Here is a 55,881-nt window from a genome sequence, read left to right on the forward strand (position 1 = left end):
GGAGTTGAAGTACGCGGTAACGGCGTTCGCGTGTATTTCCGATACCAAGGCGAGCTGTGCCGAGAACCTTTCAGGGGCGACGCGTCGCCCGAAAACATCGCCCAGGCCGAGCGCCTGGTAGGCATGATCAACTACGAAATTAAAGCTGGGACATTCAGCTATGCGCGCCATTTCCCCGACTCGCCAAGGGTAAAAAGCAACACGCTCGGACACTATGTGGACCTCTGGCTCGACATAAAGCGCAACCAAATCGCGGCAAGCGGATTTAGGGGATACACAAGCAGGGTGGAAAACCATATCCGTCCGCGCTGGGGCGAGACACAGGCAGATAGCATCGATCATCTGGACGTCCAGGACTGGGTGCAAAACACCTTGATGCCCAAGCTCCACAACAAGACAGTGCGGGAAGTGGTAAGCAACCTGCGACAAATTTTCCGCCTTTATCGCACGCGCAACCGATCAGCCCACGACCCAACCGACGGCATAGTCATCACCTTGCCCGACGCGGATGACCCGGACCCCTTCACCCGCGAGGAAATTGCGAAAATTCTCGGTACTGAAACCAGGCGCACAGCAGAGCTTAATCTCGCGGAGTTCATGATCTGGAGCGGTCCCCGCGTGAGCGAAGCGATGGCGCTGGCATGGGAAGACGTCGACCTGGAGGAAGGCACCGTCGTTTTCCGCCGGGCGCGAGTTCGTAGCCAGTACAAAGTGACCAAAACCCGTCGATCAATACGCAAAGTGAAGCTGCTAGCGCCAGCTCTGCGCGCCTTGCAGCAGCAAGCGAGGCTGACTAAAGACTTGCAGCCGGTGTCAATCGAGGTGATTGATAGGGACAACCGGACCAGAAAAGCCCAGCGGGTTCGCTTTGTGTTCCACAACACCGCGAGCGGGGAGGCATTTTCAACCTCAGACACCCTGCGCAACGGCTGGTGGAATGGCCACCTCAAAAAAGCTGGAGTGAGACAACGCGGGCCGAATCAGTGTCGCCACACTTTCGCTAGCCAGATGCTAAGTAGCGGAATAGCGACGCCGGAGTGGATTGCCGATCAGATGGGGCATACCTCCACCGCGATGATCTTCAAGCACTACGCAAAGTGGATTAGCTCAGACGGGCCAGACGTGGTGGGGCTTCTGAATCAGGCGCTAAAGCTGAATTGAAACAACGAAAAAGGGGCCTTAAAAGGCCCCTTTTTTTGCCTGTCATTCCCAGAATGTTCCCAATACGCTCCCTACGGCAGAGCAATAATCGAAAAATCCAGCAAAAACAGCATCTTAGATGGCGGAGGCGGTGAGATTCGAACTCACGGACCTGTTACAGTCGGCAGTTTTCAAGACTGCTGCCTTAAACCGCTCGGCCACACCTCCGAAGTGCGGGCGAATCATACCGGAAGGAAACACACTGTCAAACTCTGCGGGTTGGCAGCCACAAGTGCTCTGTTATGATCGCCGAGACTACGGTCACGGAACCCAACAAGCCGTCTATTCAGGAGTGTCGCCATGCACGAACAAGATTACGCACTCGGCCATGCGCAGGTCGAGCAGCAAGAAGTCAGCCGCGTACTGCGCAACACCTACGGGCTGCTGGCCCTCACCCTCGCCTTCAGCGGCGTGGTTGCCTTCGTGGCCCAGCAGATGCGCGTTCCCTATCCAAACATTTTTGTCGTTCTGATCGGTTTCTACGGTCTGTTCTTCCTGACCGTAAAACTGCGTGATTCTGCCTGGGGTCTGGTTTCCACCTTCGCCCTGACCGGTTTCATGGGTTACACGCTCGGTCCGATCCTCAACCGTTATCTGGGGTTGGCCAACGGCGCCGAACTGATCAGCTCGGCCTTCGCCATGACCGCGTTGGTGTTCTGCGGTTTGTCGGCCTACGTGCTCACCACCCGTAAAGACATGAGCTTCCTAGCCGGTTTTATCACCGCTGGCTTCTTCGTGTTGCTCGGCGCGGTGCTGGTCAGCATGTTCTTCCAGATCAGCGGTCTACAGTTGGCAATCAGCGCGGCGTTCGTGCTGTTCTCGTCGGCCTGCATCCTGTTCCAGACCAGCCAAATCATTCATGGCGGCGAGCGCAACTACATTATGGCGACCGTCAGCTTGTACATTTCGATCTACAATATGTTCATCAGCCTGCTGCAAATTTTCGGCATCATGAGCAGCGACGACTGATTCAGGCGTCGTAGAAAAAGCCCGCTTCGGCGGGCTTTTTTATGTCTGAAATCGGCAAAGCGCCGTATTATTCCGCCTGTTTTTTCTGATCGGTCAGCGCCATGAAATTCGCTATCGCCCTGTTCTCCGCGCCCCACGCGCCCTCATCGCGACGCGCTTTGCGTTTTGCCGAAGCGGTGCTGGCCGGCGGGCACGAGATTGTGCGGGTTTTCTTTTATCAGGACGGCGTCTACAGCGCCGCCCGCACCCCGGTCGCCCCGCAGGACGAGCTGGACACCGCTGCCGCCTGGTCAACCTTCATTGCCACCCACACCCTCGACGGCGTGGTGTGCATCGCCGCCGCCCTGCGCCGCGGCGTGTTGAACGAAGAAGAAGCCCAACGCTACGAACGCAGCGCCGCCAGCCTGGCCAAGCCGTGGGAGCTTTCCGGCCTGGGCCAGTTGCATGAAGCGGCGCAACTCGCCGACCGCCTCGTCTGCTTCGGAGGGCCGTGAAGTGGCTAGATCCCTGCTGATTATTTGCCGCCAGGCACCCTGGTCCGGCCCCGGCGCGCGTGAGGCGCTGGACATTGCCCTGGCGGGCGGCGCGTTCGATTTGCCCATCAGCCTGCTATTTCTCGACGATGGCGTGTTCCAGCTGCAAACCGCTCAGCAGGCCGTAGCGGTGCAACAAAAAGACCTCACCGCCAACCTGCAAGCGCTGCCCTTGTTTGGCGTCGACGCGCTGTACGCGTCCGCCCGCAGCCTCGAGGAGCGCGGCCTGATCGGCCAGCCGTTGAGCCCCCCAGTGGAAGCGCTCGACGACACCGCCCTCACCGTTCTAATCGCCCAACACGACCAGGTGATCACGCTCTAATGGCCACCCTGCACATGCTTTCTCACTCGCCCTTCAGCGATTCCCGCTTGGTTAGTTGCCTGCGTCTGCTCGGTCCGGGCGACGGCGTTCTGCTGACTGGCGATGCCACCTACGCGCTGCAGCCCGACACTGCGCAATGGCAAGCGCTGAGCCTGATGCCCGAGAGCATTTTGCTGTATGCCCTGGATGAAGACTTGCAGGCCCGCCACCTCGCCCCGCCGCCGCGTGTGCAGGTGCTCGACTACCCCGCCTTCGTCGAACGCTGCGCCGCCTTTGCCAAAGTCAACACTTGGCTATGAACGAACTGATTGTTGAAGACCGAGCCATCGCCCTCGACAAAGACGGCTACCTGGCCGACCACCATGAATGGTCCCCCGCCACCGCCGAAGCGCTGGCCGCACAGGAAGATATCGTGCTGAGTCCTGAGCACTGGGAAGTGCTGAATCTACTTCGCGACTTCTACGCCGAATTTCAGTTGTCTCCGGCGACGCGGCCGCTGATTAAATACGCCGCCCTGAAGCTGGGCGCCGACAAGGGCAACAGCCTGCACCTCAATCGCCTGTTCAAAGGCACCCCAGCCAAACTCGCCGCCAAACTGGCGGGCCTGCCGAAGCCGACGAATTGCCTATGACCGCCCAACCGCTGACCCTCGTAACCCCCGCCGAGCACCCGTTCGCCCACTACGTGCGCATTCTCGGCAAGGGCAAGCGCGGCGCGCGCAACATGACCCAGGAAGAAGCCCGCGAGGCCATGGGCATGCTGCTCGACGGCAAGGTCGAAGACACCCAGCTCGGCGCCTTTTTGATGCTGATGCGCCACAAGGAAGAAGGCCCGGAGGAATTGGCCGGCTTTACCCAGGCCGTACGCGCACGGCTGAACGCGCCAGCCATTGAGGTTGACCTCGACTGGCCTTCCTATGCCGGCAAAAAGCGCCATTTGCCGTGGTACTTACTCGCCGCCAAATGCCTGGCCAACAGCGGCGTGCGCATCCTGATGCACGGCGGCGGCGCCCACACGGCCGGCCGCATGTACAGCGAACAAGTGCTCGACGTCCTCGGCATCACCTTGTGCCGCGACTGGGCAGCGACCGAACAGGCCCTGGCTCAGCACAACCTCGCCTTTTTCCCGCTGCAAGACTGGATGCCGCAGCTGCAACGCATGATCGACCTGCGCAACACCCTCGGCTTGCGCTCCCCGATCCACTCCCTGGCTCGCGTGCTCAACCCGCTAAACGCCCGCTGCGGCCTGCAGAGTATTTTCCATCCGGGCTATCAGGCCGCGCATCGCGACGCCAGCCAATTGCTGGGCGACAAGGCCATCGTGATCAAGGGCGACGGCGGCGAAATTGAAATGAACCCGGACGCCACCTCGCACCTTCACGGCACCGAGGGCGGCAGCAGTTGGGATGAAGAATGGCCGCCATTGTCGCCCCAGCGCCACGTCAAACCCGAGCGTTTGGATCCGGAACATTTGGCCGCCTTCTGGCGTGGCGAAGTTGAAGACAATTACGGCCGTCTAGCCGTTATGGCCACCATGGCGTTGGCGCTACGTGGGTTGGATACGCCACGTGACGAGGCATTCGCCAAGGCCGAAACCTTCTGGCAGAACCGCAACAAATCGATTTAGCCGATCATTCCCAGGCGACTTTTGCGCTATTCGTTCGAACTGATCGGAATAGACTCAGCTCCAACGCAAAATAGCTGAGGATTTGATGATGGGTTTGTTAGTCGACGGCCAATGGCAAGACCAGTGGTACAACACCGAGGACGGCGGCCGCTTCAAGCGTGAAAACGCCCAGCGCCGCAACTGGGTGACCGCGACCGGCGAAGCCGGCCCCAGCGGCGAAGGCGGCTTTAAAGCCGAAGCCGGTCGCTATCATTTGTACGTATCTCTGGCCTGCCCTTGGGCCCATCGCACCCTGATTTTCCGCGCGCTGAAAGGCTTGGAAGACCTCATCGACGTTTCCGTGGTCAGCTGGCTTATGCGGGAAAACGGCTGGACCTTCGACACCACCCACGGCTCCAGCGGCGATGCGCTGGACGACCTGAGCCTCATGTACCAGCGCTACATCGCCGACGACGCCCATTACACCGGCCGCGTAACGGTGCCCGTGCTGTGGGACAAAAAGCTCAAGCGCATCGTCAGCAATGAATCATCGGAAATCATCCGCATGTTCAACTCAGCCTTTAACGGGCTGACCGGCAACGAACTGGACTTCTACCCCGAAGCGCTGCGCAGCGAGATCGATGGGCTGAACGACCTCATCTATCCCAATGTGAATAACGGCGTATACCGCGCCGGCTTTGCCACCACGCAGCAAGCCTACGAAGAAGCCTTCGACGGCCTGTTCGCCACGCTGGAATCACTGGAAACGCTGCTGAGCGAGAAACGCTACCTGACCGGCAAGCAGATCACCGAGGCGGACTGGCGGCTGTTCACCACGCTGATTCGCTTCGACGCGGTGTACCACGGCCACTTCAAATGCAACCTCAGACGCATTGAGGACTACCCGAATCTGTCCAACTGGCTGCGCGAGCTGTACCAGTGGCCGGGCGTGGCGCAGACGGTGGATTTCGAGCACATCAAGCACCACTACTACGCCAGTCATCTGACCATCAACCCGACAGGCATCGTGCCTAAGGGGCCGCAGCAGGATTTCATGCGGGCGCATGATCGGGAGCGGTTGTAAACCGTTTGCACGCGCTCTCGCGCTCTCTGTCGGAGCGGCTTTAGCCGCGATGCTTTTGGATTTCAGTCCGCAGGGCTGGCGTCAGACTTGGGATTGCGCGCCTTCAAACCACGCCAATTTGTCCCGCAACGTCACCACCTCGCCCACAATCACCAGTGTCGGCGCATGCACTTCATGCTCGGCCACCAGTTGCGGCAAGTTGCCCAGGGTGCCGGTGAAAACGCGCTGGTTCTGGGTGGTGCCTTGCTGAATCAGTGCGGCCGGGGTGTCGCTGCTACGGCCATGAAGCACAAGCTGTTCGCAAATGGACGGCAAGCCCACCAGGCCCATGTAAAACACCAGCGTTTGCCCAGGCGCGACGAGGTCGGACCAGGGCAAATCGGTGCTGCCGTCTTTCAAATGCCCGGTCACGAATCGCACAGACTGCGCATAGTCGCGGTGGGTCAGCGGGATGCCGGCGTAGGCAGCGCAGCCGCTCGCCGCAGTAATGCCCGGTACCACCTGGAACGGAATGCCATGGGCCGCCAGCTCTTCGATTTCCTCGCCACCGCGACCGAAAATAAACGGGTCGCCACCTTTAAGGCGCAGCACGCGTTTGCCTTGTTTGGCCAACGTGACCAGTTGCTGATTGAGCTGTTCCTGCGGCACGGCATGCTCGGCGCGCTGTTTGCCGACGTAAATGCGCTCGGCGTCGCGACGGCATAGCTCAACAATGGCCGGCGCTACCAGACGGTCGTACAGCACGACGTCCGCTTGCTGCATCAGACGCAGCGCGCGGAACGTCAGCAGGTCGGGGTCGCCCGGGCCGGCGCCAACCAGATAAACCTCGCCTCTCACCGCGCCCGTCTCGCCATCCAGTCGCGCTTGCAACAGCGCCTCGGCTTCGCTGCCCTGCCCGGCCAACATGCGTTCGGCTACGGGGCCCTGGAACACGTCTTCCCAGAACACGCGGCGCTGCTGCAAATCAGGAAAGCGCTCGCGTACTTGCGCGCGAAAGCGTGCCGCCAGGCCGGCCAGTTGGCCGTAGGCGGCGGGAATCCAGGTTTCCAGCTTGGCGCGGATCAACCGTGCCAGCACCGGCGCATCGCCGCCGCTGGACACCGCCACCAACAACGGCGAGCGGTCGACGATGGCCGGAAAGATCACGCTGCACAGCGCGGGAGAATCCACCACATTGACCGGCATGCCGCGCGCGCGGGCGTCTTGCGACACCTGGGCGTTAAGCGGCTCGTCATCCGTGGCAGCAATCACCAGCGTACAGCCGTTCATGTCGGCCGCTTCGTAGCCACGTAGCAATTGATCGCCACCGCTGGATGCCACCAGCGCGGCCAGATGACTGTCGATATGCGGCGCTACGACGCGCAGCACGGCGCCGGTGTCGGCCACCAGACGCGATTTGCGTAAGGCGATTTCGCCGCCGCCAACCACCAAAACGCGTTGCCCGCGCAGGTTATGAAACAGCGGCAGAAATTCCATTTAACCGATGACCTCAATGCCGCCCATGTAAGGCTTGAGCACGTCCGGCACGCGGATGGAGCCGTCGGCCTGCTGGTAGTTTTCCAGCACAGCCACCAACGTACGGCCGACCGCCAGGCCCGAGCCGTTCAAGGTGTGCACCAGCTCCGGCTTGCCGGTTTCCGGGTTGCGCCAGCGGGCTTGCATGCGGCGCGCCTGGAAGTCGCCGCAGTTGGAGCACGAAGAAATTTCGCGGAATTTGTCCTGGCTCGGAACCCATACTTCGAGGTCATAGGTTTTCACCGCGCCAAAGCCCATGTCACCCGTGCACAGCGCCAGAACGCGGTACGGCAAGCCCAGCAGTTGCAGCACTTTCTCGGCGTTGCCGGTGAGTTCTTCCAGCGCCGCGTTGGAGGTGCTTGGCTCGACGATTTGCACCATCTCGACTTTGTCGAACTGGTGCTGGCGGATCATGCCGCGGGTATCACGGCCCGAGGCGCCGGCTTCGCTACGGAAGCACGGCGTGTGAGCGACGAACTTCAATGGCAGCTGCTTGGCGTCGAGAATTTCGCCGTTGACGATGTTGGTCAGCGACACCTCGGCCGTCGGAATCAGGTACAGATCGGCCTCGCCTTCTCGGCTGATCTTGAACAGGTCTTCTTCGAATTTCGGCAACTGACCGGTGCCCTGCAAGGCAGGCGCCTGCACCAGGTAAGGCGTATATGCCTCTTCGTAGCCGTGTTCGCCGGTGTGCAGGTTGATCATGAATTGCGCCAGGGCGCGGTGCAGGCGGGCGATGGGGCCACGCAGCAAGGCGAAACGCGCGCCGGACAATTTGGCCGCGCGCTCGAAGTCCAACCAACCATGCAGTTCGCCCAAGGCGACGTGGTCTTTGATTTCGAAATCGAAGGTGGTCGGCGTGCCCCAACTGCGCACTTCGACGTTGTCATCTTCATCTTTACCGACCGGCACCGACTCGTGCGGAAGGTTGGGAATGCCCAGCAAGATGGCGTCGAGGTCCGCCTGAATCTTGTCCAGCTCGATTTTGCCGGCGCTCAGCTCGGCGGCCATGCGATCGACGTCGGCCATCAGTGGCGCGATGTCTTCGCCACGGGCTTTGGCCTGGCCGATGGATTTTGAACGGGCGTTGCGCTCGGCCTGCAACTGCTCAGTGCTGCTCTGCACGGTTTTGCGCTGCGCTTCGAGGGCTTCGATGCGTGAAACATCCAGCTGGAAGCCACGGGTGGCGAGGCGCTCGGCGATGGCGTGCAGTTCGCTACGGATCAGTTTCGGATCAAGCATGGTTGTCTCTCATCATCAGAGTTTGGTCAGGGACAAGCCCACCCAGGTGGCAAGCAAGCCGCCGAACACACTGAGCGCCGCGTAGCCCAAGGCCAGCGGCAACTGCCCATTTTCAAGCAGGCGCAGTGTGTCGAGGGAAAAGGAAGAAAACGTCGTCAGGCCCCCAAGGAAGCCGACGATCAGACCTGCGCGCAATTCTATCGGCAGTTCCGGGCGGAGCAAAAAGAAACCATACAGCAGGCCAATCAACAGGCAGCCAACGATGTTGACCAGAAACGTACCGAGGCTGAAATGCTGCGGCCAATTTGCCGCAATCCAGCTGCCAGTGGCAAAACGCAACAGCGTGCCGGCGGCGCCGCCCACGGCCACCGCGATAATCAGGCGAATCATGATTTTCTCCGCTGCCGGGGGCTGGTCTGGTCTTGCGCAGCCAGATGCTTGAGCTTTTCGCCAATTTTCAGTTCGAGGCCACGGGGCACCGGCTGGTAATAACGGCGGGGCTCGAGCGCGTCGGGGAAGTAATCTTCGCCGGCGGCGTAGGCGTCGGGCTCGTCGTGGGCGTAGCGATACTCGTCGCCATAACCGAGTTCTTTCATCAGCTTGGTCGGTGCGTTGCGCAGGTGCAGCGGCACTTCCTGCGAGCCTTGCTCCGCCGCGTCGCGCATGGCCATTTTGAAAGCGTTGTACACCGCGTTACTTTTCGGTGCGCAGGCCAGGTAGACGATGGCCTGCGCCACGGCCAGTTCGCCCTCGGGGCTGCCGAGGCGCTCTTGAACATCCCAGGCGTTCAGGCAAAGAGTCAGCGCGCGCGGGTCAGCGTTACCGATGTCTTCGCTGGCCATGCGCACCACGCGCCGGGCGATGTACAGCGGATCGCAACCGCCGTCGAGCATGCGCGCGAACCAGTACAAGGCGCCGTCCGGGCTGGAGCCGCGCACCGATTTGTGCAGTGCGGAAATCTGGTCGTAGAACGCTTCGCCGCCTTTGTCGAAACGGCGACGGCTGTCGCCCAACAGGTTTTGCAGCAAATCGACGCTGAGTTCGCCGTTGTCTTCGGCCAGGTCGGCCGCGTTTTCCAGAAAATTCAGCAGGCGTCGGCCGTCACCATCGGCAGCGGCGAGCAGGATTTTGAAGCTTTCATCCGGCAAAGTCAGGTGGCGATCACCGAGGCCTTTTGGGTCAGTCAGGGCGCGGTGAACCAGTTTGCGCAGGGCTTCTTCGTCGAGGCTCTTCAGCACGTAAACGCGCGCCCGGGAGAGCAAGGCGTTGTTCAGTTCAAACGAAGGGTTTTCCGTGGTGGCGCCGATGAAAATCAGCGTGCCGTCTTCCACGTAAGGCAAAAACGCGTCCTGCTGCGACTTGTTGAAGCGATGCACTTCGTCAACAAACAGAATGGTGCGGCGGCCATATTGCGCGGCGTGCTGCTGGGCGACTTCCACCGCCTGGCGAATTTCCTTAACGCCCGAGAGCACGGCGGAAATGGTTTCGAAATGCGCATCCGAGACCTGCGCCAGCAGCCGCGCCAGGGTGGTTTTCCCCACGCCGGGCGGGCCCCAGAAAATCATCGAATGCAGCGCGCCCTGCTCCAACGCTTCGCGCAACGGCTTGCCGCGCGCCAGCAAATGCTCCTGACCGACGTACTCGTCCAGGCTGGCTGCGCGCAAACGGGCAGCCAGGGGTTGAGCGACGGGGGTGTTGCGGAACAGATCCATGGCGGGGCGCAGCGTCTCGTTAGGGGTGAACTGCAGTTATTCCTGAATCACATCGGCGCCGGCGGGCACTTCAAAGGTGAACTGCTTGGCGTCGACGACCGGATTCATTTTTACGCTCAGGAACAGAATATTGGTGCGCTGGCCGACGCTGTCGATCAGCTGCATATCGTTGATCACGCCTTTGCGGAACGACAAGCGCAGGCTGTCGAACAGCGTGTCTTTGGCCTTGGGCTTGAGGGTGAAATCCACCACGTCGCCGGCTTCTTTGAAGCTGATGTCGAAGTTCTGCCGAATTTCAGACACATCGCCCGAGAGCAACAAGGCGGGCGTGTGGGTCAGGCGCTGGTCGAGCTTTTGAATCGTGACTTGTTGCAGGTCTGGGTCGTACAGCCAGACTTTTTCACCGTTTGAAACCAGCAGTTGTTCCTGTGGCTCGTCGGTGTGCCAGCGGAACAGGCCGGGGCGTTTAAGCGCCAGTTCGCCGGCTGTTTCCTGCAACTGGGTGCCGCCGCCATCAAGGGTCAGCTGAGAAAAGCGCGCGGTGATGGTTTGGGCCTGGTTAAGCAATTGAGTCAGCTTTTGCACGGCGGCTTCGTCGTCGGCATACGCGGGAATCGCGGCGACAGCCAGGGCAGCCAGCAACAGCAAGCGGATCAGGCGCATGTAAATCCTCGTCATAGGGTCACACAAATAGGGAAACGGGCGCGTCAGTCGCGAATCGGCGCCGGGGCAATTACGTCACGCGAGCCATTGGTGTTCATGGCGGTTACCACGCCGGCCATTTCCATGGCTTCGACCATGCGGGCGGCGCGGTTGTAGCCGATTTTCAGCTTACGTTGCACCGCAGAAATCGAGGCGCGGCGGCTTTCGGTCACAAAGCGAACGGCTTCGTCGTAGAGCGGATCGTCTTCACTGCCCTCGCCGCCTTCACCACCGCCGCCACTGCCGCCGTCGAAGCCGCTGCCGGCCTCTTCCACGCCATTGAGAATGTCGTCGATGTAATCCGGGGCGCCACGCAATTTCCAGGCTTCCACCACGCGGTGAACTTCTTCGTCGGAGACGAACGCGCCGTGCACACGAATTGGCAGTCCGGTGCCGGGCGGCAGGTAGAGCATGTCACCGTGGCCCAGCAGTTGTTCGGCGCCGCCTTGGTCGAGGATGGTGCGCGAGTCGATTTTGCTCGACACCTGGAACGCCATACGCGTCGGAATGTTGGCCTTGATCAGACCGGTGATTACATCCACCGACGGACGCTGGGTAGCGAGAATCAGGTGAATACCCGCCGCACGGGCTTTCTGTGCAATACGGGCGATCAGCTCTTCAACCTTCTTGCCGACAATCATCATCATGTCGGCGAATTCGTCGACCACCACCACGATGGTTGGCAGGGTTTTCAGCAGCGGCGCTTCGTCGTGAATGCTTTCGCGCTTGTACAGCGGATCTGGAATCGGCTCGCCGGCTTCTTCGGCGTCTTTCACTTTGCGGTTGAAGCCAGCAAGGTTACGCACGCCCAGCTTGGACATCAGCTTGTAGCGGCGCTCCATCTCGGCAACGCTCCAACGCAAGGCGTTGGCCGCTTCCTTCATGTCGGTAACCACCGGGCATAGCAGGTGCGGAATGCCTTCGTAGATCGACAGCTCAAGCATTTTCGGGTCGATCATGATCAATCGGGCATCTTCCGGGCCGGACTTGAACAGAATCGACAGGATCATGGCGTTCACGCCCACCGACTTACCCGAACCGGTGGTACCGGCAACCAGCAAGTGCGGCATGCGCGCCAGGTCGGTAATTACTGGGCGGCCGCCGATGTCGTGGCCCAGCGCCAAGGTAACCGGCGACTTGGCATCGTCGTACTCAGGCGAAGACAGCACTTCGGAGAAGCGCACGATCTGGCGGTCTTCGTTGGGAATCTCGATGCCGACGGTGGTTTTGCCAGGAATGACTTCCACCACCCGCACGCTCATCACGGCCAGCGAACGGGCCAGGTCACGGGCCAGGCCGGAAATACGGCTGACCTTGATACCGGCAGCCGGCTGGATTTCGAAACGGGTAATCACCGGACCCGGATGCACCGACTCGACAACCACCTCGACACCAAACTCTTTGAGCTTGATTTCAAGCAGTCGCGACATGGCTTCCAGCGATTCCGGGGAGAATTTCTTCTGCTTTTTCTCGGCCGGGTCGAGGATGGAAATGGGCGGCAAGGTGCCTTCCACCGCGCTGTCGACGAACAGCGACACCTGTTTTTCCTTCTGTACACGCTTGCTCGGCTCGGCGACTTTCGGCGCTGGCGGCGGCGTGATGACGGGCGCGGGACGGGTTTCGCGCTCGGTCATGTGTTTGCTCAGGGCTTCGTCGCGCTCAATGATGCGTTCCTTGACCTTGGCTTGCTCGCGGCGGTCGTGCACCACGGGAGCCGCCACTTCGCTGACGCGGTCATCGACCTCGCGAAGCTGGGCCACCAATTGCTTGCGCTCGACGCGCGAATTCCACCAATTAGTGATCAGGCTGTTGATCAGCTCGAACAGATCAAGGGTGATTTTGCCGGTGACGTCCATCACCTTGAACCACGACAGGTCGCTGAACACGGTCAGGCCGAACAGGAACAAGGCGATAAACAGCAAGGTGCTGCCCTGCACGTTCAGCGCAGCCACAGCCAGACGGCCCAGGCTCTCGCCCAGCGCGCCGCCAGCCGACGCAGGCATGGAGGAGCCGGAATGGAAGTGAATGTAGGCCAGGGCCGCGCCAGAAAGAATGAGAAACACCAGGCCGATCAGGCGCCAGGAGAACAACCAGCCATTCCACTGCCACGGCTCGTGGCGGTTGCGGAACACCTGCACGGTTTTGATCACCAGCAAGCCAGGGAACAGATAAGCGAAATAGCCGAGGGCCATGAACAGGATGTCGGCGAACCAGGCGCCGGCGCGGCCGGCGGCGTTCTGCACTTGCACCACGTTGCTGGTGTGGGTCCAGCCCGGATCGTTCTGGTCGTAGGTGAGCAGTGCCATCCACAGATAGAGGCAGAGCGCACCGAGGGCGATCAGCGCACCTTCCTTGAGTCGGTAGTGCAATTGCTGACGCCAGACGGGTGCTTGAGCGGTGGTGGTGGAATTCTTCAAAACGCGTCTTTTCCTGCGCTTGTGGCGCGTCCAACTAAACGATTGGCGGCGAAAACTCGGCCATTGTACGGATTTACCCGCTTCTTGCCACGCGCCCGGGCTTGCCGCTGGCGCGTTTTGCGGGGCTCTGCTGCTTCGGTGTAGCATAGCCGCCAGCATCTTTCGTGCGGCCCAATTGGAGCACGCATTCTCTTTTGTGACAAAGGCTTATGGGGTCTTTTTATGAGTGAAGTCAAGCATTCGCGGCTGATCATCCTGGGCTCCGGCCCTGCCGGTTACAGCGCTGCCGTGTACGCCGCGCGCGCCAACCTCAAACCTTTGGTCATCACTGGTATTCAACCCGGCGGCCAACTGACTACCACGGTTGAAGTCGACAACTGGCCTGGCGACGTCGAAGGCCTGACAGGCCCGGCCTTGATGGAGCGCATGCAGAAACATGCCGAGCGCTTCGACACCGAGATTGTCTACGACCACATCCATACCGCCGAGTTGCAGAGCAAGCCGTTTACCCTCAAAGGCGATAGCGGCACCTACACCTGCGACGCACTGATTATTGCCACCGGCGCCTCGGCTCAGTACTTGGGCCTGCCGTCTGAAGAAGCCTTCGCCGGCCAGGGCGTTTCGGCCTGCGCGACCTGCGACGGGTTCTTCTACCGCAACCAGGTTGTTGCGGTTGTCGGCGGCGGCAATACCGCTGTGGAAGAAGCGCTGTATCTGTCGAACATCGCCAAAGAAGTGCACTTGGTCCACCGCCGCGACAAGCTGCGCGCCGAGAAGATTCTTCAAGACAAACTCTTCGACAAAGCTGCCAACGGCAACATGCGCCTGCACTGGAACCAGAATCTGGACGAAGTGCTGGGCGACAACAAAGGCGTGACGGGCGTGCGCCTGCGCGACAGCCACACCGGCGAAACCTCGGAGCTGGCGCTGGCTGGCGTGTTTATCGCCATTGGCCACAAGCCCAACACCGACCTGTTCACCGGCCAGTTGGATATGCGTGACGGCTACCTGCTGATCAAGGGCGGCAGCGAAGGTAACGTTACCGCCACCAACATCGAAGGCGTGTTTGCCGCCGGCGATGTGGCAGACCACGTCTACCGCCAAGCCATCACCTCGGCCGGCGCCGGTTGCATGGCCGCGCTTGATGCTGAGAAATACCTGGATCTGTAAGCGCTAAGCGGCGGGCTCTCGGGCCCGCCCTCCTCTCCCCCGGCCGGGCCTGACCATGCTCACTTGGCTGCAACGAAACACCTACGAATTCCCACCGCTGGAAAAAGCGCTGCGCGACCCTGAAGGCTTATTGGCTGCCGGGGGCGATCTCAGTGCCGAACGTTTAGTCGCCGCCTACCGACACGGCTGCTTTCCCTGGTTTGCCGAGGGGCAGCCGATTCTCTGGTGGTCGCCAGACCCACGCACCGTTTTGTTTCCTGACGAACTGCACGTGTCGCGCAGCCTGGCCAAGGTGATGCGCCAGGGTCGCTATGAGGTGACCTTCGATCAGGATTTCGCCGCTGTGATCGCCGCCTGCGCCGGCCCGCGCAGCTACGCTGATGGCACCTGGATCACCGATGCCATGCAGGCGGCTTACCACAAGCTGCATCAGCAGGGCTTCGCCCACTCGGTGGAGGTTCGGGAAAACGGCACGTTAGTGGGCGGTTTGTATGGTCTGGCGATGGGGCAGCTGTTTTTTGGGGAGTCGATGTTCAGCCATGCGGACAACGCCTCGAAAGTCGGCTTCGCCACGTTGGTCGAGCACCTCAAGGCCTGGGGCTTTGTATTGATTGACTGCCAGATGCCGACGCAGCACCTGCACAGCTTCGGCGCGCGGCCCATTGCCCGGGCGCAATTTGCCGATTTTTTGAAGCGTCATCTGGATCAGCCGACCACAGCCGACTGGGTCGCCTAGTCGAGTCCGGAACCCTGGCATACACTTAACCCCAGGCTCTCAAGAGTGTTGATCATGACCGAGCTGGCGCGCCTTAAGTTCTATGCCACCCAACCTCATCCGTGTAGCTACCTGCCCGACGAACAAGCCACCACGCTGTTCCTCGATCCCAGCCAGCCCATGGACGTGGACGTGTACGCCGAGCTTTCGGAAATGGGCTTTCGCCGCAGCGGCGATCACCTGTATCGCCCGCACTGCCAAGGCTGCACCGCCTGCGTTCCGGCACGCATTCCCGCCGCCCTGTTTCAACCCACCCGCCAGCAGCGCCGTATTCTCAAACGCAATGAAAATCTGCAGGTACGTGCCGTCCGGCCGAACTTCAACGAAGAGTATTACGCGCTTTACGCCCGCTACATCGAACAGCGCCACTCGGACGGCGACATGTACCCGCCGAACCGCGATCAATTCACGACCTTCCTCGTGCGGGATCTGCCCTTTTCGCGTTTCTATGAGTTCCGGCTCGATGGTCGACTGGTCGCAATCGCCGTCACCGACGTGCTGCCCAATGGCCTTTCGGCGGTTTATACCTTCTACGACCCGACCGAAGAACGCCGCAGCCTCGGGCGCTTTGCCATCCTCTGGCAGATCGCCGAAACCCGGCGTATCGGCCTGCACGCGGTGTACTTGGGCTACTGGATCAAGAGCTGCCGGAAGATGAATTACAAGACCCAGTACCGCCCCATTGAGCTGTTCGTCAATCAACGCTGGATAACCCTCACCTGAATACCTTGGCGACGGGCCCTGTTTTCGGGCACAATGCACGCCGCTTTTGCCTGGCGCCAGTTGCACCGGGCCATTCATTGGTAACCGAGGGCTTTACTGCATGTCGAAAGAAGACAGCTTCGAAATGGAAGGCACTGTCGTCGACACCCTACCTAACACCATGTTTCGCGTGGAGTTGGAAAATGGGCACGTCGTAACCGCGCATATCTCCGGAAAGATGCGCAAGAACTACATCCGTATTCTTACCGGTGACAAAGTACGTGTTGAGTTGACGCCGTACGACCTGAGCAAGGGCCGCATTACTTACCGCGCGCGCTAAGCCAGTTAAATAAAAATGCCCAGCAATTGCTGGGCATTTTTGTTGGTGCGGTTTAAGCAGCTAACCGAGGAAACGGCCTGACCATCTCTTCGGCAGGCCGCCCGGCCTACGCCATTTCGGCTGTCGTTTCGAAGTCGAACGTCATCTCGCCGTCGACCACATCGATGTGCACCACACCGCCGTGTTCGGCCAGCTCGCCAAACAGAATCTCTTCTGCCAGCGGACGCTTGATCTTGTCTTGGATCAGACGCGCCATTGGGCGTGCGCCCATTTGCGAATCGTAGCCACCCGTTGCCAGCCAATTGCGCGCCGCGTCGCTGACTTCCAGCGTGACGTGTTTGTACTCGAGTTGCGCTTGGAGCTCGGTGAGGAACTTGTCGACCACACTTTTGATCACTTCGTGGCTCAGGCGACCGAACTGGATAATGGTATCCAGGCGGTTTCTGAACTCCGGCGTGAAGCTCTTCTTGATCACTTCCATGGCGTCGGTCGAATGGTCCTGATGGGTGAACCCAATCGAGGCCCGCGAGGCCGTTTCGGCACCTGCGTTGGTGGTCATGATCAAAATGACGTTGCGGAAGTCCGCCTTGCGGCCGTTATTGTCGGTCAGCGTGCCGTGGTCCATCACTTGCAGCAGCAGGTTAAAGACTTCCGGGTGCGCCTTCTCGATCTCATCGAGCAGCAATACGCAGTGCGGCATCTTGGTGATGGCTTCGGTGAGCAAACCGCCCTGGTCGAAGCCGACATAGCCTGGAGGTGCACCAATCAAGCGGGAAACGGTGTGGCGCTCCATGTATTCCGACATGTCGAACCGCACCAACTCAATGCCCATGGCTTTGGCCAATTGCCGCGCCGCCTCGGTTTTACCTACGCCCGTTGGGCCGGCAAACAGGAACGAACCCACCGGTTTATCCGGCGACTTGAGGCCCGCACGCGAGAGCTTTATCGCCGTTGCCAGCGAATCGATAGCAGCGTCCTGACCAAACACGGTCAGCTTCAGGTCGCGCTCAAGGTTACGCAGCAATTCTTTGTCGGAACTGCTGACATGTTTCGGGGGAATACGCGCGATCTTCGCCACGATGTCCTCAACATGCTCAACCTCAATGCGCGCCACGCGCTTCTCGACCGGCTGCAGGCGTTGATAGGCGCCCGCTTCGTCGATCACGTCAATGGCCTTATCAGGCATGTGACGGTCGTTGATATAACGCGAGGCCAGCTCAGCGGCAGCACGTAGCGACTCATCGCTGTATTCGAGACCGTGATGCTGCTCGAAGCGGCCTTTCAGGCCACGCAGAATGCCAATGGTGTCTTCGACCGATGGCTCGGTGACGTCGACCTTCTGGAAGCGACGCGCCAAGGCGCGGTCTTTTTCGAAGATTCCACGGAATTCCTGGAAGGTGGTCGAGCCGATGCAGCGAATCTCGCCGGAGGACAACATGGGCTTGAGCAGATTCGACGCATCCATCACGCCGCCCGACGCTGCGCCAGCACCGATGATGGTGTGGATTTCGTCGATAAATAGAATGGCGTGTGGGCGTTTACGCAATTCGTTGAGCAAGGCTTTCAGGCGCTTCTCGAAGTCGCCGCGGTATTTGGTGCCCGCGAGCAATGCGCCCAGATCGAGCGAATACACCACGCTGTCAGACAGCAAATCCGGAACCTGACCATCAACGATGCGTTTGGCCAAGCCTTCAGCGATGGCGGTTTTACCAACGCCCGCTTCGCCGACCAGCAACGGATTGTTTTTGCGGCGACGCGCAAGAATCTGAGCTACGCGCTCCACTTCGTTCTCACGACCCACTAGCGGATCGATACGACCCAAACGGGCAGCTTCATTGAGGTTGCTCGCGTAAGCGTCCAGCGGATTGCTCGACGAAGACGATTCACCGCCCTCTTCGTCCTGCATTTCCTGATCGCTATCGCTGTGATCGGCGCTGCCTGGAACTTTGGAAATGCCGTGCGCGATGAAGTTGACCACATCGATTCGCGCGACAGTTTGTTGCTTGAGCAGGAATACGGCCTGGCTTTCCTGTTCGCTGAAAATAGCCACCAGCACGTTGGCGCCCGTCACCTCACGCTTGCCCGAACTCTGCACGTGAAATACCGCGCGCTGCAGCACACGTTGGAAGCCCAAGGTTGGTTGGGTTTCACGCTCTTCGTCGTGCTGAGGGATCAGGGGCGTGGTGGAGTCGATGAACTCCTGGAGGTCATGGCGCAGCTTGTCCAGGTTCGCTCCGCACGCACGCAGGACTGAGGCGGCTGCCTCGTTGTCCAGCAGGGCCAGCAAGAGGTGCTCAACCGTCATGAATTCATGACGCTTGGTGCGGGCCTCCTTGAAGGCCAGATTGAGGGTGACTTCGAGCTCTCGATTCAACATAGCTTCACCTCATAACCAAGCAGTCGCAATTAACCGTCTTTCTCTATCTCACAGAGTAGCGGGTGTTGGCTTTCTCTCGCGTATTGGTTGACCTGCATTGCCTTGGTCTCCGCAACATCGCGGGTATACACGCCACACACTGCCCGTCCCTCTGTATGAACGGTCAGCATGATTTTGGTTGCCACTTCCCTGTTCAAACTGAAGAACACTTCAAGAATTTCGACAACGAAATCCATGGGGGTGTAGTCGTCGTTGAATAGGACCACCTTGTACATCGGTGGTGCCTGCAACGCAGGCTTAGCTTCCTGCAGGGCCACGCCCGAGGCGTCATCCTCATGCGGCTCGGGATGGTCCTGATTGAATGTTAGTCGAATCTGGCTACTTACACGCATGTGGGATGAAAGGTTCGTAATTGTAGGAGTGGGACGACAGACAGTTTTTGACCGACTTCGCAGACGGTCGTGCCGTCGCCTTGACTATCAGTAAATCAGTGTTACAAACAGAGAATACCCAATCGAGGGTATCAGGGTCCGCGCGCTTACCAAAGCGGATGATTCCAGCGCGGAGTCGTAACGGATAATACCCCAGTGGTGGGTGTATTTGCAGAGGGACATCAGCATGCTTAGCGGTAAGGTCAAGTGGTTCAACAACGCCAAGGGCTATGGGTTTATCCTGGCTGACGGCCGAGATGAGGACCTGTTCGCCCACTACTCGGCTATCCAGATGGACGGTTACAAAACCCTTAAAGCAGGCCAGCCGGTCAGCTTTGACATCATTCAGGGTCCCAAGGGCCTGCATGCTGTCAACATCAGCTCCATCACCCAAACCGCGGACGCGCCGCCAGTCGCTGTATCACAGCCACAAGCGGTTACCTCCGAAGCCTGATATTTGGCCCCTCGGGGTCAATTTCAATAGGCAATAAAAAAGGCCGGTCAATGGACCGGCCTTTTTTTGTGCCTAAAGGCTCACATTACATGTGAGAAATCATGGCATCGCCGAACGCCGAGCAGGACAACAGCTTGGCGCCGTCCATAAGACGTTCGAAGTCGTAGGTCACGGTTTTGGCGGAGATCGCCCCGTTGACGCCGTCGATGATCAGATCGGCAGCTTCGGTCCAGCCCATGTGACGCAGCATCATTTCGGCCGAAAGAATCAGCGAACCTGGGTTCACCTGGTCTTTACCAGCGTACTTGGGTGCAGTGCCATGGGTGGCTTCGAACATAGCGATGTTGTCGGACAGGTTAGCGCCCGGAGCAATACCGATACCGCCTACTTCGGCCGCCAGGGCGTCGGAGAGGTAGTCACCGTTCAGGTTCAGGGTCGCGATCACATCGTACTCAGCCGGGCGCAGCAGAATTTGCTGGAGCATGGCGTCGGCGATGGCGTCTTTAACCACAACCTTCTTACCGGTGTTCGGGTTGGTGAACTGCATCCAAGGGCCGCCATCCAGCAGCTCGGCACCGAATTCGTTTTTGGCGATTTCGTAGCCCCAATCTTTGAAGGCACCTTCGGTGAACTTCATAATGTTGCCTTTGTGCACGATAGTCAGCGAGTCGCGGTTGTTATCAACCACGTACTGCAGTGCTTTACGCACCAGACGCTGAGTACCCTGCTTGGAAACCGGCTTAACGCCGATACCGCAGTCTTGGTCGAAACGGATTTTGGTTACACCCATTTCTTCTTTCAGGAACTTGATGACTTTTTCAGCCTCCGGCGAGCCGGCTTTCCACTCGATACCGGCATAAATGTCTTCCGAGTTTTCGCGGAAGATAGTCATGTCAACGTCTTGTGGTTTTTTAACCGGGCTAGGAACACCGGTGAACCAACGCACTGGGCGCAGGCAAACGTAGAGGTCGAGCTCCTGACGCAGGGCCACGTTCAAGGAACGGATGCCGCCGCCAACTGGAGTGGTCAGAGGACCTTTGATCGATACAACGTAATCGCGAACGGCTTCGAGTGTTTCTTTCGGCAGCCAGGTGTCTTGGTCGTAAACCTGGGTAGCTTTCTCGCCAGCGTAAACTTCCATCCAGGAGATCTTGCGTTCGCCGCCGTAGGCTTTGTTTACGGCTGCATCGACGACTTTGATCATCACTGGGCTGATATCAACCCCGATGCCATCACCTTCAATGAAAGGAATGATTGGGTTGTTCGGTACATTCAGGGACATATCGGCATTGACGGTGATTTTGTCACCGGTTGCTGGCACCTGGATCTTTTGGTATCCCATGCTGGACTCCGTTGCTTTCGTGGTCTGACATCCCGCCACGCGGATGGCGCGGCGATATGGAACTTGAATTGGTCTCGGAAAGGCGGGCCATTCTTGTAGTATTTCTACAGAAAGTCACGCACTTTTCTTGAGATTGTCGGACTAAACACCCGCTGCAGGCCGCGTTATTACGGCACCTGACCTATCTCTGTAGTCAAACTACATCGCTACTACATTTCGCCTGTAGTAGAGGCGCTTTTTAGCCTAGCAGCTTGCCCCGATATTGCCTTTTTCGGCGCCCGCCTGAAACCAAAGCGCGCGCTGATCGCACAGGAGTTACCCATGCGTTTCACCCCTCACGTTACCGTCGCGACCATCGTTGAAGATCAGGGTCGATTCTTGATGGTTGAAGAAACCGCAGGCGGCCGCGCTGTATTTAATCAGCCTGCTGGCCACTTGGAAGCCGACGAAAGTCTCATGCAGGCCGCTATTCGCGAAACGCTCGAAGAAACCGGCTGGGACGTTGAGCTCACTGCCGTCACCGGCATCTATCTATACACAGCCCCCAGCAACGGCGTGACCTACCAGCGCGTGTGCTTCGCCGCCAAGGCGCTGCAACAGCGCGACAACTACCAGCTCGACGACGGCATCATCGGCCCGCAATGGCTTACCCGCGCCGAACTCGCCGCGCAACCAGAGCGTTTGCGCAGCGAGCTGGTGTTGCGCTGCATCGACGACTATCTGGGCGGCGAACGCTTCCCCCTCGCCCTGCTGCGTGACTAGCGTCGATCACCACTGAGCCGGCGGCCCTGATAGAATCGCGTTTTTCCGAAAAGCCCTGCATCCAAACTCCTATGCGTGACAATTCCTCAACTCGCGTGATCGTCGGCATGTCCGGCGGTGTCGATTCCTCCGTTTCCGCCGTGCTGCTGCTGGAGCAGGGCTATCAGGTCGAAGGCCTGTTTATGAAAAACTGGGAGGAAGACGACGGCACCGAATACTGCACCGCCATGGACGACATGGCCGATGCGCAAGCGGTGTGCGACAAAATCGGCATTACGCTGCACACCGCCAATTTCGCTGCGGAATACTGGGACAACGTGTTCGAGCATTTCCTCGCCGAATACAAGGCCGGACGCACGCCGAACCCGGACATCCTGTGCAACCGGGAAATCAAATTTAAGGCCTTCCTTGAGTACGCGCTGTCGCTCGGTGCCGACCTGATTGCCACCGGCCACTACGTGCGTCGCCGCGATATCGACGGGCGCACCGAACTGCTCAAAGGCCTCGACCCGAACAAAGACCAGAGCTACTTCCTACACGCCGTCGGCGGCGAACAGCTGGCCAAGACCCTGTTCCCGGTTGGCGAACTGGAAAAACCGGAAGTGCGCGCCATCGCCGAGAAGCACCAGCTGGCAACGGCCAAGAAGAAGGACTCAACCGGCATCTGCTTTATCGGTGAGCGCCGCTTCAGCGACTTCCTCAAGCAATACCTGCCCGCACAACCCGGCAATATCGAAACCACCGAAGGCGAAATCATCGGCCGTCATCACGGGCTGATGTACCACACCATTGGCCAGCGTCAGGGCCTGGGAATCGGCGGTTTGAAAGATGCCGGCGAAGAACCGTGGTACGTGCTGATCAAAGACCTCGAACGCAACGTGCTGGTGGTCGGCCAGGGCAATGAACACCCGTGGCTGTTTTCCAGCGCCCTGCTCTGCTCCGACATCTATTGGGTCAACCCCATCGACCTCAGCAGCCCACGCGCCTTGACCGCGAAAGTGCGGTACCGCCAGGGCGACCAGGCGTGCACGCTGGAGAAAACCAGCGAGGGTTACCGCGCCGTATTCGCCATGCCGCAGCGTGCCGTTACGCCGGGCCAGTCGGTGGTGTTTTATGACGGTGACGTCTGCCTGGGCGGCGGTGTAATAGAAGTGGCGCAACCTTGGAGCAGTAAGGAAAAGCGCGCATGACGCCGATTCAGGAACAACTGGTTGCCCTGGGCGGCGTGTTTGAGGCGGCGTTTCTGGTCGACCAAGTGGCACGCACCGGGCAGATCAGCGAAGGCGCTTTGAGCTGCATGCTCGGAAGTTTGATGGTTCGCGATCCGAAAACCACCCTGGACGTTTACGGTGGCGACGACATCAACCTTCGCAACGGCTACCGCGCGCTGCTTAGCGCCCTGGAGCGCGACCCCACCACCCTGCAACGCGAACCGCTGCGCTACGCCCTGGCGCTGCTGGGTTTGGAACACAAGCTGGCCAAGCGCGACGACATGCTGGAAACGATCGGCAAACGTCTCGACCAGATTCAACAGCAGGTTCAGCACTTCGGCCTCGTGCACGAGAATGTCATCGCCGCGAGCGGCGGCTTGTACCAGGACACCCTGAGCACCTTCCGCCAGCGCATCCAGGTGCACGGCGACATGCGCAACCTGCAGCAACCGAGCAACGCCGCGAAAATTCGCGCCCTGTTGCTCGCCGGCATTCGCTCGGCACGCCTGTGGCGTCAACTGGGCGGCCATCGCTGGCAGTTGGTGATTAACCGTCGCAAATTGCTGAAAGAGCTTTACCCGCTGGTTCGCGGCTAACCGCCTTCATACCTGTAGGAGCGGCTTCAGCCGCGATGCTTGTGATCCTAAAAGCATCCCGCCTGAAGTCGCTCCCACAGCACCGCGCTGTTCAGCACCTCGCCGAAAAACCCGACAGAGCAGTTCGCTGCGCGCGGGCCAGGTAAGGTTTTTCTATGTATAATTCGCGCCCCTTTTCGTCGCCCGACTGTCCGAGAACGCCCCATGCAGCTCTCCTCGCTCACCGCGGTATCCCCCGTTGATGGCCGTTACGCCAGCAAAACCAGCGCTCTGCGCCCAATCTTCAGCGAATACGGCCTGGTCCGTTTCCGCGTCATGGTCGAGGTTCGCTGGCTCCAGCGCCTGGCCGCGCACTCCGGCATTCCGGAAGTGGCACCGTTCTCGACAGAAGCAAACGCCCTGCTCAACGCACTGGTCGACAATTTCCAGGTCGAGCACGCCGAGCGCGTCAAAGAAATCGAGCGCACCACCAACCACGACGTAAAAGCCGTGGAATACCTGCTCAAAGAACAGGTCGCCAAGCTGCCGGAACTGGCTGCGGTGAGTGAGTTCATCCACTTCGCTTGCACCAGCGAAGACATCAACAACCTGTCCCACGCCCTGATGCTGCGCGAAGGCCGTGACACCGTGTTGCTGCCGCTAATGCAGCAACTGGCCGATGCCATCCGCGAGCTGGCTCACCGCTTCGCCGACGTGCCAATGCTGTCGCGCACCCACGGCCAACCGGCCTCGCCGACCACGCTGGGCAAAGAGCTGGCAAACGTGGTGTACCGCCTGGAGCGCCAGATCGCTCAGGTGGCGGCCATTCCGTTGCTGGGCAAGATCAACGGCGCCGTTGGCAACTACAACGCGCACCTGTCGGCCTACCCGCAGGTCGATTGGGAAGAAAACGCCCGCGCCTTCATCGAGCAAGAGCTGGGCCTGAGCTTCAACCCCTACACCACGCAGATCGAGCCGCACGACTACATTGCCGAGCTGTTCGACGCGGTGGCGCGTTTCAACACCATCCTGATCGACTTCGACCGTGATATTTGGGGCTATATCTCCCTCGGCTATTTCAAACAGCGCACCATTGCTGGCGAAATTGGTTCGTCGACCATGCCGCACAAGGTCAACCCAATCGACTTCGAAAACTCCGAAGGCAACCTGGGCATCGCCAACGCGCTGCTGCAGCATTTGGCCAGCAAATTGCCAATCTCCCGCTGGCAGCGCGACCTCACCGACTCCACCGTACTGCGCAACCTGGGCGTCGGTTTTGCCCACAGCGTGATCGCCTACGAAGCCACCCTTAAAGGCATCAGCAAGCTGGAGCTCAACGCTCAGCGCATTGCTGCCGACCTCGACGCGTGCTGGGAAGTGCTGGCCGAACCGGTTCAAACCGTGATGCGCCGCTACGGCGTTGAAAACGCCTACGAGAAACTCAAAGAGCTCACGCGTGGCAAAGGCATCAGCGCCGAAGCCCTGCAAACCTTTATCGACGGCCTGGATATTCCGGCCGACGCCAAGGTTCAGCTGCGCGCCCTCACCCCGGCCGGCTACGCGGGCAACGCCGCCGCTCAGGCCAAACGTATCTAACCGATATTGCCCAGTTGCACGCCCGGCAGTGCCGGGCGTTTTTATTTACGGGCTCAGATGACTTTCAAAGGCTTAGCGATGAATCCTGATATTCCGCTTCAGATGCTCGGTGGCATTACCGCCCGTGAATTCCTGCGCGACTACTGGCAGAAAAAACCCTTGCTGGTCCGCCAGGCCATCAGCGATTTCGAAAGCCCTATCTCCGCCGACGAATTGGCCGGCCTGGCGCTGGAAGAAGAAGTTGAATCGCGCCTGGTGCTTGAGCACGGCGAACGCCCTTGGGAGTTGCGCCGCGGCCCGTTCAACGAAGACGAGTTCGCCACCCTGCCCGAGCGCGACTGGACCTTGCTGGTTCAAGCCGTCGACCAGTTCGTGCCGGAGGTGGCCGAGCTGCTGCAGCACTTTCGTTTCCTGCCGAGCTGGCGCATCGACGATGTGATGATCAGCTTCGCCACGCCGGGCGGCGGCGTCGGCCCGCATTTCGACAACTACGACGTTTTCCTTCTCCAGGGCCAGGGACACCGGCGCTGGAAAATCGGCCAGATGTGCGACTCGGATAGCCCCATGCTTGAGCATGCGGACCTGCGCATTCTGGCCAACTTTGAACAGACCGACGAATGGGTGTTGGAGCCCGGCGACATGCTCTATCTGCCGCCACGTTTGGCTCACTATGGCACCGCCGAGGATAATTGTATGACGTATTCCGTGGGTTTCCGCGCCCCTAGCGCCGCAGAAGTCTTGACCCATTTCACCGACTTTCTCAGCCAGTTCCTGCCGGACGAAGAACGCTACAGCGATGCCGGCGCCACCCCTGTCAGCGACCCGCACCAGATTCAGCGCGACTCGCTCGACCGTCTCAAAGCCCTGCTTAATGAACACATGGGTGACGAGCGTTTGCTGATGACCTGGTTCGGCCAATTCATGACCGAACCGCGCTATCCAGAACTGGTTGCTGGCACTGAGCTGGACGAAGAAGAGCTGCTCGACCAAATCGAAAACGGCGCCATGCTTATCCGCAATCCGAGCGCGCGCCTGGCCTGGTCTGAAGTGGGCGACGATTTGGTGCTGTTTGCCAGCGGACAAAGCCGCTTGCTGTCGGCCAGCCTGCGCGAATTGCTGAAATTGATCTGCGCCGCCGACGTGCTGCACCTGGAAAACCTGGGCCAATGGTTGGCCGACGATGAAGGGCGTAACCTCGTCCTCGAACTGGTGAAACAAGGAAGTTTGGAGTTTGCAGATGAGTAGCAACGTTCAGGTAAGGCTCGCCAGCTGGCAGAAAGACAACGCAGACCTGCGCCGCATTCGCGAAACCGTGTTTATTGCTGAACAAGCGGTGCCGCCGGAGTTGGAATGGGACGCCGAAGATGTCGAAGCCGTGCATTTTCTGGCTGCCGATGGCGATTACGCGATTGGCACCGCGCGCCTGCTGCCCGACGGCCATATCGGCCGGGTTTCGGTGTTGAAAGACTGGCGCGGTTTGAAAGTCGGTGAACAGCTGATGAAGGCCGTTATCCAGGAAGCAGAGCGCAGGGGTCTGAAAGAACAAATGCTCAGCGCCCAGGTTCACGCCACAGCCTTCTATGAGCGTCTAGGATTTACCGTAGTCAGCGGCGAATTTCTCGACGCTGGCATCCCCCACGTAGAGATGAAACGCATCAGTCAGTGAGGTCAGGATGATCGATAAAGACGCTCCGCCAACAGACGCCACGGACGGTGTCGCGGAAGAACTGCCGGCCATCGAGTTCGTCTCGCCCGGCAGTTTTACGGTGCACAATCCGCCGCCGTTGCAGGCGGAACCGGAGCGTCGGGAACCGGCCCCCTTTCACCTCGACGGGCCGCGTCAACTCCAGCATTTCACTCACGCCGAACAAGCCCAAGCACACGCCTTGGCCTTGCTTCAACAGGCGCAGCGCAGCCTGTGCATCTATACCCCCGACCTCGAACGCTGGCTTTATCACCACAGCAGCGTGCAACAGGCCTGTACCCAATTCCTGCTGGCTAATCCGAAGAATCGTTTACGCATTCTGGTTAGCGACGCCAGCAACGCCGTGAAAGAAGGCCATCGCTTGTTGCAACTGTCGCGGCGCCTGCCGAGCAATCTGCACATTCGCAAGCTCAACCCCAGCTACAGCAACGATGAAGTGGCCTATCTGCTCGCCGACACCAGCGGCTTGTTGATGCGGCCCAAGCTGGAGCACCTCGCCGGCTACGCCTTGTACAACGACGCAGGCCAGGTGCGCGTGCTACAAAACAAATTCGATCAGGCCTGGGACGTTAGCGTCACCGACCTCGACCTTCGGAGTCTTCTGGTATGACCCTGCGCTCGCTGTTTGCCGCCCTGTGCCTGACTGTCAGCCTACCGGTGCTGGCGGCTACCGAAGTGATGCCGCTGAACTACCGCACCGCCGACGACGTATTGCCCGTGGTGCAATCCGTGCTGGGCAACGAAGGCCGGGCCAGCAACTACGGCAACCAACTGGTCGTCAACGCCCCGCCCGCCAAACTTCAGGAGGTTCGCGACCTGCTCAAGCAGATCGACAAACAACCGAGGCGCTTGCTCATCAGTGTCGACACCACCGACAGCAACCAGATGAACGACCAGGGCTATTCGGTGAATGGCTCGGCCAGCGCCGGCAACGTGGAAATTCAGTCGGGCCGCGGCGAAGTGAACGGTCGCGATCAGGTGCGCATCATTCATCGCAGCACTCAGAGCCGGGGCGGCGGCACGCAGCAGGTGCAAACCACCGAAGGCTATCCGGCGCTGATTCAGGTCGGGCAAAGCGTGCCGCTGACCAGCTCGAGCGTGGACGGTTATGGCCGGGTCTACAACAACACCGAATACCGCAATGTCATCCGCGGGTTTTACGTCACCGCCAGCCTCACCGGCGACGTGGTGCACGTCAGCATCAACAACAATAACGACCGCCTTAGCCAAACCCAGCAAGGCGCGATAGACATCCAAAACACCAACACCAAAGTGACCGGCCGCCTGGGCGAATGGATCACCATTGGCGGTGTGAATGAGAGCTCTCAGTCCGATCAGAGCGGCTTTATTCAGCGCCGTTCCACCCAGGGTCACGAAGACATGACGCTACGCCTGAAGGTTGATGCCCTGGACTGATCAGGGCAACCCAACAACCGGAAAACGTGACCCGCCAGTCGCTCGTCGAACAATATGTAGTAGTAAGAAAAAAGCACTACAAAACGTTTGACGAAGTCTTTTTGCAAAGGCATGATGGCCCCGCTCCCGCTAATCAGAGGCCCCGAACAGAGGTCTCCGGATCGCAGCCTGCTTACCGTAGATTCGATTCGTGTTTTACCGCTCAAAAGGCAGTTCGACGAGATTGCGACTGGAACGAAGTTGTCCTGAGGGACGGGGAAGCGTTTAACGAATCGGCCAGTTGGTCACGGCAGCAACACCCATCGGTTTCCACGAACCAGCAAGTGTTAACGCCAGCACCTTCGAACTGTTCGCCCCCTCTGCCCCCTCCTCAGCTTCAATCTCGTCTCAGTCGATATCTCGTTGCGCTGCAGTACACCGCCCACTGAAAGACCGCGTTGCTTGTCGGTTTTGAAAGGGAAGTGTCGTGCTCAACCAATCAACTTTGAAGGATTGACCATGTCTGCTTATCAAGATGACATCAAAGCCGTAGCCGCTTTGAAAGAAACCGCCGGCAACAGCTGGAGTGCGATCAACCCTGAGTCCGTCGCTCGTATGCGCGCTCAGAACCGCTTCAAAACCGGTCTGGATATCGCCAAGTACACCGCCGCTATCATGCGCAAAGACATGGCTGAGTACGACGCTAACTCCTCCGTCTACACCCAGTCCCTGGGCTGCTGGCACGGCTTCATCGGTCAGCAGAAGCTGATCTCGATCAAGAAGCACCTCAAGACTACCGACAAGCGCTACCTCTACCTGTCCGGCTGGATGGTTGCTGCTCTGCGTTCGGACTTCGGCCCGCTGCCAGACCAATCCATGCACGAGAAGACCGCTGTTTCGGGTCTGATCGAAGAGCTGTACACCTTCCTGCGCCAGGCTGACGCCCGTGAGCTGGATCTGCTGTTCACCGCCCTGGACGCTGCCCGCGCCGCTGGCGACAAAGTGAAAGCAGACGAAATTCAGGCTCAGATCGACGGCTACGAAACTCACGTCGTACCGATCATCGCCGACATCGACGCTGGTTTCGGTAACCCGGAAGCCACCTACCTGCTGGCCAAGAAAATGATCGAAGCGGGTGCGTGCTGCATCCAGATCGAAAACCAGGTTTCTGACGAGAAGCAGTGCGGCCACCAAGACGGCAAAGTGACCGTTCCGCACGAAGACTTCCTGGCCAAGATCAACGCAGTTCGCTACGCATTCCTGGAACTGGGCGTAGACGACGGCGTAATCGTTGCCCGTACCGACTCCCTGGGTGCCGGCCTGACCAAACAAATCGCTGTGACCAAAGAGCCGGGCGACCTGGGCGACCAGTACAACTCGTTCCTGGACTGCGAAGAAGTGTCGGCCAACGAGCTGAACAACGGCGACGTGGTTCTGAACCGTGGCGGCAAACTGCTGCGTCCTAAGCGCCTGCCTTCCAACCTGTTCCAGTTCCGCGCTGGCACCGGCGAAGCTCGCTGCATCCTGGACTGCATCACCTCGCTGCAGAACGGCGCTGACCTGCTGTGGATCGAAACCGAGAAGCCACACGTTGGCCAGATCGCAGCCATGGTTAACGAGATCCGCAAAGTGATCCCGAACGCCAAGCTGGTCTACAACAACAGCCCGTCCTTCAACTGGACCCTGAACTTCCGTCAACAAGTGTTCGATGCATTCGTTGCTGAAGGCAAAGACGTTTCCGCCTACGACCGCGCCAAGCTGATGAGCGTCGACTACGACGAAACCGAACTGGCTCAGGTTGCAGACGAGAAGATCCGCACCTTCCAACGCGACGGTTCGCAACAGGCTGGTATCTTCCACCACCTGATCACCCTGCCGACCTACCACACTGCTGCGCTGTCCACCGACAACCTGGCAAAAGGCTACTTCGCCGACCAAGGCATGCTGGCTTATGTGAAAGGCGTTCAGCGTCAGGAACTGCGTCAAGGCATCGCCTGCGTCAAGCACCAGAACATGGCTGGCTCCGACATCGGCGACAACCATAAAGAGTACTTCGCTGGCGAAGCGGCTCTGAAGGCAAGCGGTAAAGACAACACCATGAACCAATTCCATTGATCCACGGAATGGCTCACTAGGCTTCGGCCTGGGGTGTGAAGAAAAGGCGAGCTCAGGCTCGCCTTTTTTATGCCAGAAAAATGTCGCGTGCTCTAAAAATCGCCGTCTCGGTGGATGGCAAGCCGAAATCCAGGCACCCACTCCTCTCTCGCCCTTCACTCAAGCGCCAACTTCCCTAACGCTTTGCTCGCTTATGCGCTAACAGCAACTACCCTTCTCCAACGTAGGGCGTTTCCGATTTAACGCCCAAATAATAACGAATATCATCTACAGCACAGTTTGCTGTCATTAACAATAAAAAAGCGGATGTTCGACTAACGCCGTAGAACGCGTCATAACCCCGACGCCACGGGCTTTGCGCGATTTGCGCCGCTAAGATGTTGGCCCGTAAGTTAATTTTTTATAAGGAAAAATTTACTTACGAAGGCAGACACGCATAAAATTACGAAAATTAGATTGCTGGCTATGGATTACAACCGGCAACTTTCATCTCCCATGATTCCGCCGATGCTTGTCTAAGGAGTACCGGCATGCCTGCTGAAGCTGTCGCGACCATGTCCCACAACTGGGGCTTTGCCATTTTCCTGCTGGGCGTTATCGGCCTTTGCGCCTTTATGCTCGGCGTCTCCAGCCTGCTTGGCGGCAAGGCCTGGGGCCGGGTTAAAAACGAGCCGTTCGAATCCGGCATGTTGCCCACCGGCAGCGCTCGCCTGCGCCTGTCGGCAAAATTCTATTTGGTCGCGATGCTCTTCGTGATCTTCGACGTTGAAGCCCTCTTTCTCTTCGCCTGGTCGGTATCTATTCGTGAAAGCGGATGGGCCGGCTTTATTGAAGCTACAGTTTTTATAGCAATTCTGTTGGCAGGTCTTGTCTACCTATGGCGCATCGGTGCTCTTGATTGGGCTCCCGAAGGTCGTCGCAAGCGGCAGGCGAAGCTAAAACAATGAGGCTTTGGCGATGCAATACAAACTCACCAGAATCGACCCGGATGCGCCTAATGAGCAGTATCCGATCGGCGAGCGGGAGACCGTTTCCGATCCTCTAGAGGATCAAGTCCACAAAAACATCTACATGGGCAAATTGCAGGACGTGCTGAATGGCGCGGTCAACTGGGGGCGTAAAAACTCCCTCTGGCCGTACAACTTCGGTCTGTCCTGCTGCTACGTGGAGATGACGACTGCCTTCACCGCTCCCCATGACATCGCCCGGTTTGGCGCCGAAGTAATTCGTGCGTCACCCCGTCAGGCCGATTTCATGGTGATTGCAGGCACCTGCTTCATCAAAATGGCTCCGGTCATCCAGCGCTTGTACGAGCAAATGCTCGAGCCCAAGTGGGTTATCTCCATGGGAGCCTGCGCGAATTCCGGCGGCATGTACGATATTTACTCTGTCGTTCAGGGCGTGGACAAATTCCTGCCCGTGGACGTTTACGTGCCCGGCTGCCCTCCTCGCCCTGAAGCATTCTTGCAGGCTCTTATGCTCTTGCAGGAATCGATTGGCCAGGAGCGTCGCCCACTTTCCTGGGTCGTTGGCGAACAAGGCGTTTACCGCGCCGATATGCCGTCGCAAAAGGAACAGCGCCGTGAACAGCGTATTCAGGTAACCAACCTGCGCAGCCCCGACGAAGTGTGATCTAGCTTTTTCTTACCCAGAAAGCCCGCCGGATTCACCCTTTACGTTGACTGATAGCGACCGAGACCATGACTGCAGACACCGCTCTGTACATCCCGCCTTACAAGGCAGACGACCAAGACGTCGTCACCGAATTGAACACGCGCTTTGGCGCAGATGCGTTTACCGCCCAGCAAACCCGCACCGGCATGCCGGTGTTGTGGGTGGCGCGTGAGCGGCTGATCGAGGTGCTGACCTTTCTGCGTCAGCTGCCCAAGCCCTACGTCATGCTCTACGACCTGCACGGCGTCGACGAACGCCTGCGCACTCAGCGTCGTGGTTTGCCAGGTTCCGACTTCACGGTGTTCTACCACCTGATGTCGATAGAGCGGAACAGCGACGTCATGCTCAAAGTCGCGCTGTCCGAAGGCGACCTGAACCTGCCGACCGTGACCAACATCTGGCCGAACGCCAACTGGTACGAGCGCGAAGTGTGGGACATGTATGGCGTGACCTTCGCCGGCCACCCGCACCTGACCCGCATCATGATGCCGCCAACCTGGCAGGGTCACCCGCTGCGCAAAGACTACCCAGCGCGCGCCACCGAGTTCGATCCGTTCAGCCTGTCGGTTGCCAAGCAGAACCTGGAAGAAGAAGCCGCGCGCTTCAACCCGGAAGACTGGGGCATGAAACGCGGCAATGAGAACGAGGACTACATGTTCCTCAACCTCGGCCCCAACCACCCTTCGGCCCACGGTGCGTTCCGTATCGTGCTACAGCTGGACGGTGAAGAAATCGTCGACTGCGTACCGGAAGTGGGTTACCACCACCGTGGCGCCGAGAAGATGGCCGAGCGTCAGTCCTGGCACAGCTTTATTCCTTACACCGACCGTATCGACTACCTCGGCGGCGTAATGAACAACCTGCCGTACGTGCTCTCGGTCGAGAAGCTGGCTGGCATCAAGGTGCCGGAGAAGGTCGACGTCATCCGCATCATGATGGCCGAGTTCTTCCGCATCACCAGTCACCTGCTGTTCCTCGGCACCTACATTCAAGACGTCGGCGCCATGACCCCGGTGTTTTTCACCTTCACCGACCGTCAGCGCGCCTACACCGTGATCGAAGCCATCACCGGTTTCCGTCTGCACCCGGCCTGGTACCGCATCGGCGGCGTTGCGCACGACCTGCCGCGCGGCTGGGAAAAGCTGGTGAAAGACTTCGTTGAATGGCTGCCCAAACGCCTCGACGAGTACGAAAAAGCAGCGCTGAAAAATAGCATTCTGCGTGGCCGTACCATTGGCGTTGCCCAGTACAACACCAAGGAAGCGCTGGAATGGGGCGTCACCGGCGCCGGCCTGCGTTCCACCGGCCTGGACTTCGACCTGCGTAAAGCGCGCCCGTACTCGGGCTACGAAAACTTCGAATTCGAAGTGCCGCTGGCCGTGAATGGCGATGCCTATGACCGCTGCATCGTGCGCGTGGAAGAAATGCGCCAGAGCGTGAAAATCATCGACCAGTGCCTGCGCAATATGCCGTCCGGCCCGTACAAAGCGGACCACCCGCTGACCACGCCGCCGCCGAAAGAGCGCACCTTGCAGCACATCGAAACCTTGATCACGCACTTCCTGCAAGTTTCCTGGGGCCCGGTCATGCCGGCCAACGAAAGCTTCCAGATGATCGAAGCGACCAAGGGCATCAACAGTTATTACCTGACGAGCGACGGCGGCACCATGAGCTACCGCACCCGCATTCGTACGCCAAGCTTCCCGCACCTGCAGCAGATTCCTTCGGTAATCCGCGGCAGCATGGTCGCGGACTTGATCGCGTACCTGGGCAGTATCGACTTCGTTATGGCTGACGTGGACCGCTAACTATGACTACCACCACGCTGATTCAAACCGACCGTTTCACCCTCAGCGATGCCGAGCGCACGGCCATCGAACATGAGCTGCACCACTACGAAGACTCCCGCGCGGCCTCCATCGAAGCGCTGAAGATCGTTCAGAAAGCCCGTGGTTGGGTGCCAGATGGCGCCATCGCCGCCATCGGCGAGATCATCGGCATTCCGGCCAGCGACGTTGAAGGCGTTGCCACCTTCTATAGCCAGATTTTCCGTCAGCCCGTTGGCCGTCACATCATTCGCGTGTGCGACAGCATGGTCTGCTACATCGGCGGCCACGAATCGGTGGTCAGCAGCATCCAGCAACAGCTGGGCATCGGCCTCGGCGAAACCACTGCCGATGGCCGCTTCACCCTGCTGCCGGTGTGCTGCCTGGGTAACTGCGACAAAGCGCCTGCGCTGATGATCGACGACCACACCTTTGGCGACGTGCAACCCGATGGCGTAGCAGAACTGCTGGAGGCTTACGTATGACGTCCGCTTCGACCACCCGCCTGACCTCCTTCGGCCCGGCCAACAGCATCGCCCGCACCGCCGAAACGCACCCGCTCACCTGGCGCCTGCGTGATGACGCCCAGCCTGTGTGGCTTGAGGAATACCAGGCCAAAGACGGCTACGCCGCCGCGCGTAAAGCCTTCGCCGATTTGTCGCAAGACGACATCGTCCAGACCGTCAAAGACTCCGGCCTCAAAGGCCGTGGCGGTGCCGGCTTCCCCACGGGCGTGAAGTGGGGGCTGATGCCTAAAGACGAATCCATGAACATCCGCTACCTGCTGTGCAACGCGGACGAAATGGAACCCAACACCTGGAAAGACCGCATGCTCATGGAGCAGCTGCCGCACTTGCTGATCGAAGGCATGCTCATCAGTGCGCGCGCGCTCAAGGCTTATCGCGGCTACATCTTTCTGCGTGGCGAGTACGTTGATGCGGCCACCAACCTCAACCGCGCCGTGGCGGAAGCCAAGGCTGCCGGCCTGTTGGGCAAAAACATTCTGGGCAGCGGTTTCGACTTCGAACTGTTCGTGCACACCGGTGCCGGTCGCTACATCTGCGGCGAAGAAACCGCGCTGATCAACTCCCTTGAAGGTCGCCGCGCCAACCCGCGTTCCAAGCCGCCCTTCCCCGCTGCTGTCGGCGTGTGGGGCAAGCCGACGTGCGTGAACAACGTCGAGACCCTGTGCAACGTGCCGGCCATCGTTGGCAACGGCGTCGAGTGGTACAAGGGCCTCGCCCGTCCGGGCAGCGAAGACATGGGAACCAAGCTCATGGGCTTCTCCGGCAAGGTGAAAAACCCGGGCCTGTGGGAATTGCCATTCGGCGTCACCGGCCGTGAGTTGTTCGAAGACTACGCCGGCGGCATGCGCGACGGCTTCACGTTGAAAGCCTGGCAACCCGGCGGCGCCGGTACCGGCTTCCTGCTGCCCGAGCACCTGGATGCGCAAATGTACGCCGGCGGTATCGCCAAGGTCGGCACCCGTATGGGCACCGGCCTGGCCATGGCGGTGGACGACAAGGTCAACATGGTTGCCCTGCTGCGCAACATGGAAGAGTTCTTCGCGCGCGAGTCGTGCGGTTTCTGTACGCCGTGCCGCGATGGCCTGCCGTGGAGCGTGAAAGTGTTGCGCGCCATCGAAAAAGGTCATGGCCAGCCCGGCGATATCGAAACCCTCGAGGGCCTGGTCAACTTCCTCGGCCCAGGCAAAACGTTCTGTGCACACGCACCGGGCGCCGTGGAGCCGCTGGGCAGCGCAATCAAATATTTCCGACCGGAATTCGAAGCGGGTATTTCCCGAATCAGCACGCCGGTGGCGCCGACGCAGTTCGTGAGCGCCTAACGTTTTAACGACGGCGGCCAGAGAACGCTTACCTAGAACTCTGGCCCCATCGAACCGTGATTCTATTAGCCAAGCCCGCCAGTTGAGCGAGGCGAAAACCGCAGCAAACGCGGCTTTCACCCCTGAACAAACGGGCCAACGAAGAAACTTGAACTATGGCCACTATCCACGTAGACGGCAAAGCGCTCGAAGTCGATGGAGCAGACAACCTGTTACAGGCCTGTCTGTCCCTCGGGCTCGACATTCCGTACTTCTGCTGGCACCCGGCGCTCGGTAGCGTCGGCGCCTGCCGCCAGTGCGCGGTGAAGCAGTACACCGACGAAAACGACACCCGTGGTCGCATCGTCATGTCCTGCATGACCCCCGCCACCGACAACACCTGGATTTCCATCGACGACGCAGAGTCCAAGGCCTTCCGCGCCAGCGTCGTTGAATGGCTGATGACCAACCACCCGCACGACTGTCCCGTGTGCGAGGAAGGCGGCCATTGCCACCTGCAAGACATGACCGTGATGACCGGCCACAACGAGCGCCGTTATCGCTTCACCAAGCGTACCCACCAGAACCAGGAACTCGGCCCGTTCATTGCGCACGAAATGAACCGCTGCATCGCCTGCTACCGCTGCGTGCGTTTCTACAAGGACTACGCCGGCGGCACCGACCTCGGCGTGTTCGGCGCCCACGACAACGTGTACTTCGGTCGCGTTGAAGACGGCGTTCTGGAAAGCGAGTTTTCCGGCAACCTCACCGAAGTCTGCCCGACCGGTGTGTTCACCGACAAAACCCACTCCGAGCGCTACAACCGCAAGTGGGACATGCAGTTCTCGCCGAGCATCTGTCATGGCTGCTCAAGCGGCTGCAACATCAGCCCCGGCGAGCGTTACGGCGAAATCCGTCGCATCGAAAACCGCTACAACGGTTCGGTTAACCAGTACTTCCTCTGCGACCGTGGTCGCTTTGGCTACGGCTACGTCAACCGCACCGACCGCCCGCGTCAGCCACTGCTGGCCGCCGGCAGCCAAAAGCTGAGCGTGGATGCAGCCTTGGATAACGCCGCCGACTTGCTGCGCGGTCGCAACATCGTCGGCATCGGCTCGCCGCGCGCCAGCCTGGAAAGCAACTTCGCCCTGCGCGAACTGGTCGGTGCCGAGCATTTCTACTCAGGCATCGGCGCTGTAGAGCTGGACAACCTGCGCCTGGTGTTGAACGTGCTGCAAAACAGCCCGTTGCCGATTCCGACCCTGCGCGACATCGAAGACCACGACGCCGTATTCGTGCTCGGTGAAGACCTGACGCAGACCGCCGCCCGCCTCGCCCTCGCCTTGCGCCAGTCGGTGAAAGGCAAGGCCGAAGACATGGCCGAAGCCATGAAGATTCAGCCGTGGCTCAACGCGGCGGTCCAGAACATCGGTCAACACGCGCTGAACCCACTGTTTATTGCCAGCCTCGATGCCACCAAGCTCGACGACGTCGCCGAAGAGTGCGTGCACGCCGCGCCGGATGACCTGGCGCGCATCGGCTTTGCCGTCGCCCACGCCATCGACGCCAGCGCCCCGGCCGTTGCCGGTCTCGACGCCGAAGCCCTGGAACTTGCCGAGCGCATCGCCGACAACCTGCTGGCAGCCAAACGTCCACTGGTAATTGCCGGCACTTCCCTGGGCAACAAAGCCCTGATCGAAGCCGCTGCCAACATCGCCAAGGCCCTCAAGCTGCGCGAGAAAAACGGCTCCCTCAGCCTGGTGGTCAGCGAAGCCAACAGCCTGGGCCTGGCCATGCTGGGCGGCGACTCTGCCGACGCCGCGCTGCAAGCCGTGGTCGACGGCAAAGCCGACGCCATCGTGGTGCTGGAAAACGATCTGTACACCCGCGCCGACAAAGCGCTGGTCGACGCTGCACTGACTGCTGCCAAAGTCGTCATCGTTGCCGATCACCAGCAAACCGGCACCACGGCCCGCGCCCATCTGGTGCTGCCAGCGGCGAGCTTCGCCGAAGGTGACGGCACGCTGGTCAGCCAGGAAGGCCGCGCCCAGCGCTTCTTCCAAGTGTTTGATCCGACCTACTACGACCCAAGCATTCTGGTGCACGAAGGCTGGCGCTGGTTGCATGCCCTGCGCAGCACCCTGCTCGGCCAGAACGTCGATTGGACTCAGCTCGACCAAGTGACTGCCGCCACCGCTGCCAGCACGCCGCTGCTGGCCGGTATCGTCGACGCCGCGCCGGGCGCCTCGTTCCGCATCAAAGGCCTGAAAATGGCCCGTGAGCCGCTGCGTTACAGCGGTCGCACATCGATGCGCGCGAATATCAGCGTGCACGAACCGCGCGCCTCGCAAGACAAAGACACGGCCTTCGCCTTCTCCATGGAAGGCTACTCGGGCTCCGCCGAACCGCGTCAGCAAGTGCCGTTCGCTTGGTCGCCGGGCTGGAACTCGCCGCAAGCCTGGAACAAATTCCAGGACGAAGTCGGCGGTCACTTGCGTGCTGGCGACCCAGGCACGCGCCTGATCGAAAGCAAAGGCGATGGCCTCAGCTGGTTTGCCACCGCTCCGGGCGCATTCAACCCGGCGCCAGGCACCTGGCAGGTTGTGCCGGTTCATCACCTGTTCGGCAGCGAAGAGAACTCCTCGCGCGCCGCGCCGGTTCAGCAGCGCATTCCCGAAGCCTACGTTGCCGTTGCCGCTTCGGAAGCCGCCCGTTTGGGCGTGAACGAAGGCGCGCTGGTCAGCCTCAACGTAGCTGGCCAGACCTTGCGCCTGCCGCTGCGCGTCAGCGAAGAGCTGAGCGCGGGCATCGTTGCGTTGCCGGTTGGATTGGCAGGCATCCCCGCCGCGATTGCTGGCAAAACCGCTGATTCGCTGCAGGAGGCCGCGCAATGAGTTGGTTCACGCCTGAAGTGATCGACGTGATCATCGCCGTGCTCAAAGCCATCGTCGTGCTGCTCGCCGTGGTGGTGTGCGGCGCGTTGCTGAGCTGGGTGGAACGTCGCCTGCTGGCCCTTTGGCAAGACCGTTACGGTCCGAACCGAGTGGGTCCGTTCGGTGCGTTTCAGATCGCCGCCGACATGATCAAAATGTTCTTTAAAGAAGACTGGACGCCGCCGTTCGCCGACAAGGTGATTTTCACCCTGGCGCCGGTGGTGGCCATGAGCTGCTTGCTGATTGCCTTCGCCATCATCCCGATTACCCCCACCTGGGGCGTGGCGGACCTGAACATCGGCCTGCTGTTCTTCTTCGCCATGGCCGGTTTGTCCGTGTACGCGGTTCTGTTTGCCGGTTGGTCGAGTAACAACAAGTTCGCCCTGCTCGGCAGCCTGCGTGCCTCGGCACAAACCGTGTCGTACGAAGTGTTCATGGGCCTGTCGCTGATGGGCATCGTGGCGCAGGTGGGCTCGTTCAACATGCGCGACATCGTTGAATACCAGGCGCAAAACCTGTGGTTCATCATTCCGCAGTTCTTCGGCTTCTGTACGTTCTTTATCGCGGGCGTGGCCGTTACCCACCGTCACCCCTTCGACCAACCGGAAGCCGAGCAGGAGCTGGCCGACGGTTACCACATCGAATATGCCGGCATGAAATGGGGTATGTTCTTTGTCGGTGAGTACATCGGCATCGTGCTGATCTCGGCCCTGCTGGTCACGCTGTTCTTCGGCGGTTGGCACGGTCCGTTCGACATTCTGCCGTCGCTGTCATTCCTCTGGTTCGCGCTCAAAACCGGCTTCTTCATCATGCTGTTCATCCTGCTGCGCGCCTCGATTCCGCGCCCGCGCTATGACCAGGTGATGGACTTCAGCTGGAAGTTCTGCCTGCCGCTGACCCTGATCAATTTGCTGGTGACCGCTGCCGTGGTGTTGCTCAACACCCCGGCCGGCGTGGCTCAGTAACGGAGAATGACCATGCTTAAGTATGTGCTCCACGTTGTGCATGGCACCTACACCCAGCTTCGCAGCCTGGTGATGGTGTTCTCCCATGCCTTCCGCAAACGCGACACCTTGCAATACCCCGAAGAGCCCGTGTACTTGCCGCCGCGCTACCGCGGCCGCATCGTGCTGACCCGCGACCCCGATGGTGAAGAGCGCTGCGTAGCGTGCAACCTATGCGCCGTGGCCTGCCCGGTGGGCTGTATTGCCCTGCAGAAAGCCGAGACCGACGACGGTCGCTGGTACCCGGAATTCTTCCGCATCAACTTCTCGCGCTGCATTTTCTGCGGCCTGTGCGAAGAGGCCTGCCCGACCACCGCCATCCAGCTCACGCCGGATTTCGAAATGGCTGAGTTCAAGCGTCAAGATCTGGTGTACGAGAAAGAAGACCTGCTGATTTCCGGTCCCGGCAAAAACCCGGATTACAACTTCTACCGCGTGGCCGGTATGGCCATTGCTGGCAAGCCGAAGGGCGCGGCGCAAAACGAAGCCGAGCCGATCAACGTCAAGGGGTTGCTGCCGTAATGCGCGCTCAACTGACTCTGAATTTGGCGACCGGCCGTTGGCTGCCTGTATCCGTCGTGGGAATCTGACTATGGAATTCGCTTTCTACTTCGCGTCCGGCGTGGCGGTGGTGTCCACTCTTCGAGTGATCACCAACACCAACCCCGTGCACGCCCTGCTCTACCTGATCATTTCGTTATTGGCCGTGTCGATGACGTTCTTCAGCCTCGGCGCGCCGTTTGCCGGTGCGCTGGAAATCATCGTCTACGCCGGCGCCATCATGGTGCTGTTCGTGTTCGTGGTGATGATGCTCAACCTCGGCCCCGTTGCCGCCGATCAGGAGCGTGTCTGGCTCAAGCCCGGCATCTGGTTCGGTCCGGCGCTGCTGGCGTTGTTACTGCTGGCTGAATTGCTCTACGTGCTGTTCGGCAACCCGAGCGCTGGCGCTATCGGCCTGACCGCCGTTGACGCCAAAGCCGTCGGCATCAGCCTGTTTGGCCCGTACCTGCTGGTTGTTGAGCTGGCCTCCATGCTGCTGTTGGCAGCGGTGGTCGCCGCGTTCCACCTCGGCCGTCAAGAGGCGAAGGAAATCCAATGATGAATTCGATCCCCCTGGAACACGGCCTCGCCGTAGCCTGTGTGCTGTTCTGCCTCGGCCTGGTAGGCCTGATGGTGCGCCGCAACATTCTGTTCGTGCTGATGAGCCTGGAAATCATGATGAACGCCGCCGGTTTGGCCTTTATCGTGGCCGGCAGCCGCTGGGCACAGCCTGATGGGCAAGTGATGTTCATTCTGGTGCTGACCTTGGCTGCCGCCGAAGCCAGCATCGGCCTGGCCGTGTTGTTGCAGCTCTACCGCCGCTTCCACACCCTCGATATCGACGCTGCCAGCGAGATGCGCGGATGAACCTTTTATTCCTGACATTTACCTTCCCCCTCATCGGCTGGCTGCTGCTGTCGTTCTCGCGCGGCAAATGGTCGGAAAACGTCTCGGCGCTGATCGGCGTGGGCTCCGTTGGCCTGTCGGCCCTGACCACCGCCTTTCTGATCTACCAATTCAACGTCAACCCGCCAGAAGGCGGTGTGTACAGCCAGGTGCTGTGGCAATGGATGTCGGTAGACGGTTTTGCCCCGAGCTTCACTCTGTACCTGGACGGCTTGTCGCTGACCATGCTGGGCGTAGTCACCGGCGTCGGCTTTCTGATTCACCTATTCGCCTCGTGGTACATGCGCGGTGAAGCCGGTTACTCGCGCTTCTTCTCGTACACCAACCTGTTTATCACCAGCATGTTGTTTCTGGTGCTCGGCGATAATCTGCTGTTCCTGTACTTCGGTTGGGAAGGTGTAGGCCTGTGCAGTTACCTGCTGATCGGCTTCTACTACAGCAACCGCAACAACGGTAATGCCGCACTCAAGGCCTTTATCGTCACCCGTATCGGCGACGTATTCATGGCCATCGGCCTGTTCCTGCTGTTCCAGCACCTGGGCACTTTGAACATTCAAGAGCTGCTGGTTCTGGCGCCGCAAAAACTGCAGGCCGGCGATACCTGGATGTGGTGGGCGACCCTGATGCTGCTGGGCGGCGCCGTGGGTAAATCGGCTCAATTGCCGCTGCAAACCTGGCTCGCCGATGCAATGGCCGGCCCTACTCCGGTTTCCGCGCTGATTCACGCGGCTACCATGGTGACCGCTGGCGTGTACCTGATTGCCCGTACCCACGGCCTGTTCCTGCTGGCGCCTGAAGTGCTTGAGCTGGTTGGCATCGTCGGCGGCGTGACCTTGGTGCTCGCCGGCTTTGCTGCGCTGGTACAAACCGACATCAAGCGCATCCTCGCCTACTCGACCATGAGCCAGATCGGCTACATGTTCCTGGCCCTGGGCGTTGGCGCCTGGGACGCGGCGATTTTCCACTTGATGACCCACGCCTTCTTCAAAGCCCTGCTGTTCCTTGCCTCCGGTTCGGTGATCGTCGCCTGCCACCACGAGCAGAACATCTTCAAGATGGGCGGCCTGTGGAAGAAACTGCCGTTGGCCTACGCGAGTTTCATCGTCGGTGGCGCTGCCCTGGCTGCCCTGCCCTTCGTGACCGCCGGTTTCTATTCCAAAGATGAAATTCTTTGGGAAGCGTTCGCCAGCGGTCACACCGGTTTGCTCTACGCCGGCCTGGTCGGTGCGTTCATGACCTCGCTGTACACCTTCCGCCTGATCTTTATCGCCTTCCACGGCGAGGCGAAAACCGAAGCCCATGCGGGCCATGGCATCAGCCACTGGTTGCCGCTGTCGGTGCTGATTGTGCTGTCGACCTTTCTCGGCGCGCTCATCAGCCCGCCGCTGGCTGGTGTGCTGCCGGAAAGCTTCGGCCATGCCGGTGGCGAAGCCAAACACAGCCTGGAGCTGTCGTCGGGCCTGATCGCCATCGCCGGTATCGCCCTGGCCGCCGTGCTGTTCCTGGGCAAGCGCCGCTTCGCCACGGCTGTTGCCAACAGTGGCCCGGGCAAATTGCTTTCGGCCTGGTGGTTCGCTGCGTGGGGCTTCGACTGGATCTACGACAAGCTGTTTGTGCAGCCGTACCTGCTGATCACCCGCCTGCTGGGCAACGACCCGATCAACAGCACCATCGGTGTGGTTCCGCGCTTGGTACGCCTGGGCAATAGCCTGATGAGCCGTACGGAAACCGGCAACCTGCGCTGGTACTCGGCCTCGGTGGCCGGCGGTGCCGTGCTGCTGCTCGCCCTTCTTCTGATTTTGAATTAAGGAAAACAGCCCGTCATGATTCTGCCTTGGCTAATCCTGATTCCCTTTATCGGCGGCCTGCTGTGCTGGCAGGCCGAACGGTTCGGCAACACCCTGCCGCGCTGGATCGCCCTGCTCAGCATGGTGCTGCTGTTCGGCCTGAGCCTCTGGCTGTGGACCACTGGCAACTTCAGCCTGGCCCCCGCGCCAGGTGCGGAGCCGGTTTGGGCCCACGAGTTCAAGGTGCAATGGATCGAGCGCTTCGGCATCACCATTCACTTGGCCATGGACGGTTTGTCCGTGCTGATGATCGTGCTCACCGGCTTGCTCGGTGTGCTGTCCGTGCTCTGTTCCTGGAATGAAATCCAGAACCGCGTTGGCTTCTTCCACCTCAACCTGCTGTGGATTCTCGGCGGCGTGGTGGGCGTGTTCCTGGCCATCGACCTGTTCCTGTTCTTCTTCTTCTGGGAAATGATGCTGGTGCCGATGTACTTCCTCATCGCGCTCTGGGGTCACAGCGGCAGCAAGGGCAACACACGCATCAACGCGGCCACCAAGTTCTTCATCTACACCCAGGCCAGCGGCCTGATCATGTTGGTGGCGATTCTTGGGCTGGTGTTTGTTAACTATAACGCCACGGGCGTGATCACCTTCAACTACGCCGACCTGCTGAAGACCAAGCTGTCGGAGGGCACCGAATACGTGCTGATGCTCGGCTTCTTCATTGCCTTCGCAGTGAAGTTTCCAGTGGTGCCCTTCCACTCCTGGCTGCCGGACGCCCACGCGCAGGCGCCGACCGCAGGCTCGGTCGACCTGGCCGGTATCCTGTTGAAAACTGCGGCCTATGGTTTGCTGCGTTTCGCCCTGCCGCTGTTCCCGAACGCGTCGGCGGAGTTCGCTCACATCGCCATGTACCTTGGCGTGTTCGCGATCATCTACGGTGCCCTGCTGTCGTTTGCTCAAACCGACATCAAGCGCCTGATCGCCTACTCCAGCGTGTCGCACATGGGCTTTGTGCTGATTGCCATCTACTCCGGCAGCCAGATCGCCCTGCAAGGCGCGGTGGTGCAAATGATTGCCCACGGCCTGTCTGCCTCGGCGCTGTTTATTCTCAGTGGCCAGTTGTACGAGCGCCTGCACACGCGCGACATGCGCGAGATGGGCGGCATTTGGGGTCGCCTGCCGTACCTGCCGGCCATCAGCTTGTTCTTCGCTGCGGCGGCTCTGGGCTTGCCGGGCACCGGTAACTTTGTCGGTGAATTCCTGATTCTGGTCGGCGCGTTCAAAGCCTTCCCGTGGTTCACCATCGTGGCGGCAACCGGTCTGGTGTTTGGCTCGGTTTATTCGCTGATCATGATTCACCGTGCCTACTTTGGTCCGACCAAGTCTGACGATGTACTGCGAGGCATGAACGCCCGTGAGATGTTCATGGTGCTGGGTCTGGCGGTGCTGCTGATTCTGCTCGGGGTTTACCCGCAGCCGATTCTCGACACCTCGTCGGCCACTATGCAGGGCATCCAACACTGGCTGGGTACCGCTTCCACTCAACTCGCATCGGGCCGGTAGCCTGTAATGGAAAGCCGCGTTATGGAATTCACGACTCAACACCTGCTCGCCCTGCTCCCGCTGCTGGTGGTTTGCGCCACCATTGTGGTGGTGATGCTGGCCATCGCCTGGCGACGCAACCACAGCCAGACCTTTATCTTGTCGGGTCTGGGTTTGAACCTGGCCTTGCTGTCGATCATTCCCGCCGTCAAAGCCACGCCGCTGGCGGTGACCAGCCTGCTGCTGGTCGACAACTTCGCCAACTTCTACATCGGCCTGATTCTGGTCTCGACCCTGGCTTGCGTGACCTTGGTTCACGCCTACATGGGCGACGACAAGGTCGGTTTCCCCGGCAACCGTGACGAGCTGTACCTGCTGATTCTGCTGGCCGCCGCCGGCGGCATCGTGCTGGTGTGCGCCCAGCACCTGGCCGGTTTGTTTATCGGCCTAGAGCTGCTGTCGGTGCCGGTGTACGGCATGGTGGCGTACGCCTTCTTCAACAAGCGCTCCCTGGAAGCCGGCATCAAATACATGGTGCTGTCGGCTGCAGGTTCGGCCTTCCTGCTGTTCGGTATGGCGCTGCTGTATGCCGACGCCGGCACCCTGAGCTTCACCGGCATCGGCGCCAAGCTGGCCGCCACCGGCGCACAAAGCGCCATGGCACAGTTGGGCCTGGGCATGATGTTGGTGGGCCTGGCATTCAAACTGTCGCTGGTGCCGTTCCACCTGTGGACGCCGGACGTTTACGAAGGCGCGCCCGCACCCGTGGCCGCGTTCCTGGCCACCGCCAGTAAAGTGGCCGTGTTCGTGGTGATGGTTCGCTTGTTCATGCTCTCCCCGGCTGCCAACGAAGGGCTGCTGACCACCGTGCTGTCGGTGATCGCCGTGGCTTCGATTCTGGTCGGCAACCTGCTCGCCCTGCTGCAGAACAACCTCAAGCGTCTGCTGGGTTATTCGTCCATCGCCCACTTCGGCTACCTGATGATCGCGGTCATCGCCGGCAAAGGCTTGGCGGTGGAAGCAGTTGGCGTGTACCTGGCCACCTACGTGCTGACCAGCCTCGGCGCGTTTGGCGTGGTGACACTGATGTCCACGCCATTCAGCGGCCGCGATGCCGACGCGCTGTACGAATACCGCGGCCTGTTCTGGCGCCGTCCGTACCTGACCGCCGTGCTCACCGTGATGATGCTGTCGCTGGCGGGTATTCCGCTGACCTCCGGCTTTATCGGTAAGTTCGTGGTGGTTATGGTCGGCGTGCAAACCCAACAATGGTGGCTGCTGGGCGCCTTGGTGCTGGGCAGTGCGATTGGCGTTTTCTACTACCTGCGGGTGATGGTCACCTTGTTCCTGGTGGAACCGAACCTGCATCGCCACGACGCACCGTTCAACTGGGGCCAGCGTACCGGCGGCATGATGTTGGTAGCCGTGGCGCTGCTGGCCTTCGTGCTCGGCGTGTATCCGCAACCGCTGCTGGAACTGGTACAACACTCGACGATGGTGCTAACGCCATAAGCGCAGCGCCCATAAAAAAGCCCGGTTCATGCCGGGCTTTTTTATGGGCGAGGGTCAGAGCCGCCGCCCGCGTCCGCGCCACCCCATGCGCAGCAATTTACTGAGGTAGCCGGGTCGCAGCGCTTGCCAACACGACAGGGTCACTGCCTGCCGATAAAAGCGGCGCGCCGAGCAGCCATCACCGACTAGAAGCGCCGCTCGAAACAGCGACAGATAACGTTGAGCCGCATACCGCTGGCGCAAGCGCTGGCACTCGTCCGGCAGTTGTGCAAACACTTCATGGAGCATGCCTTGGGCCACCGACTCTTCGTCCGCTCGGCTGTGGCGCAGGCTATCGGGGTGTTTATAAACCCGGGCCAAGGGGCGGGTCGTCGTCACTGCGGAGCCACTCACCAATACATACGCAAACACCGCCACATCTTCGCCGCTGCGCAGCGTTTCCGGGTAAGGGCGTTGCAACAGCAGATCGCGGCGGAATAGGCAGCGGCTATGGGAAATGGAAATTCGCTTTTGCAGCAGATAGCGGCGGCACCGCTGCACTGGCGTGCCCGTCACGGGCGTGGGCAGCCTCACGCGTTGGCTGCCATCGGCATACACCGAAACCTGTGCGCCCAGCACCATGGCCGCCGAGGGCGTCGTGCGCAACGCCTCGCGCAAGGTTTGGATGGCGTCTGGTAGCAATTCATCATCGGCATCCAGCATCAGCACATAGGCACCGCGCGCCGCCCGCACCCCGCGGTTTCGCGCCGCTGCGGCTCCGGCATTGTCTTGGCGGATTATCTGAAAACAGCCAGCAAATCGGCGGGTGTAGCGCTGCAATACGTCCGGCGTGTGGTCGTCGGAGCCGTCGTCGATAACAAGCAACTCAATATCGTCGCCCCATTGGCCAATCACCGAATCCAACGCTCTGGGCAGCACGTGGGCGTAGTTGTAGGTGGGCACGATCACGCTGATAAGCAAGTCAGGCGCCGGAAGTGAAGTTACCTGCGCAGCTGCAAGAGAAAAAGAGGCGGGTTGCCCCACCGCGAAGCGGCTTCGCAACAGGGGCAAGAAAGAACGCAACGCCGCCCGAGGAATCGGGCCGCCCAACGCTTTTGAAAGGGTTAACGTCATGGCGACCCTCCTCCAAAAAAGGGTCGCAAGCTTGCTCGACAAGCCGCAGCGGTTAATGCAGGACCGACAGCTGCATCCAGTAGGCAGTTACCTAAAGACAGCGCGCCGTTTACACCTTTTTAGGAAGGCAGGCGCACTTTCTGATTGCCACTGGTGAAAATGCCCCAGCAAGAAAGGAACAGCGCCGCGATCAACGGGCCGATCACAAAGCCGTTCAAGCCAAAGATCGTGAGCCCGCCGAGGGTCGATAGCAGAATCATGTAGTCCGGCATGCGCGTGTCGCGCCCCACCAGAATCGGGCGCAGAACGTTGTCGACCATACCGATCACCAACACGCCCCACACACTGAGCGCCACGCCCTGCCAGATGGCGCCCGTGGCGAGGAAGTAAACCGCCACCGGCACCCAGACAATGCCCCCGCCCACTGCCGGCAGCAGCGACAAAAAAGCCATCAGCACCGCCCATAGGAGAGGGCTGGTAATGCCCAGAAACCAGAACGCCAAACCGCCCAGCGCGCCCTGCGTCACCGCCACCAGCACGTTGCCTTTCACTGTGGCGCGCACCACGCGGGTGAAGCGCAATTGCAGTCGGCGCTTTTGCCCATCATTCAGTGGAATAGCGCTACGGATACGCCGCACCAGTTCTTGCCCATCGCGCAGAAAGAAGAACAGCAGGTACAGCATGATCGCGAAGCTGATCAGAAACTCGAAGGTGTTCTGTCCCAGAGTGAACGCCTGGCTGGCGACGGCTTGGCTGCCTTGCATGGCGCCGTTGATGGCTTTGTCTTTGAGGCCATTGAGGCTGCCCATGCCGAAACGGTCCATCTGGCCCTGCACGTAGGTGGGCAGGTGACGTTTGATTTCGAAAATGTAGGCGCCGATGTCCAGCTCGCCGCTTTCGATGCGTTTGTACAGTTCGCCGGCTTCCTGCACCAGCAAGGCCGTGGTGAACACCACGGGGAGAATGGCGATGCACAGGCACACCAGCAACGTGGCCAAGGCGGTCAGGTTGCGCGAGCCTTGATGGCGACGGGCGAGGTGGCGCTGCAGCGGGTTAAACAAAATGGCCAGGATTACTGCCCAGAACACGGCGCCGTAGTACGGCAGCAAAATCCAGCCGAAGGCGAGCGTTACTGCTGTCAGCAGGACGAGAAAGAGTTTGTTTTCAATTGCGGGGTCGGCCATGGCTGCTCGCGGTTTGTAAAAGGCTGATGTGCCATTAGTCCGCGAGCAGCCTGGCAAGTGCAGGTTTTATCCGAGCTGCGCTTGAGGTGCCCTGTTCAGGCCTGCATGGCCCAACCATCGACGTTCATCGCCGCTTGGCGCAGCGCCTCGGAACGCGTCGGGTGTGGGTGGCAGGTCAGGGCAATATCTTCAGCGGAGGCTGCGAATTCCATGGCCACGCAATATTCGCCAATCAGCTCGCTGACGCTCGGTCCTATTAGATGCACGCCGAGAATTTCATCGCTGCGCTCATCGGCCAGCACTTTCACAAAGCCTTCGCTCTCATGGTTGATTTTCGCCCGGCTGTTCCCCGCGAATGGAAACTTGCCGACCTTGTAGGCCCGCCCTTCGGCCTTGAGCTGCTCCTCGGTTTTGCCCACCGTCGCCACTTCCGGTTTGGTGTAAATCACGTTTGGAATCAGCGCGTAGTTGACCTCACCGGCTTTGCCGACGATTTGCTCGATGCAGGCAATCGCCTCGTCTTCGGCCTTGTGCGCCAGCATGGGGCCAGAGGTCACGTCGCCAATGATCCAGATGCCCGGCACGCCCGAACGGTGTTTCTGGTTTTCCAACATCCCGCGCTTATCTGGCGTGATGCCCACGCTTTCCAGCCCCAGGCCTTGGGTGAACGGACGCCGGCCGATGGCCACCAGCACGTAGTCGGCTTCCAGCGTTTGTTTTTCGCCGCCAGCCGCCGGTTCGATTTCCACGGTCACGCCGGTGGCCGTGGCGGTAGCGCTGCTGACCTTGCTGCCCAGCTTGAACGAAAAGCCTTGTTTGGCCAGGGAACGCTGGAAGGTTTTGCCGGTTTCCAGATCCAGGCCAGGGCAGATGCGGTCGAGGTATTCCACCACCGTGACCTCGCTGCCGAGCCGACGCCACACCGAGCCGAGCTCCAAGCCAATCACGCCGGCGCCGACAATCACCAAGTGCTTGGGCACTTCCGGCAACGACAGTGCGCCGGTGGAATCGAGGATGCGTTGGTTATCGATGGTCACGCCTGGCAGCGGCGTGGGCTCGGAGCCGGTGGCGATGACGATGTCTTTGGCCGTCAGCACCTGCTCGCTGCCGTCGGCGCTTTTCACCACGACCCTGCCCGGCCCGTCGATGCGGCCCCAGCCTTTAATCCACTCGGCTTTGTTCTTGCGAAAGAGGAACTCGATGCCTTTGGTGAGCGTGGTCACGCTTTCGTCTTTCTGCTTCATCATTTGCGCGAGGTTGAGGGTGGGTTTCACCTCAATGCCCAGCTTGGCGAATTCCGGGCCCACGGCCGCCTCGTATAACTCGGACGCATGCAGCAGCGCTTTCGAGGGCATACAACCGACGTTCAGGCAGGTGCCGCCCAGGGTGTCGCGCCCTTCCACGCACGCGACTTTCAGCCCGAGTTGGCCGGCGCGAATCGCCGCGTTGTAGCCGCCTGGGCCGCCGCCGATTACCACTACGTCGTAGTTGCTCATGCTGGTTCTCCGGTTGGGAAATTTCTTAGCAGTAAAGACTGGAATCGATTCGTTAGTGCACGGAAAAGCATCGCGGCTGAAGCCGCTCCTACAGGTCGTTGAATCAACTCATGGCGTTTATGCCGCTAAGCTTGGCACTTATATTACGGCCTTCATATTGTTTTACATGACGAGTGTAATTTAGGCTGTAAGCGTGATGCCAGTGCGGCTTGATACTTTTATTTGGTTAACGCTTGAGAGGTCTTTATGAGCATGTCCCGCGAGGAAAAAATCCAGGCTTGGCTGGCAGCTGCCGACGATTTGCGTGCGCGTCTGGCGGCACCCGACACCATGACCTTGAAGCAAGTGGCCGGAATGAGCCCGCAAGAATTTTTCGATGGCATCGGCAGCGGCCAACTGCCCTCGCCGCCTATCAACGAACCCATGGCGATGGTGCCGATGGAATGGTCCAGCGGCCATTTCATCTTTCAGGGCCATCCCTCGCTTATGCACTACAACCCGCTGGGCAGCGTGCATGGCGGCTATATCGCCACCATGCTCGATTCGGCCATGGGCTGCGCCATCCACACCATGCTCAGCAAAGGCCAGGGCTACACCACCACAGACCTGCGCATCAGCTACGTGCGCGCCGTCACCACCGCCGTCGGCCCGGTTCGCGCGGAAGGGCGAATCATCCACGTCGGCCGCTCCACCGCGCTCGCCGAAGGCCGCCTGTACGACGTAGACGACAAGCTCTACGCCACCGGCTCCACCACCTGTTTGATCATGAACATGCACGGCTAAGGCCGCGTCGCAGGAGAAGCACCATGGAAAACATCGTAATTGCCGGCTACGCCCGCTCGCCGTTTCACTTCGCGCGTAAAGGCGGCCTGATCAACGTGCGCCCCGATGACCTCGCCGCCCAGGTGGTGAAAGAGCTGGTGGGCCGCCTCGACATCGACCCACGGGAAATCGAAGACCTGATCATGGGCTGCGCCTACCCTGAAGCCGAGCAAGGCATGAACATCGCGCGCATCACCAGTTTTCTCGCCGGCCTGCCAGACACCTTGGGCGGCGCCACCGTCAACCGCTTCTGCGGCTCGTCGATGACCGGCGTGCACTTCGCGGCTGGGCAAATTCTGCTCGGCGCCGGTGAGGCGTTTATTTGCGCGGGCGTGGAGTCGATGACCCGCGTGCCCATGGGCGGCTTCAATATTTCGCCCAACCCGAAACTGCTTGAGAGTTTCCCCCAGGCGTATATGTCCATGGGCCAGACGGCCGAAAACGTCGCCAACCTGTACGGCATCAGCCGCGAAGAACAGGAGCTGATGGCAGTCGACTCCCACGCCAAAGCCGCCAAGGCGCGCGAACTCGGTTACTTCACCGACGAGATCGTGCCCATCGCCACGCCTGAAGGGCTGGTCAGCGAAGACGGGTGCATTCGCCCCGGCACCAACGCCGACGCACTGGCCACGCTCAAACCGGCATTCGGCGGCAGCGTCACCGCCGGCACCGCCTCGCCATTAACCGACGGCGCCGCGGCGGTGTTCGTCTGCACTGAAGCCTTTGCCAAACGCTGGAACCTCGATGTGCTGGCCCGCGTACGTGCCGTGGCCGTGGCCGGCTGCGCGCCGGAAATCATGGGCATGGGCCCACTTCACGCCACGCGCAAGCTGCTGCAACGTGAAGGACTGAGCATCAATGACATCGACCTGGTGGAAATCAACGAAGCCTTCTCCAGCCAATCGATTGCCTGCGTACGCGAGCTGGGCCTGGACATGGCCAAGGTCAACCTCGACGGCGGCGCCTTGGCCATGGGTCACCCGCTGGGCGCCACCGGTGCGCGAATCACTGGCAAAGCGGCCTCGCTGCTCAAACGCACGGGCGGGCGTTTCGCCATCGCCACCCAGTGCATCGCTGGCGGCCAGGGCGTAGCGACGTTGTTAGAAGCGGTGTGATGCTCATTTGCCGGCTGGTTTAGAATGACAGCCGGCATTTCACGTCAATTGGAGCTGTTGCCATGCGTTATTCCGAAAACCACAAGGCACAAACCCATCAGCGCATCGTTGACGAAGCGTCGGAGCGTTTTCGCCGCGACGGTATCGGCGCCACTGGCCTGCAACCGCTTATGAAAGCGCTGGGCCTGACCCACGGTGGCTTTTATGCGCATTTCAAATCCAAGGATGACCTGGTTGAGCAAGCGCTCAGCGCGGCCGCGGCAAAACTGGCCGACGGCGTGGAGAAAACCTTCTCTGAAGCGCAGCCCCTGCAGAATTTTATCCGCTACTACCTGAGCAACACCCACCGCACCCACCCCGGCAAAGGCTGCCCACTGACTACGATGTGCGCCGAACTGGGCCAGCGCGGCCAAGCCAGCCCCACCACCGACGCCGTGGTGCAAAGTCGCTTCAGCAAACTGGCAGAACACTTGGAAGGGCCAGATGCCGATGACCAAGCCATCGCCCTGCTCTCAACCTTGGTGGGCGCGTTAGTGCTGTCGCGCAGCGTCGCCGATCCACAGTTGTCCGAGCGTATTTTGCAAGGCGCCAAGCAACAGTTGTTTAAGCAAGTGCAAGCCGATAGCGAGCAATAGCGTCAGACAGGCTCGATGCCCAACTGGCCCCACTGCGCGCGGGTGAGGCCTTGGCGGTTGTGGTAGTCGTGCCACGGGTCGCGCGGCAGACCTTCAAGTCGCGCCTGTAGATTGGCGACGGTCCATTGCGCAGCACTTTGCAGTGTGCCTAGTTCGTCCCGCTCAATCGGCACCGACACCGGCAAGCCCGGACGCGCGCGCACCGAGTAGGCGCTGGCGGTGCTGGCGCCGCGTTGGTTGCGCAGGTAGTCGATAAAAATTTTCCCCACCCGATTCTGCGGCCCCATTTTGTCGGTGAAGCGCTCCGGCGCTTGGCTGGCCAGATGGTTCGCCAGGGCCTTGGCGAACGCCTTCACACTGTCCCAACCGGCCTGTTTTCGCAGTGGCACCACAATGTGCATGCCCTTTCCGCCACTGGTTTTCAGCCAGGCCTCCAGGCCCACGACATCCAATAACGCGAGGGTCGCTTGCGTCGCGTCGACCATTGCACTCCAAGGCAGCGCGGGGTCCGGGTCGAGGTCGAGAATCAGCCGGTCCGGCGTTTCCACCGCCGCACTGTTGGCGCCCCAGGTGTGCAGTTCGATACAGCCCATCTGCACCGCGCCAATCAGCGCCGGCAAGCTGTCGACTTGCATCAGTTGCGGATGCGCCGGGTCGATTGCTTGGTCCAAATGAGTGATGTGCGGAATCGCCAGATGCTGGGCGTGCTTCTGGAAAAAATGCTCGCCGTCCACGCCATCTGGCGCGCGCAGCAACGAAACCGGCCGGCCTTTAAGGTGCGGAAGAATCCACTCGCTGATGCCGTGATAGAACTGCGCCAGCTCCACTTTTTGCGTACCGCTCTGCGCATCGATAACCCGCTCGGGATGGCTGATCGACACCTCATCAAGCAGTTGCCGGCCCTTGCCATCTGCACCGTGCGGATGATTCGCCGCCTCGCCCGCAGGCGCGCCTTGGCGTGGGGTTTTCGGCGCAACGACCTCGGACGTTCGTGCGCGTTTATGTTCGTTCATGGCCAAGCCCTCGGCGCCTTAACTCGCCTTGCTGGTTTTGGTGGTTTTGCGCGCCGACGTCTTGGCTTTCGAGGCCGCGGTGCTTTTGCTCGCACTGCTGCGCGAGCTTTTCGCTTTTGGTGCGGGCGCCTCGTCCTCTTCCGAATCCTTGCTTGATGCAGCAGCGCCCTTCTTCGCCGACGGCTTTCCGCCCAGGCTGCGTTTGAGCAGTTCGGTGAGATCGATAACGTCGGCGGTGCGTCGGCCTTCTTCGCCCGGCGGCTGCTCCACTGCTTCGATCTTGCCCTGCTGCGCCTTCTGCTCCACCAGCTGCATGATCTTGTCGGTGAAGCTGTCTTGGTAATCGTCGGGAGACCATTCACCGCTCATGTCTTCCACCAGGCGTTTGGCCATTTCCAGCTCGCCTTTGGCCAGCTTGGCGTTGCTCACCGCCGCCGGCAGTTCCAGGCTCGCCAGACTGCGCACCTCGCTGGGCCAGCGCAGCATGACCAGCACCATGGCATCGTCGATGGGCATTAGCGCCGCGAGGTGTTGTTTGGTATGCAGCACCACTAGCGCAAGTGCCACTTTCTTGGTGCTGGCCAGGGTTTCGCGCAGCAAGGCATATACCTTCTCGCCGCGCTTGTCCGGGCTCAGGTAATACGGCGTGTCGATGTGCTGCAGAGGAATTTGCGCGCTGTCGACGAACGAGAAAATGTCGATGGTTTGCGTGGAAGCCGGGTGCGCTTCGCGAATTTCGTCCTCGCTGAGCACCACGTATTGGCCCTTTTCGTACTCCACGCCTTTAACGATGTTCTCGCGGTCGATTTCCTTGCCGGTGACCTTGTTCACGCGCTTGTAGCCCACCGGCTCCATGCTGCGCTTGTCCAACCAGTCGAAATCAACGCCCTGCGAAGACGTGGCGGAATTCAGGGCCACGGGGATATGCACCAGGCCAAAACTGATGGCGCCTTTCCAAATGGCTCGTGGCATAAGTGCCGTTCCTCGCTCAGGTGGTCAGAAATGGCTCGGGGTACGCACGCCGCTACAGCGTCACCCCGTCGCTATAGGTCACGCGGTCGAGCTGCGTGATGTCGCTGATCTCGCGCAGCATGTTATCGGCGGCGGTTTCCGCCTCGTTCTCGCACACGCAACCCGGTACGATCACCCACAACACGCGCACTTCGGCGCCCATGCGCTTGGGCTGGTATTCGATCAGGCCCACGTAGTTGTGGCCTTCCTTCATGGCATCGGTCCAGGCGATGCACGTGTCGAAATCACGAAACATGGTTGCTTTCCCCCTGCAGGGCCTTGTATGGCTCACTGAAGTTGGGACCGGCAGGGTCAAAAAAGAGTTGCAGTTTTGTTTGCGCAGCGGCTTTGCCCACAAGTGGCGCAGCAGAGCGGCCAACGCCTCAAAAGCGTGCCATCAAGACGCCACGCTCGTCGCAAATCTCCTTTAAAAACAACAAGGTTCGTGCCTTGTGCGCCGCTTCGCTGTAAGTTTCTTCCTACATTCAGCAAGCCGCGAGTTAGGCCCATGAAAACGGTTGCGATGGTGCTGTTTCCCAACTTTTTGCTCCTCGACATGGCCGGTCCGTTCGAAGTCTTCTCCGTCGCGAACCGGTTTTTGCCGGAGCAGGACTGCTACAAGCTACTGACCATCGGCACCGAGCAACGCCAGGTGCCCGCTTCCAACGGCGTGACGGTGCAGACCAATCTGACCCTCGCCGACGGCTGCGAGCCCTACGACCTGCTCTTGGTGCCCGGCGGCCCCGGCGCTTACAACGAGCGGTTTCCCGAGGTGTCGGCCTGGCTGCACGTAGCGGTTCAGCGCTGCAAGATGTACGGCTCGATCTGCACCGGCGCGTTCATTCTCGGCGAGGCCTGTTTGCTCGATGATCACCAGGTCACGACGCACTGGAACTACACCGACCGCCTGATCAAACGCTTCCCGCGAGCGCGGGTGGGCACCGATCAGATTTACGTGAAAGATCGCCGCCTGATGACCTCCGGCGGCGTCACCGCCGGCATCGACATGGCCTTGGCGGTAGTAGCCGAAGACCACGGCAAGAAGGTGGCAGTGGATGTGGCCAAGGTGCTGTTGGTGGCCATGAAGCGCCAAGGCGGCCAGGCACAGTTCAGCCCCATGTTGGCGGCACTGGCCGAACAGGATTCGCCCATCAACCAGGTACAAACCTACGTACTGGCCCACCTCGACGAAGACTTTTCTGTAGAACGCATGGCCGGCCTGGCTGGCATGAGCGCGCGCCACTTCGCCCGCGTGTTTAGCCGCGAAGTGAACATGACGCCCATGGAGTTTCTGCAACACGCGCGCATCGACCGCGCCCGCAGCCTGCTGGAAAGCACCGATTTACCGCTGAAAACCGTGGCCTATCGCGCCGGTTTGGGCAGCACGCGGCACATGCGTTTTCTGTTCAGCGAGAAGCTCGGCCTTACACCTGTTCAGTACCGTCAGCAATTTGGTTGAAACCATCGTGCTAGAGGTGTCCGTATTGCGCACCTTGTTGGCTGGAACGGGCCTTCCTTGAACCTTGTTCGCTGTGCAGCGCCTGGCCACACTCACGCCAGGTTTTCATGCACAAAGGAAGGATCATGGCCAGTATCCATTGGATGTCCCGCCGCTCGCTCACACCCAGCGACGAGAAGGACGGCGAAACGCTGGTAACCGGAGGTCTTACACGCTGGCGTGAACAGCTG

General features: G+C 60.1%; 54 protein-coding genes, 1 tRNA gene and 1 pseudogene (2 of these 56 running past the window's edge). 40 read left to right on the forward strand and 16 right to left on the reverse strand.

Going from position 1 to position 55,881, the window contains the following annotated elements:
- Positions 1-1,161 carry the 3' portion of an Arm DNA-binding domain-containing protein gene (locus ACZZ0Q_RS13340; protein WP_463541969.1) on the forward strand. It extends 9 nt beyond the left edge of the window, so only the last 1,161 of its 1,170 coding nucleotides appear in the window; the start codon falls outside the window, past its left edge; it ends in the stop codon at positions 1,159-1,161.
- A gap of 119 nt (positions 1,162-1,280) precedes the next feature.
- On the opposite strand, the gene ACZZ0Q_RS13345 is transcribed toward ACZZ0Q_RS13340, so the two are convergent.
- Positions 1,281-1,368 (reverse strand) — tRNA-Ser (locus ACZZ0Q_RS13345).
- A gap of 132 nt (positions 1,369-1,500) precedes the next feature.
- Between ACZZ0Q_RS13345 and ACZZ0Q_RS13350 the strand changes: the two genes are divergently transcribed.
- From ACZZ0Q_RS13350 to ACZZ0Q_RS13380, 7 genes are all read left to right on the forward strand, one after another.
- Positions 1,501-2,169: a Bax inhibitor-1/YccA family protein gene (locus tag ACZZ0Q_RS13350; protein ID WP_463541968.1), complete on the forward strand. Its 669-nt coding sequence runs from the start codon at positions 1,501-1,503 to the stop codon at positions 2,167-2,169.
- Positions 2,170-2,270: 101 nt separating this feature from the next.
- Positions 2,271-2,663 carry a sulfurtransferase complex subunit TusD gene (gene tusD, locus ACZZ0Q_RS13355; protein WP_463541967.1) on the forward strand — a complete coding sequence of 131 codons (393 nt, stop codon included), beginning with the start codon at positions 2,271-2,273 and terminating at the stop codon, positions 2,661-2,663.
- A 1-nt stretch (position 2,664) separates the two neighbouring features.
- Positions 2,665-3,024 carry a sulfurtransferase complex subunit TusC gene (gene tusC, locus ACZZ0Q_RS13360; protein ID WP_463541966.1) on the forward strand — a complete coding sequence of 120 codons (360 nt, stop codon included), beginning with the start codon at positions 2,665-2,667 and terminating at the stop codon, positions 3,022-3,024.
- Positions 3,024-3,323 carry a sulfurtransferase complex subunit TusB gene (gene tusB / locus ACZZ0Q_RS13365; protein ID WP_463541965.1) on the forward strand — a complete coding sequence of 100 codons (300 nt, stop codon included), beginning with the start codon at positions 3,024-3,026 and terminating at the stop codon, positions 3,321-3,323. Before tusC ends, tusB begins: the two co-directional genes overlap by 1 nt.
- Positions 3,320-3,655: a TusE/DsrC/DsvC family sulfur relay protein gene (locus ACZZ0Q_RS13370; RefSeq protein WP_463541964.1), complete on the forward strand. Its 336-nt coding sequence runs from the start codon at positions 3,320-3,322 to the stop codon at positions 3,653-3,655. The genes tusB and ACZZ0Q_RS13370 overlap by 4 nt, the downstream gene beginning before the upstream one ends.
- Complete coding sequence (locus ACZZ0Q_RS13375) at positions 3,652-4,650, forward strand: glycosyl transferase family protein (RefSeq protein ID WP_463541963.1); 999 nt, start codon at positions 3,652-3,654, stop codon at positions 4,648-4,650. The genes ACZZ0Q_RS13370 and ACZZ0Q_RS13375 overlap by 4 nt, the downstream gene beginning before the upstream one ends.
- A gap of 88 nt (positions 4,651-4,738) precedes the next feature.
- On the forward strand, positions 4,739-5,713 hold the full coding sequence (locus ACZZ0Q_RS13380; protein WP_463541962.1) for a glutathione S-transferase family protein: 975 nt from the start codon (positions 4,739-4,741) through the stop codon (positions 5,711-5,713).
- An 81-nt stretch (positions 5,714-5,794) separates the two neighbouring features.
- On the opposite strand, the gene cysG is transcribed toward ACZZ0Q_RS13380, so the two are convergent.
- Genes cysG through ftsK form a run of 6 tightly spaced genes read right to left on the reverse strand, consistent with a single transcriptional unit; the run spans position 5,795 to position 13,301 of the window.
- On the reverse strand, positions 5,795-7,189 hold the full coding sequence (cysG, locus tag ACZZ0Q_RS13385; protein ID WP_463541961.1) for a siroheme synthase CysG: 1,395 nt from the start codon (positions 7,187-7,189) through the stop codon (positions 5,795-5,797).
- Positions 7,190-8,470: a serine--tRNA ligase gene (gene serS, locus ACZZ0Q_RS13390; RefSeq protein WP_122453205.1), complete on the reverse strand. Its 1,281-nt coding sequence runs from the start codon at positions 8,468-8,470 to the stop codon at positions 7,190-7,192.
- A gap of 15 nt (positions 8,471-8,485) precedes the next feature.
- Complete coding sequence (gene crcB, locus ACZZ0Q_RS13395) at positions 8,486-8,860, reverse strand: fluoride efflux transporter CrcB (protein ID WP_463541960.1); 375 nt, start codon at positions 8,858-8,860, stop codon at positions 8,486-8,488.
- The gene (locus tag ACZZ0Q_RS13400; protein WP_463541959.1) at positions 8,857-10,182 is read right to left on the reverse strand and encodes a replication-associated recombination protein A; all 1,326 of its coding nucleotides are present in this window, start codon (positions 10,180-10,182) and stop codon (positions 8,857-8,859) included. Before ACZZ0Q_RS13400 ends, crcB begins: the two co-directional genes overlap by 4 nt.
- A gap of 36 nt (positions 10,183-10,218) precedes the next feature.
- Positions 10,219-10,845: an outer membrane lipoprotein periplasmic chaperone LolA gene (gene lolA / locus ACZZ0Q_RS13405; protein ID WP_463541958.1), complete on the reverse strand. Its 627-nt coding sequence runs from the start codon at positions 10,843-10,845 to the stop codon at positions 10,219-10,221.
- A gap of 44 nt (positions 10,846-10,889) precedes the next feature.
- Complete coding sequence (gene ftsK, locus ACZZ0Q_RS13410) at positions 10,890-13,301, reverse strand: DNA translocase FtsK (RefSeq protein ID WP_463541957.1); 2,412 nt, start codon at positions 13,299-13,301, stop codon at positions 10,890-10,892.
- A 222-nt stretch (positions 13,302-13,523) separates the two neighbouring features.
- Between ftsK and trxB the strand changes: the two genes are divergently transcribed.
- The 4 genes from trxB (at position 13,524) to infA (ending at position 16,288) form a co-directional block, all read left to right on the forward strand.
- A complete protein-coding gene (gene trxB / locus ACZZ0Q_RS13415) occupies positions 13,524-14,471 on the forward strand; it encodes a thioredoxin-disulfide reductase (protein WP_463541956.1) in 948 nt (315 codons plus the stop codon).
- Positions 14,472-14,526: 55 nt separating this feature from the next.
- Entirely contained in the window at positions 14,527-15,207 is a 681-nt protein-coding gene (aat, locus tag ACZZ0Q_RS13420; RefSeq protein WP_463560666.1) for a leucyl/phenylalanyl-tRNA--protein transferase, read from the forward strand.
- A gap of 54 nt (positions 15,208-15,261) precedes the next feature.
- Positions 15,262-15,969, forward strand: a complete 708-nt coding sequence (locus tag ACZZ0Q_RS13425) for an arginyltransferase (protein WP_463541955.1) — start codon at positions 15,262-15,264, stop codon at positions 15,967-15,969.
- A 100-nt stretch (positions 15,970-16,069) separates the two neighbouring features.
- Positions 16,070-16,288 carry a translation initiation factor IF-1 gene (gene infA, locus ACZZ0Q_RS13430; protein WP_002553999.1) on the forward strand — a complete coding sequence of 73 codons (219 nt, stop codon included), beginning with the start codon at positions 16,070-16,072 and terminating at the stop codon, positions 16,286-16,288.
- 106 nt (positions 16,289-16,394) lie between these two features.
- On the opposite strand, the gene clpA is transcribed toward infA, so the two are convergent.
- Together clpA and clpS are read right to left on the reverse strand one after the other, a co-directional pair.
- Positions 16,395-18,665: an ATP-dependent Clp protease ATP-binding subunit ClpA gene (clpA, locus tag ACZZ0Q_RS13435; RefSeq protein ID WP_463541954.1), complete on the reverse strand. Its 2,271-nt coding sequence runs from the start codon at positions 18,663-18,665 to the stop codon at positions 16,395-16,397.
- Between the two features lie 29 nt (positions 18,666-18,694).
- A complete protein-coding gene (gene clpS, locus ACZZ0Q_RS13440; protein WP_122498067.1) occupies positions 18,695-19,057 on the reverse strand; it encodes an ATP-dependent Clp protease adapter ClpS in 363 nt (120 codons plus the stop codon).
- A 226-nt stretch (positions 19,058-19,283) separates the two neighbouring features.
- Between clpS and cspD the strand changes: the two genes are divergently transcribed.
- Positions 19,284-19,550, forward strand: a complete 267-nt coding sequence (gene cspD, locus ACZZ0Q_RS13445) for a cold shock domain-containing protein CspD (RefSeq protein ID WP_122498065.1) — start codon at positions 19,284-19,286, stop codon at positions 19,548-19,550.
- A gap of 85 nt (positions 19,551-19,635) precedes the next feature.
- Here the strand turns inward: cspD and icd are convergent, their stop codons facing one another.
- Entirely contained in the window at positions 19,636-20,892 is a 1,257-nt protein-coding gene (gene icd / locus ACZZ0Q_RS13450) for an NADP-dependent isocitrate dehydrogenase (protein WP_122498063.1), read from the reverse strand.
- Positions 20,893-21,213: 321 nt separating this feature from the next.
- Between icd and ACZZ0Q_RS13455 the strand changes: the two genes are divergently transcribed.
- The 22 genes from ACZZ0Q_RS13455 (at position 21,214) to nuoN (ending at position 45,803) form a co-directional block, all read left to right on the forward strand.
- Complete coding sequence (locus ACZZ0Q_RS13455; protein WP_463541953.1) at positions 21,214-21,654, forward strand: NUDIX hydrolase; 441 nt, start codon at positions 21,214-21,216, stop codon at positions 21,652-21,654.
- 71 nt (positions 21,655-21,725) lie between these two features.
- The gene (mnmA, locus tag ACZZ0Q_RS13460) at positions 21,726-22,844 is read left to right on the forward strand and encodes a tRNA 2-thiouridine(34) synthase MnmA (RefSeq protein WP_463541952.1); all 1,119 of its coding nucleotides are present in this window, start codon (positions 21,726-21,728) and stop codon (positions 22,842-22,844) included.
- Positions 22,841-23,461 (forward strand): high frequency lysogenization protein HflD, encoded by a 621-nt coding sequence (gene hflD, locus ACZZ0Q_RS13465; RefSeq protein ID WP_463541951.1) that lies wholly within the window; start codon positions 22,841-22,843, stop codon positions 23,459-23,461. Before mnmA ends, hflD begins: the two co-directional genes overlap by 4 nt.
- Positions 23,462-23,665: 204 nt before the next feature.
- Positions 23,666-25,036 (forward strand): adenylosuccinate lyase, encoded by a 1,371-nt coding sequence (gene purB / locus ACZZ0Q_RS13470; protein WP_463541950.1) that lies wholly within the window; start codon positions 23,666-23,668, stop codon positions 25,034-25,036.
- Between the two features lie 78 nt (positions 25,037-25,114).
- Positions 25,115-26,281: a ribosomal protein uL16 3-hydroxylase gene (locus ACZZ0Q_RS13475; protein ID WP_463541949.1), complete on the forward strand. Its 1,167-nt coding sequence runs from the start codon at positions 25,115-25,117 to the stop codon at positions 26,279-26,281.
- Positions 26,274-26,702, forward strand: coding sequence for a GNAT family N-acetyltransferase (locus tag ACZZ0Q_RS13480; protein WP_463382488.1), 429 nt, complete (start codon positions 26,274-26,276; stop codon positions 26,700-26,702). Before ACZZ0Q_RS13475 ends, ACZZ0Q_RS13480 begins: the two co-directional genes overlap by 8 nt.
- Before the next feature lie 7 nt (positions 26,703-26,709).
- On the forward strand, positions 26,710-27,351 hold the full coding sequence (locus tag ACZZ0Q_RS13485; RefSeq protein ID WP_463541948.1) for a DUF7931 domain-containing protein: 642 nt from the start codon (positions 26,710-26,712) through the stop codon (positions 27,349-27,351).
- Positions 27,348-28,157, forward strand: a complete 810-nt coding sequence (locus ACZZ0Q_RS13490) for a secretin N-terminal domain-containing protein (protein WP_463541947.1) — start codon at positions 27,348-27,350, stop codon at positions 28,155-28,157. The genes ACZZ0Q_RS13485 and ACZZ0Q_RS13490 overlap by 4 nt, the downstream gene beginning before the upstream one ends.
- A 498-nt stretch (positions 28,158-28,655) precedes the next feature.
- Positions 28,656-30,251 carry an isocitrate lyase gene (locus tag ACZZ0Q_RS13495; protein WP_122498041.1) on the forward strand — a complete coding sequence of 532 codons (1,596 nt, stop codon included), beginning with the start codon at positions 28,656-28,658 and terminating at the stop codon, positions 30,249-30,251.
- Positions 30,252-30,805: 554 nt separating this feature from the next.
- Positions 30,806-31,198 (forward strand): NADH-quinone oxidoreductase subunit A, encoded by a 393-nt coding sequence (locus ACZZ0Q_RS13500; RefSeq protein WP_463384681.1) that lies wholly within the window; start codon positions 30,806-30,808, stop codon positions 31,196-31,198.
- Between the two features lie 10 nt (positions 31,199-31,208).
- Complete coding sequence (locus tag ACZZ0Q_RS13505; RefSeq protein WP_122498037.1) at positions 31,209-31,883, forward strand: NADH-quinone oxidoreductase subunit B; 675 nt, start codon at positions 31,209-31,211, stop codon at positions 31,881-31,883.
- Between the two features lie 68 nt (positions 31,884-31,951).
- On the forward strand, positions 31,952-33,733 hold the full coding sequence (nuoC, locus tag ACZZ0Q_RS13510; protein WP_122498035.1) for an NADH-quinone oxidoreductase subunit C/D: 1,782 nt from the start codon (positions 31,952-31,954) through the stop codon (positions 33,731-33,733).
- A 2-nt stretch (positions 33,734-33,735) separates the two neighbouring features.
- Entirely contained in the window at positions 33,736-34,236 is a 501-nt protein-coding gene (nuoE, locus tag ACZZ0Q_RS13515) for an NADH-quinone oxidoreductase subunit NuoE (protein WP_122453228.1), read from the forward strand.
- Entirely contained in the window at positions 34,233-35,597 is a 1,365-nt protein-coding gene (gene nuoF, locus ACZZ0Q_RS13520) for an NADH-quinone oxidoreductase subunit NuoF (RefSeq protein ID WP_463382485.1), read from the forward strand. Before nuoE ends, nuoF begins: the two co-directional genes overlap by 4 nt.
- A 155-nt stretch (positions 35,598-35,752) precedes the next feature.
- Positions 35,753-38,470, forward strand: a complete 2,718-nt coding sequence (nuoG, locus tag ACZZ0Q_RS13525) for an NADH-quinone oxidoreductase subunit NuoG (RefSeq protein WP_463541946.1) — start codon at positions 35,753-35,755, stop codon at positions 38,468-38,470.
- On the forward strand, positions 38,467-39,474 hold the full coding sequence (gene nuoH, locus ACZZ0Q_RS13530) for an NADH-quinone oxidoreductase subunit NuoH (RefSeq protein ID WP_463541945.1): 1,008 nt from the start codon (positions 38,467-38,469) through the stop codon (positions 39,472-39,474). Before nuoG ends, nuoH begins: the two co-directional genes overlap by 4 nt.
- 12 nt (positions 39,475-39,486) lie before the next feature.
- Positions 39,487-40,035 carry an NADH-quinone oxidoreductase subunit NuoI gene (nuoI, locus tag ACZZ0Q_RS13535; RefSeq protein ID WP_122498027.1) on the forward strand — a complete coding sequence of 183 codons (549 nt, stop codon included), beginning with the start codon at positions 39,487-39,489 and terminating at the stop codon, positions 40,033-40,035.
- 70 nt (positions 40,036-40,105) lie between these two features.
- The gene (gene nuoJ / locus ACZZ0Q_RS13540) at positions 40,106-40,612 is read left to right on the forward strand and encodes an NADH-quinone oxidoreductase subunit J (protein WP_463541944.1); all 507 of its coding nucleotides are present in this window, start codon (positions 40,106-40,108) and stop codon (positions 40,610-40,612) included.
- Positions 40,612-40,920, forward strand: coding sequence for an NADH-quinone oxidoreductase subunit NuoK (gene nuoK, locus ACZZ0Q_RS13545; protein ID WP_463560668.1), 309 nt, complete (start codon positions 40,612-40,614; stop codon positions 40,918-40,920). The genes nuoJ and nuoK overlap by 1 nt, the downstream gene beginning before the upstream one ends.
- Entirely contained in the window at positions 40,917-42,767 is a 1,851-nt protein-coding gene (gene nuoL / locus ACZZ0Q_RS13550; RefSeq protein WP_463541943.1) for an NADH-quinone oxidoreductase subunit L, read from the forward strand. The genes nuoK and nuoL overlap by 4 nt, the downstream gene beginning before the upstream one ends.
- A gap of 15 nt (positions 42,768-42,782) precedes the next feature.
- Positions 42,783-44,312: an NADH-quinone oxidoreductase subunit M gene (gene nuoM, locus ACZZ0Q_RS13555; RefSeq protein ID WP_122498021.1), complete on the forward strand. Its 1,530-nt coding sequence runs from the start codon at positions 42,783-42,785 to the stop codon at positions 44,310-44,312.
- A 21-nt stretch (positions 44,313-44,333) separates the two neighbouring features.
- Positions 44,334-45,803 carry an NADH-quinone oxidoreductase subunit NuoN gene (gene nuoN / locus ACZZ0Q_RS13560; RefSeq protein ID WP_463541942.1) on the forward strand — a complete coding sequence of 490 codons (1,470 nt, stop codon included), beginning with the start codon at positions 44,334-44,336 and terminating at the stop codon, positions 45,801-45,803.
- Positions 45,804-45,857: 54 nt separating this feature from the next.
- Here nuoN and ACZZ0Q_RS13565 read toward each other — a convergent pair whose 3' ends face one another.
- From ACZZ0Q_RS13565 to lpdA, 3 genes are all read right to left on the reverse strand, one after another.
- A complete protein-coding gene (locus tag ACZZ0Q_RS13565; protein WP_463541941.1) occupies positions 45,858-46,763 on the reverse strand; it encodes a glycosyltransferase family 2 protein in 906 nt (301 codons plus the stop codon).
- 272 nt (positions 46,764-47,035) lie between these two features.
- Positions 47,036-48,100, reverse strand: coding sequence for an AI-2E family transporter (locus ACZZ0Q_RS13570; RefSeq protein ID WP_463541940.1), 1,065 nt, complete (start codon positions 48,098-48,100; stop codon positions 47,036-47,038).
- A gap of 95 nt (positions 48,101-48,195) precedes the next feature.
- Positions 48,196-49,596 (reverse strand): dihydrolipoyl dehydrogenase, encoded by a 1,401-nt coding sequence (gene lpdA, locus ACZZ0Q_RS13575; protein WP_463541939.1) that lies wholly within the window; start codon positions 49,594-49,596, stop codon positions 48,196-48,198.
- A gap of 246 nt (positions 49,597-49,842) precedes the next feature.
- Between lpdA and ACZZ0Q_RS13580 the strand changes: the two genes are divergently transcribed.
- The 3 genes from ACZZ0Q_RS13580 to ACZZ0Q_RS13590 all read left to right on the forward strand — a co-directional run bounded on the left by ACZZ0Q_RS13580 (position 49,843) and on the right by ACZZ0Q_RS13590 (position 52,168).
- A complete protein-coding gene (locus tag ACZZ0Q_RS13580) occupies positions 49,843-50,379 on the forward strand; it encodes a PaaI family thioesterase (RefSeq protein ID WP_122453244.1) in 537 nt (178 codons plus the stop codon).
- A 23-nt stretch (positions 50,380-50,402) separates the two neighbouring features.
- The gene (locus tag ACZZ0Q_RS13585; protein ID WP_463541938.1) at positions 50,403-51,533 is read left to right on the forward strand and encodes a thiolase family protein; all 1,131 of its coding nucleotides are present in this window, start codon (positions 50,403-50,405) and stop codon (positions 51,531-51,533) included.
- A 62-nt stretch (positions 51,534-51,595) separates the two neighbouring features.
- Positions 51,596-52,168 carry a TetR/AcrR family transcriptional regulator gene (locus ACZZ0Q_RS13590; protein WP_463541937.1) on the forward strand — a complete coding sequence of 191 codons (573 nt, stop codon included), beginning with the start codon at positions 51,596-51,598 and terminating at the stop codon, positions 52,166-52,168.
- A gap of 2 nt (positions 52,169-52,170) precedes the next feature.
- On the opposite strand, the pseudogene ligD reads toward ACZZ0Q_RS13590, so the two are convergent.
- From ligD to ACZZ0Q_RS13605, 3 genes and pseudogenes are all read right to left on the reverse strand, one after another.
- Positions 52,171-53,145, reverse strand: a pseudogene (gene ligD / locus ACZZ0Q_RS13595) (non-homologous end-joining DNA ligase); the annotation flags it as partial.
- A gap of 54 nt (positions 53,146-53,199) precedes the next feature.
- Positions 53,200-54,153, reverse strand: a complete 954-nt coding sequence (gene ku, locus ACZZ0Q_RS13600) for a non-homologous end joining protein Ku (protein ID WP_463541936.1) — start codon at positions 54,151-54,153, stop codon at positions 53,200-53,202.
- A gap of 52 nt (positions 54,154-54,205) precedes the next feature.
- The gene (locus ACZZ0Q_RS13605; RefSeq protein WP_122498001.1) at positions 54,206-54,448 is read right to left on the reverse strand and encodes a hypothetical protein; all 243 of its coding nucleotides are present in this window, start codon (positions 54,446-54,448) and stop codon (positions 54,206-54,208) included.
- A gap of 252 nt (positions 54,449-54,700) precedes the next feature.
- On the opposite strand from ACZZ0Q_RS13605, the gene ACZZ0Q_RS13610 reads away from it, so the two are divergent.
- Together ACZZ0Q_RS13610 and ACZZ0Q_RS13615 are read left to right on the forward strand one after the other, a co-directional pair.
- Entirely contained in the window at positions 54,701-55,651 is a 951-nt protein-coding gene (locus tag ACZZ0Q_RS13610) for a GlxA family transcriptional regulator (protein WP_463541935.1), read from the forward strand.
- 143 nt (positions 55,652-55,794) lie between these two features.
- A protein-coding gene (locus ACZZ0Q_RS13615) for a helix-turn-helix domain-containing protein (RefSeq protein ID WP_463542333.1) crosses the window boundary here: on the forward strand, positions 55,795-55,881 show its beginning. It continues 333 nt past the right edge of the window; the window shows 87 of its 420 coding nt (coding positions 1-87); the start codon lies at positions 55,795-55,797; its stop codon lies off the right edge, out of view.

The organism is Pseudomonas sp. AC070, from assembly GCF_979258635.1.

Excerpts from the sequence above, each read along its gene's own strand:
- ACZZ0Q_RS13475 (WP_463541949.1), top strand. The coding sequence starts at position 25,115 with ATGAATCCTGATATTCCGCTTCAGATGCTCGGTGGCATTACCGCCCGT.
- ACZZ0Q_RS13590 (WP_463541937.1), top strand. The coding sequence starts at position 51,596 with ATGCGTTATTCCGAAAACCACAAGGCACAAACCCATCAGCGCATCGTT.
- serS (WP_122453205.1), bottom strand. The coding sequence starts at position 8,470 with ATGCTTGATCCGAAACTGATCCGTAGCGAACTGCACGCCATCGCCGAG.
- icd (WP_122498063.1), bottom strand. The coding sequence starts at position 20,892 with ATGGGATACCAAAAGATCCAGGTGCCAGCAACCGGTGACAAAATCACC.
- infA (WP_002553999.1), top strand. The coding sequence starts at position 16,070 with ATGTCGAAAGAAGACAGCTTCGAAATGGAAGGCACTGTCGTCGACACC.
- lpdA (WP_463541939.1), bottom strand. The coding sequence starts at position 49,596 with ATGAGCAACTACGACGTAGTGGTAATCGGCGGCGGCCCAGGCGGCTAC.
- ACZZ0Q_RS13505 (WP_122498037.1), top strand. The coding sequence starts at position 31,209 with ATGCAATACAAACTCACCAGAATCGACCCGGATGCGCCTAATGAGCAG.
- ACZZ0Q_RS13350 (WP_463541968.1), top strand. The coding sequence starts at position 1,501 with ATGCACGAACAAGATTACGCACTCGGCCATGCGCAGGTCGAGCAGCAA.
- ACZZ0Q_RS13605 (WP_122498001.1), bottom strand. The coding sequence starts at position 54,448 with ATGTTTCGTGATTTCGACACGTGCATCGCCTGGACCGATGCCATGAAG.
- tusB (WP_463541965.1), top strand. The coding sequence starts at position 3,024 with ATGGCCACCCTGCACATGCTTTCTCACTCGCCCTTCAGCGATTCCCGC.
- ACZZ0Q_RS13455 (WP_463541953.1), top strand. The coding sequence starts at position 21,214 with ATGCGTTTCACCCCTCACGTTACCGTCGCGACCATCGTTGAAGATCAG.
- lolA (WP_463541958.1), bottom strand. The coding sequence starts at position 10,845 with ATGCGCCTGATCCGCTTGCTGTTGCTGGCTGCCCTGGCTGTCGCCGCG.
- nuoM (WP_122498021.1), top strand. The coding sequence starts at position 42,783 with ATGATTCTGCCTTGGCTAATCCTGATTCCCTTTATCGGCGGCCTGCTG.
- trxB (WP_463541956.1), top strand. The coding sequence starts at position 13,524 with ATGAGTGAAGTCAAGCATTCGCGGCTGATCATCCTGGGCTCCGGCCCT.
- purB (WP_463541950.1), top strand. The coding sequence starts at position 23,666 with ATGCAGCTCTCCTCGCTCACCGCGGTATCCCCCGTTGATGGCCGTTAC.
- ACZZ0Q_RS13500 (WP_463384681.1), top strand. The coding sequence starts at position 30,806 with ATGTCCCACAACTGGGGCTTTGCCATTTTCCTGCTGGGCGTTATCGGC.
- nuoI (WP_122498027.1), top strand. The coding sequence starts at position 39,487 with ATGCTTAAGTATGTGCTCCACGTTGTGCATGGCACCTACACCCAGCTT.
- ACZZ0Q_RS13485 (WP_463541948.1), top strand. The coding sequence starts at position 26,710 with ATGATCGATAAAGACGCTCCGCCAACAGACGCCACGGACGGTGTCGCG.
- ACZZ0Q_RS13425 (WP_463541955.1), top strand. The coding sequence starts at position 15,262 with ATGACCGAGCTGGCGCGCCTTAAGTTCTATGCCACCCAACCTCATCCG.
- nuoE (WP_122453228.1), top strand. The coding sequence starts at position 33,736 with ATGACTACCACCACGCTGATTCAAACCGACCGTTTCACCCTCAGCGAT.
- ACZZ0Q_RS13570 (WP_463541940.1), bottom strand. The coding sequence starts at position 48,100 with ATGGCCGACCCCGCAATTGAAAACAAACTCTTTCTCGTCCTGCTGACA.
- clpA (WP_463541954.1), bottom strand. The coding sequence starts at position 18,665 with ATGTTGAATCGAGAGCTCGAAGTCACCCTCAATCTGGCCTTCAAGGAG.
- ACZZ0Q_RS13580 (WP_122453244.1), top strand. The coding sequence starts at position 49,843 with ATGAGCATGTCCCGCGAGGAAAAAATCCAGGCTTGGCTGGCAGCTGCC.
- nuoC (WP_122498035.1), top strand. The coding sequence starts at position 31,952 with ATGACTGCAGACACCGCTCTGTACATCCCGCCTTACAAGGCAGACGAC.
- ACZZ0Q_RS13375 (WP_463541963.1), top strand. The coding sequence starts at position 3,652 with ATGACCGCCCAACCGCTGACCCTCGTAACCCCCGCCGAGCACCCGTTC.
- clpS (WP_122498067.1), bottom strand. The coding sequence starts at position 19,057 with ATGCGTGTAAGTAGCCAGATTCGACTAACATTCAATCAGGACCATCCC.
- cspD (WP_122498065.1), top strand. The coding sequence starts at position 19,284 with ATGCTTAGCGGTAAGGTCAAGTGGTTCAACAACGCCAAGGGCTATGGG.
- ACZZ0Q_RS13380 (WP_463541962.1), top strand. The coding sequence starts at position 4,739 with ATGGGTTTGTTAGTCGACGGCCAATGGCAAGACCAGTGGTACAACACC.
- ACZZ0Q_RS13585 (WP_463541938.1), top strand. The coding sequence starts at position 50,403 with ATGGAAAACATCGTAATTGCCGGCTACGCCCGCTCGCCGTTTCACTTC.
- ACZZ0Q_RS13495 (WP_122498041.1), top strand. The coding sequence starts at position 28,656 with ATGTCTGCTTATCAAGATGACATCAAAGCCGTAGCCGCTTTGAAAGAA.
- mnmA (WP_463541952.1), top strand. The coding sequence starts at position 21,726 with ATGCGTGACAATTCCTCAACTCGCGTGATCGTCGGCATGTCCGGCGGT.
- ACZZ0Q_RS13400 (WP_463541959.1), bottom strand. The coding sequence starts at position 10,182 with ATGGATCTGTTCCGCAACACCCCCGTCGCTCAACCCCTGGCTGCCCGT.
- tusD (WP_463541967.1), top strand. The coding sequence starts at position 2,271 with ATGAAATTCGCTATCGCCCTGTTCTCCGCGCCCCACGCGCCCTCATCG.
- nuoJ (WP_463541944.1), top strand. The coding sequence starts at position 40,106 with ATGGAATTCGCTTTCTACTTCGCGTCCGGCGTGGCGGTGGTGTCCACT.
- nuoG (WP_463541946.1), top strand. The coding sequence starts at position 35,753 with ATGGCCACTATCCACGTAGACGGCAAAGCGCTCGAAGTCGATGGAGCA.
- ku (WP_463541936.1), bottom strand. The coding sequence starts at position 54,153 with ATGCCACGAGCCATTTGGAAAGGCGCCATCAGTTTTGGCCTGGTGCAT.
- ACZZ0Q_RS13370 (WP_463541964.1), top strand. The coding sequence starts at position 3,320 with ATGAACGAACTGATTGTTGAAGACCGAGCCATCGCCCTCGACAAAGAC.
- hflD (WP_463541951.1), top strand. The coding sequence starts at position 22,841 with ATGACGCCGATTCAGGAACAACTGGTTGCCCTGGGCGGCGTGTTTGAG.
- cysG (WP_463541961.1), bottom strand. The coding sequence starts at position 7,189 with ATGGAATTTCTGCCGCTGTTTCATAACCTGCGCGGGCAACGCGTTTTG.
- nuoK (WP_463560668.1), top strand. The coding sequence starts at position 40,612 with ATGAATTCGATCCCCCTGGAACACGGCCTCGCCGTAGCCTGTGTGCTG.
- ACZZ0Q_RS13480 (WP_463382488.1), top strand. The coding sequence starts at position 26,274 with ATGAGTAGCAACGTTCAGGTAAGGCTCGCCAGCTGGCAGAAAGACAAC.
- nuoH (WP_463541945.1), top strand. The coding sequence starts at position 38,467 with ATGAGTTGGTTCACGCCTGAAGTGATCGACGTGATCATCGCCGTGCTC.
- nuoL (WP_463541943.1), top strand. The coding sequence starts at position 40,917 with ATGAACCTTTTATTCCTGACATTTACCTTCCCCCTCATCGGCTGGCTG.
- crcB (WP_463541960.1), bottom strand. The coding sequence starts at position 8,860 with ATGATTCGCCTGATTATCGCGGTGGCCGTGGGCGGCGCCGCCGGCACG.
- aat (WP_463560666.1), top strand. The coding sequence starts at position 14,527 with ATGCTCACTTGGCTGCAACGAAACACCTACGAATTCCCACCGCTGGAA.
- ACZZ0Q_RS13610 (WP_463541935.1), top strand. The coding sequence starts at position 54,701 with ATGAAAACGGTTGCGATGGTGCTGTTTCCCAACTTTTTGCTCCTCGAC.
- ACZZ0Q_RS13490 (WP_463541947.1), top strand. The coding sequence starts at position 27,348 with ATGACCCTGCGCTCGCTGTTTGCCGCCCTGTGCCTGACTGTCAGCCTA.
- nuoN (WP_463541942.1), top strand. The coding sequence starts at position 44,334 with ATGGAATTCACGACTCAACACCTGCTCGCCCTGCTCCCGCTGCTGGTG.
- nuoF (WP_463382485.1), top strand. The coding sequence starts at position 34,233 with ATGACGTCCGCTTCGACCACCCGCCTGACCTCCTTCGGCCCGGCCAAC.